This window comes from Hyunsoonleella jejuensis (assembly GCF_900111025.1).
GTDB classification, from domain to species: domain Bacteria; phylum Bacteroidota; class Bacteroidia; order Flavobacteriales; family Flavobacteriaceae; genus Jejuia; species Jejuia jejuensis.
On record NZ_FOFN01000001.1, the window covers coordinates 1,499,338 to 1,545,619 of the forward strand.

The 46,282-nt window shown below is 34.8% G+C and carries 38 protein-coding genes and 2 tRNA genes (1 of these 40 cut by a window edge); 21 read left to right on the forward strand and 19 right to left on the reverse strand.

All coding sequences use genetic code 11. From position 1 onward, the window contains the following. The 4 genes from BMY39_RS06450 to BMY39_RS06465 form a co-directional block, all read left to right on the forward strand. A protein-coding gene (locus tag BMY39_RS06450) for a hypothetical protein (RefSeq protein ID WP_092577341.1) crosses the window boundary here: on the forward strand, positions 1-1,069 show its 3' portion. 536 nt of this gene lie to the left of the window's left edge; 1,069 of the gene's 1,605 nt are visible here — the last part of the coding sequence; its start codon lies off the left edge, out of view; its stop codon occupies positions 1,067-1,069. A gap of 29 nt (positions 1,070-1,098) precedes the next feature. Further along, complete coding sequence (locus tag BMY39_RS06455; protein WP_092577350.1) at positions 1,099-1,785, forward strand: peptidoglycan DD-metalloendopeptidase family protein; 687 nt, start codon at positions 1,099-1,101, stop codon at positions 1,783-1,785. A 145-nt stretch (positions 1,786-1,930) separates the two neighbouring features. Beyond that, positions 1,931-2,707, forward strand: coding sequence for a nucleoside triphosphate pyrophosphohydrolase (gene mazG, locus BMY39_RS06460; RefSeq protein WP_092577353.1), 777 nt, complete (start codon positions 1,931-1,933; stop codon positions 2,705-2,707). Between the two features lie 60 nt (positions 2,708-2,767). Further along, positions 2,768-3,325, forward strand: a complete 558-nt coding sequence (locus BMY39_RS06465) for a TlpA family protein disulfide reductase (RefSeq protein ID WP_092577355.1) — start codon at positions 2,768-2,770, stop codon at positions 3,323-3,325. A gap of 12 nt (positions 3,326-3,337) precedes the next feature. Here BMY39_RS06465 and BMY39_RS06470 read toward each other — a convergent pair whose 3' ends face one another. From BMY39_RS06470 to BMY39_RS06490, 5 genes are read right to left on the reverse strand one after another with little or no spacing between them, the layout of a single operon-like run. Beyond that, positions 3,338-4,480, reverse strand: coding sequence for a lycopene cyclase family protein (locus BMY39_RS06470; protein ID WP_092577358.1), 1,143 nt, complete (start codon positions 4,478-4,480; stop codon positions 3,338-3,340). A 6-nt stretch (positions 4,481-4,486) separates the two neighbouring features. Beyond that, positions 4,487-4,939 carry a sterol desaturase family protein gene (locus BMY39_RS06475; protein ID WP_092577361.1) on the reverse strand — a complete coding sequence of 151 codons (453 nt, stop codon included), beginning with the start codon at positions 4,937-4,939 and terminating at the stop codon, positions 4,487-4,489. Positions 4,940-4,948: 9 nt separating this feature from the next. Continuing rightward, the gene (locus BMY39_RS06480; RefSeq protein ID WP_092577364.1) at positions 4,949-5,788 is read right to left on the reverse strand and encodes a phytoene/squalene synthase family protein; all 840 of its coding nucleotides are present in this window, start codon (positions 5,786-5,788) and stop codon (positions 4,949-4,951) included. Beyond that, positions 5,788-7,254 carry a phytoene desaturase family protein gene (locus BMY39_RS06485; protein ID WP_092577367.1) on the reverse strand — a complete coding sequence of 489 codons (1,467 nt, stop codon included), beginning with the start codon at positions 7,252-7,254 and terminating at the stop codon, positions 5,788-5,790. The genes BMY39_RS06480 and BMY39_RS06485 overlap by 1 nt, the downstream gene beginning before the upstream one ends. A gap of 43 nt (positions 7,255-7,297) precedes the next feature. Next, complete coding sequence (locus tag BMY39_RS06490; RefSeq protein ID WP_092577370.1) at positions 7,298-8,200, reverse strand: MerR family transcriptional regulator; 903 nt, start codon at positions 8,198-8,200, stop codon at positions 7,298-7,300. Positions 8,201-8,447: 247 nt separating this feature from the next. Here BMY39_RS06490 and BMY39_RS06495 point away from each other — a divergent pair, with 247 nt between their 5' ends. After that, positions 8,448-10,688: a tetratricopeptide repeat protein gene (locus tag BMY39_RS06495; protein ID WP_092577373.1), complete on the forward strand. Its 2,241-nt coding sequence runs from the start codon at positions 8,448-8,450 to the stop codon at positions 10,686-10,688. 39 nt (positions 10,689-10,727) lie between these two features. Here the strand turns inward: BMY39_RS06495 and BMY39_RS06500 are convergent. Then, positions 10,728-10,813, reverse strand: a tRNA-Leu gene (locus BMY39_RS06500). Between the two features lie 58 nt (positions 10,814-10,871). Beyond that, positions 10,872-10,944: transfer RNA gene (locus BMY39_RS06505), tRNA-Lys, on the reverse strand. A gap of 137 nt (positions 10,945-11,081) precedes the next feature. On the opposite strand from BMY39_RS06505, the gene BMY39_RS06510 reads away from it, so the two are divergent. Beyond that, on the forward strand, positions 11,082-11,603 hold the full coding sequence (locus BMY39_RS06510; protein ID WP_092577376.1) for a shikimate kinase: 522 nt from the start codon (positions 11,082-11,084) through the stop codon (positions 11,601-11,603). Here the strand turns inward: BMY39_RS06510 and BMY39_RS06515 are convergent. Together BMY39_RS06515 and BMY39_RS06520 are read right to left on the reverse strand one after the other, a co-directional pair. Then, a complete protein-coding gene (locus BMY39_RS06515; RefSeq protein WP_092577379.1) occupies positions 11,595-12,098 on the reverse strand; it encodes a phosphoribosyltransferase family protein in 504 nt (167 codons plus the stop codon). The genes BMY39_RS06510 and BMY39_RS06515 overlap by 9 nt on opposite strands. A gap of 29 nt (positions 12,099-12,127) precedes the next feature. Next, positions 12,128-12,499, reverse strand: a complete 372-nt coding sequence (locus BMY39_RS06520) for an RNA-binding S4 domain-containing protein (RefSeq protein ID WP_092577381.1) — start codon at positions 12,497-12,499, stop codon at positions 12,128-12,130. An 82-nt stretch (positions 12,500-12,581) separates the two neighbouring features. On the opposite strand from BMY39_RS06520, the gene BMY39_RS06525 reads away from it, so the two are divergent. Beyond that, positions 12,582-13,580: an FKBP-type peptidyl-prolyl cis-trans isomerase gene (locus BMY39_RS06525; protein WP_092577383.1), complete on the forward strand. Its 999-nt coding sequence runs from the start codon at positions 12,582-12,584 to the stop codon at positions 13,578-13,580. A 60-nt stretch (positions 13,581-13,640) separates the two neighbouring features. On the opposite strand, the gene BMY39_RS06530 is transcribed toward BMY39_RS06525, so the two are convergent. The 3 genes from BMY39_RS06530 to BMY39_RS06540 all read right to left on the reverse strand — a co-directional run bounded on the left by BMY39_RS06530 (position 13,641) and on the right by BMY39_RS06540 (position 16,238). Further along, the gene (locus BMY39_RS06530; RefSeq protein ID WP_092577385.1) at positions 13,641-14,276 is read right to left on the reverse strand and encodes an outer membrane beta-barrel protein; all 636 of its coding nucleotides are present in this window, start codon (positions 14,274-14,276) and stop codon (positions 13,641-13,643) included. A gap of 144 nt (positions 14,277-14,420) precedes the next feature. Continuing rightward, positions 14,421-15,374 (reverse strand): transketolase family protein, encoded by a 954-nt coding sequence (locus BMY39_RS06535; RefSeq protein ID WP_092577388.1) that lies wholly within the window; start codon positions 15,372-15,374, stop codon positions 14,421-14,423. A gap of 18 nt (positions 15,375-15,392) precedes the next feature. Then, positions 15,393-16,238: a transketolase gene (locus tag BMY39_RS06540; RefSeq protein ID WP_092577391.1), complete on the reverse strand. Its 846-nt coding sequence runs from the start codon at positions 16,236-16,238 to the stop codon at positions 15,393-15,395. 154 nt (positions 16,239-16,392) lie between these two features. On the opposite strand from BMY39_RS06540, the gene tgt reads away from it, so the two are divergent. The 6 genes from tgt to BMY39_RS06570 all read left to right on the forward strand — a co-directional run bounded on the left by tgt (position 16,393) and on the right by BMY39_RS06570 (position 23,542). Further along, on the forward strand, positions 16,393-17,523 hold the full coding sequence (gene tgt, locus BMY39_RS06545) for a tRNA guanosine(34) transglycosylase Tgt (RefSeq protein ID WP_092577394.1): 1,131 nt from the start codon (positions 16,393-16,395) through the stop codon (positions 17,521-17,523). A 69-nt stretch (positions 17,524-17,592) separates the two neighbouring features. After that, positions 17,593-18,615, forward strand: coding sequence for an LptF/LptG family permease (locus tag BMY39_RS06550; protein ID WP_245738194.1), 1,023 nt, complete (start codon positions 17,593-17,595; stop codon positions 18,613-18,615). Next, entirely contained in the window at positions 18,602-19,501 is a 900-nt protein-coding gene (locus BMY39_RS06555) for a DMT family transporter (protein WP_092577403.1), read from the forward strand. The genes BMY39_RS06550 and BMY39_RS06555 overlap by 14 nt, the downstream gene beginning before the upstream one ends. Before the next feature lie 67 nt (positions 19,502-19,568). Further along, positions 19,569-20,522, forward strand: a complete 954-nt coding sequence (locus BMY39_RS06560) for an acetyl-CoA carboxylase carboxyltransferase subunit alpha (protein WP_092577409.1) — start codon at positions 19,569-19,571, stop codon at positions 20,520-20,522. Positions 20,523-20,688: 166 nt separating this feature from the next. Continuing rightward, on the forward strand, positions 20,689-22,233 hold the full coding sequence (gene dnaB / locus BMY39_RS06565; protein WP_092577416.1) for a replicative DNA helicase: 1,545 nt from the start codon (positions 20,689-20,691) through the stop codon (positions 22,231-22,233). A gap of 124 nt (positions 22,234-22,357) precedes the next feature. Beyond that, positions 22,358-23,542: an asparagine synthetase B gene (locus BMY39_RS06570; protein WP_092577786.1), complete on the forward strand. Its 1,185-nt coding sequence runs from the start codon at positions 22,358-22,360 to the stop codon at positions 23,540-23,542. Here the strand turns inward: BMY39_RS06570 and BMY39_RS06575 are convergent. After that, positions 23,539-24,009, reverse strand: coding sequence for a hypothetical protein (locus BMY39_RS06575; RefSeq protein WP_092577419.1), 471 nt, complete (start codon positions 24,007-24,009; stop codon positions 23,539-23,541). The genes BMY39_RS06570 and BMY39_RS06575 overlap by 4 nt on opposite strands. A 71-nt stretch (positions 24,010-24,080) precedes the next feature. After that, positions 24,081-24,899, reverse strand: coding sequence for an HAD family hydrolase (locus BMY39_RS06580; protein ID WP_092577422.1), 819 nt, complete (start codon positions 24,897-24,899; stop codon positions 24,081-24,083). A 196-nt stretch (positions 24,900-25,095) separates the two neighbouring features. Here BMY39_RS06580 and BMY39_RS06585 point away from each other — a divergent pair, with 196 nt between their 5' ends. The 8 genes from BMY39_RS06585 to BMY39_RS06620 all read left to right on the forward strand — a co-directional run bounded on the left by BMY39_RS06585 (position 25,096) and on the right by BMY39_RS06620 (position 41,363). After that, complete coding sequence (locus tag BMY39_RS06585; RefSeq protein WP_092577425.1) at positions 25,096-25,542, forward strand: hypothetical protein; 447 nt, start codon at positions 25,096-25,098, stop codon at positions 25,540-25,542. A gap of 300 nt (positions 25,543-25,842) precedes the next feature. Continuing rightward, complete coding sequence (locus BMY39_RS06590) at positions 25,843-27,165, forward strand: hypothetical protein (RefSeq protein WP_092577428.1); 1,323 nt, start codon at positions 25,843-25,845, stop codon at positions 27,163-27,165. Between the two features lie 137 nt (positions 27,166-27,302). Then, on the forward strand, positions 27,303-28,745 hold the full coding sequence (locus BMY39_RS06595) for a T9SS type B sorting domain-containing protein (protein WP_092577431.1): 1,443 nt from the start codon (positions 27,303-27,305) through the stop codon (positions 28,743-28,745). Between the two features lies 1 nt (position 28,746). Beyond that, positions 28,747-31,350 (forward strand): PorP/SprF family type IX secretion system membrane protein, encoded by a 2,604-nt coding sequence (locus BMY39_RS06600; RefSeq protein ID WP_092577434.1) that lies wholly within the window; start codon positions 28,747-28,749, stop codon positions 31,348-31,350. Positions 31,351-31,416: 66 nt separating this feature from the next. Next, positions 31,417-39,555: a T9SS type B sorting domain-containing protein gene (locus BMY39_RS06605; RefSeq protein ID WP_092577437.1), complete on the forward strand. Its 8,139-nt coding sequence runs from the start codon at positions 31,417-31,419 to the stop codon at positions 39,553-39,555. 39 nt (positions 39,556-39,594) lie between these two features. Further along, on the forward strand, positions 39,595-40,572 hold the full coding sequence (locus BMY39_RS06610) for a PorP/SprF family type IX secretion system membrane protein (RefSeq protein WP_092577790.1): 978 nt from the start codon (positions 39,595-39,597) through the stop codon (positions 40,570-40,572). Positions 40,573-40,647: 75 nt separating this feature from the next. Further along, complete coding sequence (locus BMY39_RS06615; protein WP_092577444.1) at positions 40,648-40,926, forward strand: EF-hand domain-containing protein; 279 nt, start codon at positions 40,648-40,650, stop codon at positions 40,924-40,926. Between the two features lie 14 nt (positions 40,927-40,940). Further along, positions 40,941-41,363, forward strand: a complete 423-nt coding sequence (locus BMY39_RS06620; RefSeq protein ID WP_092577449.1) for a secondary thiamine-phosphate synthase enzyme YjbQ — start codon at positions 40,941-40,943, stop codon at positions 41,361-41,363. Positions 41,364-41,412: 49 nt separating this feature from the next. On the opposite strand, the gene BMY39_RS06625 is transcribed toward BMY39_RS06620, so the two are convergent. The 5 genes from BMY39_RS06625 to thrS all read right to left on the reverse strand — a co-directional run bounded on the left by BMY39_RS06625 (position 41,413) and on the right by thrS (position 46,064). Further along, entirely contained in the window at positions 41,413-42,537 is a 1,125-nt protein-coding gene (locus BMY39_RS06625; protein WP_092577454.1) for a hypothetical protein, read from the reverse strand. Positions 42,538-42,813: 276 nt separating this feature from the next. After that, positions 42,814-43,158, reverse strand: coding sequence for a 50S ribosomal protein L20 (rplT, locus tag BMY39_RS06630; RefSeq protein WP_042246846.1), 345 nt, complete (start codon positions 43,156-43,158; stop codon positions 42,814-42,816). 143 nt (positions 43,159-43,301) lie between these two features. Beyond that, positions 43,302-43,499 carry a 50S ribosomal protein L35 gene (gene rpmI / locus BMY39_RS06635; RefSeq protein ID WP_092577457.1) on the reverse strand — a complete coding sequence of 66 codons (198 nt, stop codon included), beginning with the start codon at positions 43,497-43,499 and terminating at the stop codon, positions 43,302-43,304. A 45-nt stretch (positions 43,500-43,544) separates the two neighbouring features. Beyond that, positions 43,545-44,033, reverse strand: a complete 489-nt coding sequence (gene infC / locus BMY39_RS06640; RefSeq protein WP_143064746.1) for a translation initiation factor IF-3 — start codon at positions 44,031-44,033, stop codon at positions 43,545-43,547. A gap of 96 nt (positions 44,034-44,129) precedes the next feature. Next, positions 44,130-46,064 carry a threonine--tRNA ligase gene (gene thrS, locus BMY39_RS06645; RefSeq protein WP_092577463.1) on the reverse strand — a complete coding sequence of 645 codons (1,935 nt, stop codon included), beginning with the start codon at positions 46,062-46,064 and terminating at the stop codon, positions 44,130-44,132. Positions 46,065-46,282 lie beyond the last annotated feature (218 nt).

Sequence of the window (46,282 nt, forward strand, 5' to 3'; positions counted from 1 at the left end):
TTTTGATTATGAAGCGTATAAAAAAGATGGGGATAAGTATTTAGAAGAATGGTCTAAAAAATTCGAGTCCACTTACGGAAAGGATTATGCCAAAAAAATGGAAGCTTGGGGTGAGAAGTTTGGCAAGGAATGGGGTGAGAAGTTTGGAAAAGACATGGAGAAGTGGGGCGAAAAATTTGGTGAAGAATGGGGTGAGAAATATGCAGAAAAAATGGAAGCTTGGGGAGAACGTTTTGCTGCACAGATGGAACGACAAGCAGAACAAGTAGAAAGACAAGTTGAACTTACTGCAGAACAACGGGAAAGACAAGCCGAGTTAGAGGCGAAAATGGTAGAGCAGCGTGCTAAGTTAGCCGAAAAACGTGCAGAAGCAAGAGAGAAAATAGCAGAACAACGAGCCGAATTAGCTGAGAAGCGTGCAGTGCAAGCTAAAGAAAGAGCGATAGTTGTAGAAAAATTAAGAAGCAAAAGTAGACACTCGCATGTGAAGAAAACCATTATAATTAAAATGCCTAAAAAGGCAAAAATTAAGGTAGATGTACGCCATGGAGAATTAGAATTCGCATCAGTTTTAGACGACGTGCAAGCAGATTTATCGCATACAATATTTAAAGCACAGGGCATTAATGGAAGCAATACTTCCATTAATGCTGCCTATGCGCCGGTTTATGTAAGTAATTGGAATCTAGGAGAATTAAACTTAAACCATGTGAAGCAAGCAGAGTTGAAAACCGTAAAGCATGTGGTGCTAAACTGCACATCATCAAACGTTAAGATAAATGATGTGGTTAGTAGTGCCATTATAGATAGTAATATTGGTGATGTAAAAATCTTAAATGTTTCTGATACTTTTACCAATCTCAACTTTATTTTACAAAACAATAAAGCCTATATTGTAATGCCAGAGGGTGAAAATTACAATATGAATTATAAAGGCACCCACTCTTATCTAGTGCATCCAAACAGTACTGCCGATAAAAAGGATATAAGCTCTTTTTCTATGAGTAATACCGAGAGTAACAAAACGGTTACTGTTAATGCAAAATACAGTAAAGTAATTATGGAGTAATTCCTTAGCTTTGAGGAAATTTATCGTGAATGACCTCAATTGAATTTTCTACTTTCCTTAAAAACATCAGTCCCAAACCGCTTCACGTTTTAGATGCTTCTATTCCAAAATCAAAATTCATTCCTTTAGACCTTTCAGAGGGCAATCCAAGTCTAAAAGCCATAGATCTTTCATCGTCTTTTGATTTTTCAAAATACATCAATTCATATTTAAAAACGCATAAAGCTCAAGTAGCATACGGCGGATACCAAGAAGTGCGTACTATATATAACAGAAGCGGACATTTTAATATAAGTGATGCGAAAAAACGTAATATCCATTTAGGTTTAGATTTATGGTGTGATGAAAAAACGCCAATTTATGCGCCACTAGACGGGAAAGTACATAGTTTTAAAAATAATGCTAACTATGGTGATTATGGGCCAACTATAATTCTAGAACATAATATTTCTGATGTTATTTTTTATACGCTTTACGGGCATTTGAGTTTGAAATCAATCGATAATTTAAAAATTGGAGGGTTTTTTAAACAAAGTGAACAGATAGCTACTCTTGGTGATGCTACTGTTAATGGTGATTATCCGCCACATTTGCATTTTCAAATCATAAGGGATTTGCAAGGAAATTTTGGCGATTATCCTGGAGTTTGTGCCAAAGAGGATTTGGGTTTTTATTCGGAAAACTGCTCAGACCCAAGTTTGTTGATACATTTATAAGTTAAATCTTATCTTGAGTTTTTAAATCAGCTATTGTGATTTAAGAAAATCAAAATCGTATTTTTGGGCACACCTAACTTGGAATCGTGATTTTATTTAAATTGAATTATCGATTTCCTTAAAATCATTCATCAAATTTATTATCATGAATTCTAGACAAGACCAACTTAAAGCGTTTGATAGGTTGTTAACTATAATGGATGAGTTACGTACGCAATGCCCGTGGGATAAAAAACAAACTATGGAAACTTTGCGTCACTTAACTATAGAAGAGACTTACGAACTCGGTGATGCTATTTTGGATAACGATTTACAGGAAATAAAAAAAGAGTTAGGTGATGTATTGCTACACATTGTATTTTATGCTAAAATAGGAAGCGAAACTGAAGATTTCGACATTGCCGATGTCTGTAATGGTATTTGTGAGAAACTCATTTCTAGGCATCCACATATTTATGGAGATGTAAAAGTTGAAGACGAAAATGATGTAAAGCGCAATTGGGAAAACCTAAAGTTGAAAGAAGGCAAAAAAAGTGTTTTAGAAGGTGTTCCTAGGAGTTTGCCGGCACTTGTAAAGGCTAATAGAATACAGGAAAAGGTTGCTGGTGTAGGTTTTGATTGGGAAGAACCAGAACAAGTTTGGGAGAAAGTTCAGGAAGAGCTAAATGAGCTCAATGATGAAATTAAAACAGGTAATCCAGAAAATATCGAAAGTGAGTTTGGAGACGTACTATTTTCGATGGTCAATTACGCACGTTTTTTAAATATTAATCCAGAAAATGCTCTGGAACGCACGAATAAGAAATTTTCAAGGCGATTTCAATATTTAGAAGCCAAAGCTAAAGCCTTGAATAAGCCCTTAAAAGATATGACACTCGCTGAAATGGACGTATTTTGGGAACAAGCGAAGCGATTGCCATAACAGAAGTTTTAAATCAATATTTTTAAGTGCTACGGACAAAAGAAGCAAAACGTACAAAAGGTGAAACTGACTAAAGCCCATAAAAAAAATCTTATTTATCTAGTAATAGCGGCTTTATTTATTATTCCGCAAACAAGAACACCAATACAAGTTTTTATAAATAAGGGGTTGGCGTTATTTGGACCCTCGGTTATAGAATCTTCTGAACGACAGCATATAGATTTTACGAAATGGATGCTTGTATCAAAAGATAATGAAGTTTTAAATTTTGAGGATTTAAAAGGAAAAGTGGTTTTTATCAATTTTTGGGCAACTTGGTGTCCGCCTTGTATTGCAGAATTGCCGAGTATGCAAAAACTTTATGATGATTATAAAGACAAGGTTGAATTTGTTTTTGTATCTGATGAAACTCAAATTGTCGTTCAAGAATTTTTATATAAAAAAGGTTACACATTAAAAGTATACAGGCCAAGAACCAATTACCCAGAGTTTTTTAACATTAATGGTATTCCAAGAACATTTTTAATAGATAGAAATGGAGAGATTATTATTGACAAAACAGGAGCTGCAAATTGGAATAGTAATACCGTAAGAGAAACAATAGACGGTTTGTTGTAATTTGGTTAGCATCTAGAACGTCTTAAAAAATGCTTTAATAAAACTCCAAGAAAATAGTGAAGTCATTATTTTTAGCTCCTCAAAAAAGGTAGATTCTTCATCTAAAAAACGAAACATTGTTTTAATATCATTTTTATCATAAAACTGTTGAAAAATCCATTCGCCTTTATGGTTTTCGTCATGAAGTACCTTTAAAAAAACCTTGTCATAAAATTTATATTTTTTTTTGAAAAGGTTAGCCGAAGGTATTTTTCCAGATTTTATGTTTTCAATAATTTTAGCTACCCGTTTTTCCGTATGTTTAAACGAATATCCCGATGAAGGTTTCACCCAACCACCGCCAGTTCCAATTTTGGTTACATTTTTTGTGTTAAAATCATCAAAGGGAAATGTCGTCATTGGTATATTTCCCTGCTCTGATTCAATGATTCTGTAACTATCAATTTTTAGATACTTATTTATATAGGCAGAAATAAATGTATCATAAATATCTTCGGTAACAACATTTTTAGTAAAGTAGGTAAACTCTATAAGTGCTTCATATTTTGAAAATGGTAATACATAGGTAAAAGTAGTTTGCGCGCCGTCTTTCAATCGGTAATCCATCATCGTTACTGCTTTATCGTTAAAAACAGCGTCTTGGGTTTTTATAACAACACCCTTAAAATGTTGATTAATATTGATGCTTTTATTAGCATTGTAAAATTCATCTGGAATTCTACTGTCAAAAATATGACCAGCCCTTAGCTTAGTGTTTTTTGTGATTACAACAGGTTGAAAATCAGTAGAAATACTTTCGACTTTATCGGCTATAAAATGAAAATTGTTGTAGTTTTTTAATTCAGATTTGGCATAATTATAAAAATCAATCGCTTTAATCGATTTATAGGTGTAAGGTGAAAGGTTGAGGCTGATAGTCTTTTTTGAAGTAGAAATTATTGCTTTATCCCAGGTTTTATAAGGTAAATTTTTCCATTTAGTGGGTTCAGTTTCCCAAAAACTCCAAGTTTTATCGTTGAGGTTTTTTTCAGAGGGATCTATAAGAGCAATTTGTTTTTCATTAAAGAACGCATCGGACGCCATTTCTAAAGCGAGTTGTAACCCAGCTAAACCATTACCAACAATAATGTAGTCGAAATGAGCCCTATGCGCCATTTCGAATTATTTCTTTTTGAAGTACTTAAAAGGCACAAACAACATTCCAAAACATTCCCCATCATCCTTTCCTAAATGCTTGTGATGGATTTTATGGGCTCTACGAACACCGCGCGCATACCAATTATTGGCATTTCTAAACATTTTGAAGCGTTGGTGTATAAAAATATCATGTACAATAAAATAAGACAAACCGTAAGCAAAAATACCTAAGCCTATGGGTAGCCCTGGCCAAAAACTAGTATATTTCCAAAGTAGAAAGAAGCCTATACTTACTACCGCATAGAATATAAAGAATGCGTCGTTACGCTCGAACCAACTGTCATGATCTTTATGGTGGTGGTCTTTATGTAAACTCCACAAAAACCCATGCATGATGTACTTGTGTGTAAACCACGCCATAAATTCCATAATGCAATAGGTGCCTAAAAATATGAGAATCCAATAAACTGTTTGCATACTATAAAATTACATTAAATTTAATTGATATTTTACATAACTACGTGCTAAAAGTTCTATTTTTTTTGGGTTTGAAACCCTAATGCGAGTGTCTTTTATTTGTAACGCAGGTGTTTTTTTAAGTTTCTTTAAAAGTTGACTGTAATAACGGTAAGCCATGAATACGCCGAACTTAGCCTCCATAGGTAATTTTTTAATCCCATTCAGTCCTTTTTCAAAGTCGCTTTCAATATCGTCTATAATTTGTTGCTTGGAGTTTTCGTCGAGGTTATCTAGGTCAACATTAGGAAAGTAGCTTCTGTTTAGCTCATTAAAATCCGCCTTTAAATCCCTTAAAAAATTTACTTTTTGAAATGCGGAACCTAAGGACATAGCTGTGTCTTTAAGCTCGTTAAACTTATCCTCATCACCATTAACAAAAACCTTTAAGCACATTAAACCAACAACATCGGCAGAGCCATAAATGTAGGCCTTGTATTCTTCATCAGATAAGTAATCTTTCTTATACAAATCTAAACGCATACTTTTCATAAAGGCATCTACCATACTTTTGTCGATATTGAACGTATGATAGGTGTGCTGAAAGGCATTTAAAATTGGATTTAAACTGATTTTCTCTTTTAAGGCATTTTCCAAATCTTCTGTAAAACGCTCAAAAAGTTCCTTTTTATCGTAATCATGAAAGGAATCTACAATTTCATCAGCAAATCTTACAAAACCATAAATATTGTAAATATGCATTCTTATGGAATTGGACAGCATTTTTGTGGCTAACGAAAACGAAGTACTGTAACTTTTAGTTACCACTTTGCTACAACTGTATGATACGGTATCGAATAATGCTTTCATTATGACTTGTTGTGATATTTGTTAATTAATTGTGCAACTAATTTTCCAGATATTAATGATGGCGGCACTCCTGGACCTGGAACTGTGAGTTGGCCGGTGAAGTAAAGATTATTTACTTTTTTACTTTTTAATTTTGGTCTTAAAAAGGCAGTTTGCGAAAGGGTGTTAGCCATTCCGTAGGCATTTCCTTTATAAGAATTATACTCTTTAATAAAGTCCTTAACGCAGAAGGATTCTTTAAAGATAATATTATTTGTGACATTTTGTTGGGTTAATTTCTTGAAGCGAGACATGATAATGTCAAAATACTGCTCTCTAATTTCTTCAGTATCTTCAATTCCTGGTGCTATGGGTATAAGAAAAAACCCAGTTTCACATTCCTCTGGAGCCATTGAGGCATCTGTTACCGAAGGAAAGTTTGCGTAAAACAATGGGTCTTTAGGCCATTGTGGATTATCGTATATTTCTTCAGCGTGCGTTTCAAAACTTGTATCAAAAAATAAATTATGATGCTCTACATTTTTTAATTTTTTATCAAAACCTACATAGAATAGAAGTGATGAAGGTGCAAATGTTTTTTTAGCCCAGTAATTTTCTGAATACTGTCTGTACGTTTCATCTAGCAAAGTTTCAGAGTGATGATAATCCGCACCGCTTAATATGATATCAAAAGATTTAGTTTCACCATTTACTTTTATGGATGTAGCATTTTTCCCTTCAACAACTATTTTCTCAACAGGGCTATCTGTGTAAATGTTTACACCTAAACTCTTTGACAAAGCAGTCATAGCCTTTATAATTTCATACATACCGCCTTTAGGATGCCAAGTACCTAGACCAAAATCGGCATAATTCATAAAACTGTAGAATGATGGTGTATTGCTTGGTTTCGCTCCGAGAAAAAGTACTGGAAATTCTAGTGTAGATATTAGCTTAGGATTTTTAAACTTTTTGCGAACGTCACCACTTATGGTTTTAAAAAACTGATCTACACGAGATGCGGTTTCTGGTGTAACCAGTTCAAAAGGGGAGATTCCGGGTTTTAAAACGACTTTATTTATGGCAATATCATAATTAGTAGCGGCTTTACCTATAAACTGACGTAACGGCTTGGAGCTTCCGGGTTCTATGCGCTCAAATTCTGCGCATATCTTGTCCATGGTATCACCAATCGTAATGACTTCATCTTTAAAAAATATCTTGTATGCCGGACTTAACTTATCCAGTTGGTAATAATCGGAAGTTGATTTACCGAAATCATTAAAGAATTTCTCAAAGATATCTGGCATCCAATACCAACTTGGACCAATATCGAATGTGAATCCTTCTTTTTTTAATTGTCTGGCACGTCCACCTACAGTGGCATTTTTCTCGAAGATGGTTACATCAAAACCATACTGTTTTAAGTAGCAACTGGCGGAGAGGCCGGCAAATCCTGAACCTATTATGGCGATTCTTTTTTTCATTGTTTAACAAATATATATAAAAGTTAAACAAAAATAAAACGAATTATAAATCTTTAACTAAATTTTCAATAGAGTCATACTTCTTGACGCGTTCTGGGAGTTGAACATTTTCGTCTAAGCCTATTAATTTGGGGCCTAAAAGCAGCAAATCAGTCTTCTCATTGTTTAGAAGCAATTCATCGAATTCTTCAATATATTTTGGAATTTCAATCAATTCAGGGTATACAGTAAAATATGAAATGAATGTTATTTCATCGAAAAATTCTAAAACACTTACCAAACTAGACATAGGTACACTTTCTCCTAAGAAAATAGTATGGTAACCTTTACTTCTCAATTGGTAATTTATAAATAATAAACCAATATCATGTACTTCATTGTCGGGTAAAAACAAAATAAAAGTTTTTGATACTGGTTTGGGTTCTAATATTTGTAAGCGTTCTATATTAAGTAATATTTTTTGCTTGATATGTGATGTTAAAAAGTGCTCGTGTGCAGGAGTAATAGTGTCCGTTTGCCATAACAAACCTATTTCGTTTAATAAAGGCAAAAATATATCATAAAAAATATCATTAAACGATTTGTTTTCTATGAGATTTTTGTATGTGTTGTAAAACAGCACTTGATCAAAATTAAGCATTGAGAGCTTAAAAGCATTAATAGCGTGATCCTCTACTTTTGCTCTAGATGCAATTTCTCTTACTTTTATAGGAATTTCATCTTCCGATAGATCGGCTATTTTAGATATTTTGTAGCCATTATTGTTTAAAAAAGAAATGTTTAATAACTTTTGGAGACTTGTTAAACTATAACTTCGAATGTTGGTGTCGCTCCTATTAGGACGAAGTAAATTATAGCGCTTCTCCCATATTCTGATAGTGTGAGCCTTAATTCCAGTAAGGTTCTCTAAATCCTTAATGCTAAAATTAACTTGTATATTGTTCATTAAAAACCAAATTTCGTTAAACAAAATTACGAATACCAACTGAAACTACCACAAAATAGTTGTAAAAGTTTTAAAAATTAACACTTTGTTATTTTTTTTCTTGTTAGGATCAATACAAAATTACAGGCATTTATTATTTATGTCAAAGGCTTTCTTTCCTTTAAAAAGCCTTTGAAGACCTAATATTATTAAGTATTTTTGATGTCTTGATATATTACAATTTCACAAATAGTGTCAGGAGAAATTTATGCGTTTAGTTTTTATTATTTTAACACTTTTAGTTTGTTTTTCCTGTAAAAATGATAAATCTGAGTATGTTGATATTCAAAATATTAAGGGAAACATATTTGCTTCTTCAACTAAAATTCCAGATAATCATTTTCTAGGAGATCAAGCTTGCAAATCATGTCATGGAGAGCAATTTAAAGAATGGAAAGGGTCGCACCATGATAAGGCAATGCAAATTGCAAACGATTCAACGGTCCTTGGGAATTTTAATAATACAATTTTTAAAAGCCAAGAAGTAACCTCCAAATTCTACAAAAAAGAAGGTGATTTTTACGTAAATACTGAAGGGCGGGATGGCGAGTATCATGATTATAAGATTGAATATACTTTTGGCGTTGAGCCATTACAGCAATATATAGTAAAATTTCCTGATGGGCACTACCAGTGTTTAAGGACCGCATGGGATACAGAAAAACAAAAATGGTTTGATTTGTATCCCGATTTTAAAGTGGTGCATTCAGAATGGTTGCATTGGTCTCGCGGAGGCCTAAATTGGAATAATATGTGTGCTGATTGCCATTCTACCAACGTGAGAAAAAATTACGATTTAGAAACCAACAGCTACGATACCAAATATGCCCTGATTAATGTAAACTGCGAAGCGTGTCATGGTCCAGGGAAAGATCATGTGGAGGCAGTAAACAGGCTAGGTGATAATTATACATTTGAAGGCGAGCTAAAGATGACATTTGCAACAGAGCCAAAAGCATTGGTGGATGAATGCGCAAGGTGCCATGTTCGTAGGGAGCAGTATTCAGAATATTATAATTTTGAAGGTACATTTTTAGACCATTATTTTCCTCAACTAATAGCAAATAACTTGTATTATCCTGACGGCCAAATTTTAGATGAGGTTTATGTATATGGGTCGTTTCTTCAAAGTAAAATGTATCAAAATAATGTTACCTGCACCAATTGCCACAATCCACATTCTCTGGAGTTAAGATTTAAAGGGAATATGCTTTGTGCACAATGCCACGATACTAAGGTTTATGATACAACAGAGCATCATTTTCATGATGTAGACTCTGAAGGTGCCGAATGTATAAATTGCCATATGACTGGTAAGATTTATATGGGGAATGATTACCGAAGAGACCATAGTTTTAGAATACCAAGGCCAGATTTAAGTTTAAAATATGGCACACCAAATGCCTGTACACAATGCCACACAGATAAAGATGACACATGGGCTTGGGATAATTATAAGAAAACACATGGTGAGCCAAAGTCTAAACATTTTTCAGATTTATTAGCACCAGGTTTAACAGGCGATCCACACGGATTTGAAAAACTTCTTGAACTATCAAAAGACACCATCTATCCTGAGATGGCAAGAGCTTCAGCTATAATGGCAATGGGAAATTATTTAGATGAGAATGCAATAAATAATATGCTCTCTTTTTTAAACGATGATTCTCCTCTAGTTCGTGGTGCCGTTATTGATGCGCTAAATGAAAGCAGCAGTAATGATTTGGCAGCTTTTTTCATACCGTTACTTAAGGATAAGAAGCGCACTGTAAGAGTAAAAGCTTTTTTAGCTGTGGCATCTGTAAATCAATTTCAAATACCAGAAGAATATAAAGAAGTATACAAAAAGGTTGAACAGGAATTTAATGACCACTTACAGGTAACTGCAGATTTCTCGGGAGGAAGAGCTAAAAAAGCTATGTACTACTTAAAAAAAGGAGATGTTTTGAATGCCATTGTTTGGTATGAAAAAGCTCTAGAAGTTGATGATTTGAATAATATGTTACGTATGAATTTGGCCAATTTATACTATAGAAACCAACAATTTGAAGAAGCGGAAGCAGCTTTTAAACTCATTATAAAACAAGAGCCTGACTATGCACAAACCTATTATTCTTATGCGTTGCTGCTAGCAGAATTGAATAGGACTGAAGAGGCTGTAAAACAAATGGAACTGGCCATTAAGCATATGCCCGAAAATGTAAGGTTCTATTATAATTTAAGCTTATTATATGATAAGATCAACAATTTAGAAAAGGCTGAACGGACAGCAGCTAAGGGCTTAAAATTAGCACCTAATAATGAAAGTTTACTTTATGTTTTGGCTTATATATACCAAAAACAAGGGAACATTAATAAGGCAGTGAATATAGCATCAAGATTAGTGCAATTGTACCCGAACAATCAACAGTACAGAGTGTTTTTAAATCAAATAAGTACGCCTAAATAGAGATGCTGTTTTAGGGAAAGTACTTGCTTGTTTAATTTGTGCGCACGAGAAGATTCGAACTTCCACATCCTAAAACGGATACTGGCCCCTCAAGCCAGCGCGTCTACCAATTCCGCCACGTGCGCATTAAAAGAAGTGTGTAAAAATAGAAAAAGTTAAGCAATAAAGCTTAACTTCTTCTTGTGACCGGGCTGGGGCTCGAACCCAGGACCCTCTCCTTAAAAGGGAGATGCTCTACCAACTGAGCTACCCGGTCTAAAATAAAGGCTAACTTCCCGTTAGCGGGTGCAAATATATAATGTTTAATTAATAAAACAATACTTTTTTTATATAATTTTCGTTTTTTTGTGCCTTAGTTATCTATGTTTTTAATAATCAATAACAAGCAATAAAATGATCATAGTTTTACTCGGATATATGGGTTCTGGAAAGTCTTCTATAGGACGAATTTTGGCAAAAAAGTTAAACTATAAATTAATCGATTTAGACGACTATATTGAAGAAAAAGAAAATGCAACCGTAAAAGATATATTTAGAACCAAAGGAGAGATTTACTTTAGGAAAAAGGAAACAGAATATCTTAAAGCGCTGCTAAAACTTAAAGAAAACACGATTTTAGCTCTTGGCGGCGGTACACCTTGTTTTGCTGGTAATATGGAGGCAATTTTAGAGGAAGATAATGCTGTGTCAATTTATTTGAAGGGCTCATTGCCGTTTCTATCTGAGAAATTGTTTCAAAAGAAAGCAAAAAGGCCATTAATTGCGCATATAGAAACCGAGGAGTTAATGACAGAGTTTATTGGAAAACACCTATTCGAGCGTTCTCAATTTTATAACAAAGCTGAAATAACAGTTTTAACTGATAACAAAGAAAAAGCAGAAGTTGTAGAAGATATAATTCTGCAACTATTCTAAAATAATTTGTTGTCTTTTTCCTTTTAAATCTACCTGAACATGCTCATGTAACGATGTGGATAGGGAAATACCTTTAAAATCTGCTTTTACAGGGTATTTTTTGTGATTTCTATTTACTAATACCGCTGTTTTAAACTGTTTCAGAGGAACATTTAAAAAATGTTTAACACCATAAATTAAAGTAGTGCCAGAATTTAAAACATCATCTACTAAAACAATCGATTTATTGGTGTACTCTTCAGGTTTAAGTGAAGTGGAAATTTCAGAAAGCGGATTCTCTTTATCTATCGTAACCTTACACAAAATGGGCTGTATCTCAGATATGTCTTCTAGAATCGTTTTTAATTGTTTTGCCAGTAAATAGCCATTGGTACCAATACCGGCTACTACCACCTCATTTTCATTTACATTAGCTTCATAAATCTGAAAAGCAATGCGCTTTATTTTATGCTCAATTTCTGTATGATTTAAAATAACATTATCCTTTAAGTTCATGACCTTGACATTAAAATAAAAACTTAAAATTAATCATTTTCGCTGTTATAATCATCAATATCGCGTCTATCTTTTTTAGTAGGCCTTCCTGTACCTTTTTTTCTGTAATAATCCTTAGAATATTTAAGTAGCTCTTGCGCTTCAAACTCTGTTTTAGGAGTTGTATCGGTTCTATAAATATCAACAATTTTAGCTGAAACTCTATTTGGAGGAATATCGTTTACAGTTAATTGATAATTAATTTGGTTTATGCGCAATTCAATTCTGTCTGTAGCATAAACTTCTCGACTTGGTTTCACCACATCACCATTCACTTTTATGTGCCCTTTTTTACATGCAGTTGTTGCTAAAGTTCTTGTTTTATAGTACCTCACGCACCATAAATATTTGTCTACACGCATACAATTATTTATAAAACTAACGTTAATGTTCTTGCACAAGATTACATTAAAATTGTATCTTGCGCCTCAAAAATAAGCAATAATGAGTTTAAGAAAAATCGCTTTTTTAATAATCTGCCTGACTTTAGTTTTTTCAGCTTGTAATAATGATGATGACAGTATTAATATACCTGAAGTGGTTATTAGGGATAGAGCCGAACAACAAATAGCTGATAACGACTCAATAGTGAAGTATTTAACAACACACTATTATAATGCAGGAGATTTTATCGGTAATACAAATCCTAAGATTGCTGATTTAATTATAAGTGAAATTCCAGAAAATGGTATTTTGCCAAATGATACAGATAGAGTTTTATACTCAAACGATGGGAATGATACCAATGATGCTGTGCAAACCAAAACAATAAACTTCGCCGATACAGAGTATAAATTTTATATATTAGAATTGAATAAAGGAGGAGGCACGACTTCACCAAAATTTTCTGATAAAGTAAGGGTTATATATGAAGGTATGTTACTTAATAATTCTGTTTTTGACAGTGCCGTTACACCCGTTGATTTGAATTTGATAGGTGACCGAATTACAACTTTTGGAACTATTCCAGGTTGGAGAAAAGTATTTCCTTTGTTCAACGTCGCTGAAACTTTTGTCGATAACGGAGATGGTACGATTTCCTACAGCAACCACGGAACGGGCGTAATGTTTTTGCCATCAGGATTATCCTATTTTGCAAATTCTCCATCATCTGACATTCCTGCATATGCACCGTTGATTTTTAAGTTCGAACTGCTTCAAAGTTTTGAAAACGATCATGACAACGATGGGGTGCCATCTTGGAAAGAGGATATAGATCAAGATGGTGAGTTTACAATCGATCCAGATGATCCTGAAAAGGATGGCGATGATGACACTGATAATGATGGTACGCCTGATTACGTTGATGCAGATGACGATGGTGACGGCGTATTTACTATAAATGAGGATTTAGATGGCGATGGCGATCCAACCAACGATATTGGGCCAAATGGAATACCTAGATATTTAGATCCCGAAGCAACTGAATCAAAAAATACATAAATAAAAAAACTCACCATCAAGGTGAGTTTTTTTATTTAGGCAAGTATCTCTACCTTAGGGTTAAAGGAGTAATGATAAGCTAAGTATCAGTTGGTCTGATCTTGTATCTAATCGGCTTTCTACGCCACCTATATTGTTGTTAATAAATGTTGCCTCGTTGTCACTAAATCCGCGTTCGTATCTTAAATCTATCCCTAATTTTTTCAAGTTTAACCCTATTCCAAAGTTTAAGCCTACTGAAAAATCGTTTTCTATATTATTTATAGATATATTATCAAATTCAGAATCTAGTATATATTGAAATGAAGGGCCAGCAAAAACACTAATAGGGCCCAATACCTTAAGACCAACGAGTATAGGTGCGTCTAATTTACTCATTTCAAAACTATCGTTTCTGTAATCACTTTTGGTCTTGGTATATACTAATTCTGGTCTTAAATATACTTTTTGTCCAATTTTTCCAAAGACACCAATGTGATAGCCTATGTTTCTATCGGGGTTTTCAGCATTGGAACCTATAGATTCGAAGTAATCTCCATTCCCTGTGTAATTTAATCCTCCTTTCAAGCCAAAACCAGTTTGAGTTTGCGCAAAAGACGATAATGACAGTAGAACTAAGGCTGCTAGCAGTAAAACAAGTTTTACTTTAGAAAATTGACCTTTCAGTTCTTTTTGCAATTCATTTGTACTTTTCATAATTATTCATTTTAAGATTTGATGTCAAGTCTACAATCAAAAACGTTGCCAAACGTTAAATATTTTAACAAACATCAAAATAAAAAAAGTGGTTTCTCAAAACTAATTTGAAAAACCACTTTAATTTAGCTTATACGATATAAGTTACTTTCTAGCTATTACGTTTTTAGCTTTTTCAACGATTGAAGCACTATTTAATCCATATTTTTCCATCAATTGCGCTGGTGTTCCAGATTCTCCGAAAGTATCGTTTGTTCCAACAAATTCTTGAGGTGCTGGATTATTTGTTGCCAATACGCGTGCAACGCTTTCACCTAAACCACCTAGAATATTATGCTCTTCTGCAGTAACTACACAACCTGTTTTTGCAACAGACTCTAAAATAGCCGTTTCATCAAGAGGTTTAATTGTATGAATGTTGATGACTTCTGCCGAAATACCTTGCTCATGTAAAGTTTTAGAAGCTTCAAGAGCTTCCCAAACTAAATGACCAGTAGCAACTATAGTAACATCTGTACCTTCAGTAAATTTAATGGCTTTACCAATTTCAAATTTTTGATTAGCAGGTGTAAAAATAGGAACCGATGGTCTGCCAAAACGCAAATAAACAGGGCCTTCATATTCTGCAATAGCAATTGTGGCTGCCTTAGTTTGGTTGTAATCACATGGATTAATAACGGTCATTCCTGGTAGCATTTTCATCATACCGATATCCTCGAGTATTTGGTGTGTTGCACCATCTTCTCCTAAGGTTAAACCAGCATGCGATGCACATATTTTTACATTCTTGTTAGAATATGCAATAGATTGACGAATTTGATCGTAAACCCTTCCTGTAGAAAAGTTAGCAAAAGTTCCTGTAAAGGGTATTTTACCGCCAATAGTTAAACCGGCAGCAATACCCATCATATTGGCTTCGGCAATACCTATTTGGAAAAAACGCTCTGGATTTTCCTTAATAAAATCGTTCATTTTTAAAGACCCAATTAAGTCCGCACAAAGTGCGACTACATTTGGGTTGGTTCTACCAAGCTCTGTTAGACCAGCTCCAAAACCACTTCTTGTATCTTTTTTTTCGGTGTATGTATATGTTTTCATTGTTTTAAAGTAAAGTGGTTAATAATCACCTAAGGTTTCAGGATTTTGTTCTAAGCCTATGGCAAGCTGTTCGTCGTTTGGCGCTTTACCATGCCATGCATGCGTGTACATCATAAAATCAACACCATGGCCCATAACCGTTTTTAGTAAAACACAAACAGGTTTTCCTTTTCCAGTTTCGGCTTTGGCTTTTGCCATTCCAGATAAAACAGCTTCTAAATTGTTTCCGTCTTCAATTTCTAAAACGATCCATCCAAAGGCTTCAAATTTCGCTTTAATGTCTCCCATAGGTAAAACATCATTAGTAGAGCCATCTATTTGCTGGCCGTTTAAATCTATAGTCGAAATTAGATTATCTACATTTTTTCCAGCAGCATACATAATTGCTTCCCAATTTTGACCTTCTTGCAGTTCGCCGTCTCCATGTAGCGAGTAGACGAGTTTATTATCGTTGTTTAGTTTTTTAGCTTGTGCTGCCCCAATAGCTACAGACATTCCTTGACCCAGAGAACCTGAAGCAATACGTACTCCAGGAAGCCCTTCATGGGTTGTTGGGTGTCCTTGAAGACGCGAGTCTATCAACCTAAATGTATTTAATTCTTCAACAGGAAAATAACCAGCCCTCGCCATCACACTATAGTATACGGGAGATATATGGCCGTTTGATAGGAAGAACAGATCTTCACCTATTCCGTTCATATCAAAAGTGTCTTTTCTATCCATTATTTCGTTGTAAAGTGCAACGAAAAATTCGGTACAGCCTAAAGAGCCTCCTGGGTGACCAGAATTCACCTTATGTACCTGTCTTAAGATATCTCTTCGTACTTGTGTACAGATATCTTCTAAGTGTTTAATGTTTGGCATGTTGAATTGATTATTTTTTGCGCCACAAAAATAGGTGATTAAGACAGTTTTACAAACTTAAAACACCCTATTTTGTATAAACTACTAACTACTGTTAATAAGTTTACTTTTTTTGATATAAAATATGTAGGTTTGCTCACTTGTTTTTAGGTTTATGAAATTTGATTTAAAGAAAAAAGATGTCCAAACTAAGGCGCGTGCAGGACAGATAACTACAGATCATGGGGTGATAGAAACCCCAATATTCATGCCGGTTGGAACCGTTGGCTCAGTTAAAGGTGTGCATCAACGTGAATTAAAAAACGATATTAATCCTGATATAATTTTAGGAAATACCTATCATTTGTATTTACGTCCACAAACCTATATTTTAGAAAAAGCAGGGGGGCTTCATAAATTTATGAACTGGGATAGGAATATCTTGACAGATTCTGGTGGTTATCAAGTCTATTCACTTTCAGCCAATAGAAAAATTAAAGAAGAAGGTGTAAAATTTAAATCGCATATAGACGGAAGTTACCACACGTTTACGCCTGAAAACGTTATGGAAATTCAACGAACCATAGGTGCTGATATCATTATGGCTTTTGATGAATGTACACCCTACCCATGCGATTATAACTATGCCAAACGGTCCATGCACATGACGCACCGTTGGCTAGATAGGTGTATTACTCATTTAGAAAAAACACCTTTGAAGTACGATTATAACCAAGCATTTTTTCCTATAGTTCAAGGAAGTACCTATAAAGATTTAAGAGTACAATCCGCTGAATATATTGCAAATGCAGGAGCTGTTGGAAATGCTATTGGCGGCCTTTCAGTAGGCGAGCCTGCAGAAGAAATGTATGCTATGACTGAAGTGGTTTGTAACGTGTTGCCAGAAGATAAACCAAGATATTTAATGGGAGTTGGTACACCAATCAATATTTTAGAAAATATTGCGTTAGGTATTGATATGTTTGATTGTGTAATGCCAACGCGAAATGCTAGAAATGGTATGTTGTTTACCGCTCATGGCACCATCAACATTAAAAACAAAAAGTGGGAGGATGATTTTTCACCAATTGACGAAATGGCTATTACCTTTGTAGATACTGAATATAGCAAAGCTTACCTAAAACATTTATTTTCAGTTAATGAATTGTTGGGTAAACAAATTGCTACAATTCATAACCTAGGTTTTTATTTGTGGTTGGTTCGTGAAGCAAGAAAACATATTTTAGCAGGAGATTTTTCTGAATGGAAGAATATAATGGTAAAGCAAATGGATAAAAGGTTATAACGATAATAATAAGTAGTGAAGATATTAGATTGGTACATATTAAAACGCTATTTGTTCACATTTTTGATGATGCTTTTACTGTTTATTCCTATAGGAATTACAGTTAATTTAGCTGAAAAAATAGGTAAGATTTTAGATAACGATGTGCCTTTTAATGAAGTAGCACTATTTTATTTAGATTTTACAATTTACTTTGCAAACCTGCTTTTTCCCTTATTTCTATTTCTATCAGTTATTTGGTTTACTTCCAAATTAGCTAATAATACAGAGATCATTGCTTTTTTAAGTTCAGGAGTATCTTTTTCAAGATTTTTAAAGCCTTATATATATGGTGCCACTATAACGGCACTTTTTGCACTTGTGTTAGGTATGTTTTTAGCGCCCGAAGCCAGTAAGGGGTTTAATGAATTCGATTATAAATATTTTAAAAGAGGTAAAAAGGCTGTAGATGATAAAAATGTTTACCGTCAAATAAACGACAACGATTTTATTTACGTAAGTAGCTACGACTCTAAGAATAAACTTGGACAGAATTTTACACTAGAACATTTAGACAACAACGAATTAAAATATAAAATTAGTGCAAGAAGTATAAGGTACATCGATAAAGACACGACTTATCGTTTAATAGATTATGTAAAACGAAAGGTTGGTACCTTGGGAGACACTTTGGAAATAGAACGACGCAAGGATACTTTGTTTTCTTTTGAAGCAGAAGACTTAACACCGGTAATTTATATTGCTGAAACCTTATCATATCCAGAATTGATAAATTTTATTAAAAAGGAAGAAGCCAGAGGTTCTTCAAACATAGGTCGCTATAAATTGGTGCTTTACAGAAAATGGAGCTTACCCGTTTCCATTTTTATATTAACCATTATTGCAGTAGCTGTATCTTCTATAAAAAGAAGAGGCGGTATGGGCGTTAATTTGGCACTAGGAATTTGTATTGCAATGATTTTTGTGTTTTTCGATAAAATCTTCGGAGTTATGGCGCAACAATCAAACTTTCCTCCCGTAATAGCAGTGTGGTTTCCTAACTTCATTTTTGGTATTTTAGCAATATATCTATTATATAATGCCAAACGCTAGGGTTAAAAATTATCTTCATTTACATCTTTTAGTGTTTATTGCTGGTTTTACGGCCATTCTCGGTAAAGAGATTTCTATTACGGCAATTCCTTTAGTGTGGTATCGCATGTCCATGGCTGCAATTTTAATGTTTCTCTTTATAAAGTTTAGAAATGTTAAATTGAAAATTAATGGTAAATCTATTGTAAGGCTATCAGTTGCAGGTATTATTATAGCATTACATTGGATAACCTTTTTTGCAGCAATCGATGCAGCAAATGTATCCATAGCATTAGCTATGTTTTCTACTGGTGCCTTTTTTGCTTCAATAATTGAACCTATTTTTTACAAACGAAAAGTTATAGCCTACGAAATACTCTTTGGAATCTTGGTAATAATCGGGGTTTTTATAATAACTCAAGGGGAGCTAAGGTATTTAACTGGAATAATACTAGGTGTTTCTTCAGCTTTTTTTTCATCATTATTTGCAGTATTAAATGGTGTGTTTTTAAAACAACACTCTGCCACGGTGATTTCTTTTTACGAATTTATTAGTGGTGTACTATTCATTTCATTATTTATACTAATTTTTAAGGGTGGTTTCTCCTCGGATTTTTTTAATCTAAGCACTAGGGATTTTTGGTTTTTGTTCATTTTGGCTTCTGTTTGTACCGCCTATGCCTTTATCGCATCTGTTTATGTTATGAAACTTATTAGCCCCTATACAGTAGTTTTAACTTATAATTTAGAACCCATTTATGGTATTATAATCGCATTACTACTTTACCCTGAGAGTGAAAAAATGAGTACTGATTTTTATTACGGAGCTTTTTTAATTATAGGTACCGTGTTGTTAAACGGGGTTTTAAAAAACAGGCATGCGTTTAAAAGGAAACAAATACCTTGATTTCTAAAATTCAAACAAAATAAATTCATTAGTTTTGTATGCTAACTAAAAACTGAATTAAATTCTTATGGAATATTTAGAATTTGAATTACCTATTAAAGAGCTTGAAGATCAACTTCAAAAATGTAAGGTTATAGGGGAAGAGAGCGATGTTGATGTTACTGAAACTTGCGAACAGATAGAAACAAAGTTAAAAAAGACGATGACTGATATCTACAAAAACCTTACGCCTTGGCAAAGGGTGCAGTTATCTAGACATCCTGATAGACCTTATACCTTAGATTATATAAAGGCCATTTGTGGCGATACTTTTTTAGAGTTACACGGTGACAGAAACTTTAAAGATGATAAGGCAATGATTGGCGGGCTGGGTAAAATTGGTGACCAAAGTTATATGTTTATCGGTCAACAGAAAGGCTACAATACTAAAACGCGACAATACAGAAATTTTGGGATGGCCAATCCTGAGGGGTATAGAAAGGCATTGCGATTAATGAAGTCTGCAGAAAAATTTGGTATTCCAGTAGTAACATTGCTGGATACTCCAGGAGCCTACCCCGGCTTAGAAGCCGAAGAGCGAGGACAAGGGGAGGCCATTGCAAGAAATATTTTAGAGATGACGCGCTTAAAAGTACCCGTGATTACTGTGATTATTGGTGAAGGTGCTTCAGGAGGAGCATTAGGTATTGGTGTGGGAGACAAAGTTTTGATGTTAGAAAATACTTGGTACTCAGTAATTTCGCCAGAATCCTGTTCGTCTATCTTGTGGCGTAGCTGGGAATATAAAGAAACTGCGGCCGAAGCACTCAAATTAACGGCAACAGACATGAAAAAATTAAAACTGATAGATGCGATCGTAAAAGAACCTCTTGGTGGTGCACATAGGGATAGAGAAAAAACTTTTAAAACTGTTGCTACAGCAATTCAGAAAAATTATAGTGAATTAAAAAACTTATCACCAGAAGATTTGGTAAGTCAACGCATGGATAAATATGCAAATATGGGAGTTTTTAAAGGGTAACTTCTTTAAAACCAAAACATAAAAAATCTGAAGTTTGTTCTTCAGATTTTTTTTATGGTTATCCACAACAAAATTGAGTTATTAACAGTTAGTTTGTTAAATAAACGTGTACAACCAAATCTGTATTTTTTAAAATTAGAGCCATTATTTGTATATTTTCGTAACCATGAAACAACCAAACCAATTAACGGGATATAAAGTAGATAAAAGCACAATTATCAGTCTTGAGAAGGGAAAAATACCTCCTCAAGCACTTGATTTAGAAGAGGTTGTGCTTGGTGCGATGATGATTGACAAGAAAGGTGTTGATGAGGTAATTGATATTTTGAGCCCTGATGCATTTTACAAAGAAGCGCATCAACTCATTTTTGAGGCTATTTTTCAATTATTTGAAGGCAGCGAACCCGTGGACTTATTAACCGTTTCTACGCAATTAAAGAAAAACGGAAAACTAGAAATGATTGGGGGTGATTTTTATCTTATTTCGCTTACACAAAAAGTGTCTTCTTCTGCACATATTGAGTTTCATGCACGTATTATTCTACAAAAGTTTATTCAACGAAGTTTAATTAAAATTTCAAACGAAATTATTGAGGATTCCTACGACGAATCTAAAGACGTTTTCGATTTATTGGATAAAGCAGAATCCAAGCTTTATGAAGTTACACAAGGCAACATAAAAAAATCTAGCGAAACTGCTCAAGAGTTGGTGATTCAAGCCAAGAAAAAAATTGAGGAAATTTCAAACAAGGAAGGACTAAGTGGTATTCCTACAGGATTTCACAAGTTGGATAAATTGACCTCAGGTTGGCAGCCATCAGATTTAATTATTGTAGCAGCAAGACCTGGTATGGGTAAAACGGCTTTAACACTTTCTATGGCAAGGAATATAGCCGTTGATCAAAATATTCCAGTGGCTTTTTTCTCCTTAGAGATGGCGTCTGTTCAGTTAATCACGCGTTTAATTTCTAGTGAAACCGGTTTGTCTTCCGAAAAACTAAGAACCGGAAAACTGGAAAAACATGAATGGGAACAACTAAACGTAAAGGTTAAGGATTTAGAAAAAGCACCGTTATTTATTGATGATACACCGTCTCTTTCTATTTTTGATTTGCGAGCGAAAGCACGCCGATTGTCATCTCAACACGATATTAAATTAATAATGATTGATTACTTGCAGTTAATGACAGGTGGAAGTAGTCACGCCGGAAACCGTGAGCAGGAAATCTCAATGATTTCTAGAAATCTTAAAGCTTTGGCCAAAGAATTGAATGTTCCGGTTATCGCATTATCTCAGTTATCACGTGCCGTTGAAACTAGAGGAGGAAGTAAACGCCCGTTGTTATCTGATTTACGTGAATCTGGAGCAATAGAGCAAGATGCTGATATTGTGAGCTTTATATACAGACCAGAATATTATAAAATTGATGAATGGGACGATGAAGAACGAACACCAACAGAAGGACAAGCAGAGTTTATTATTGCAAAACATAGAAATGGTGGTTTAGACAATATACGTTTGAAGTTTATCGGGCATTTAGGTAAGTTTGATAACTTGGATGACTTTGACTCTCCATTTGAATTTCATAGTAAGATGAATGCAGCAGCTAATGATGATACCTTTAAAACTGATGGTTTTACGGCGAGTCCAGATCAAGCTTTCGGAAGTTCATTTAATGAAGAAGATGAGGATAATGATGTCCCCTTTTAACATTTGATTAATTTTTCGGGTTTATTTTTTCGTTATCTTTCGACTTATGGAAAAAAAAGCCCTAATACTCTTAATTTTACTACTTCTAAGTATAAATTCTTATGCATCCTATATTCTTGTTCCCATGGATGCAGAAGGCCAGAAGAATCATTTAAAAGCTTATGGTATAACGTTCTGGACTTTAGAAAAACAGCTAAAAGTAAAATGGTTGTTAAATTATAGAGGAGGCTCATTTTTATTACCAGATACGGAAACCATTCAGCAAGAATGCCAAATAAGAGGTGTGTCGTTTGAAGTTATTTCTAATTCCAAAGCAGAGAATATCCTTGAAGAAATAGCTAGTCCTAGTAAAAATATGGAAGCTGTAGTATTAGAAAAAGCACCTAAAATTGCAGTGTATACTCCAAAAGGTAAGTTACCATGGGACGATGCCGTAACTATGGTCTTGAAGTACGCTGAAATTCCGTATGAAACAGTTTATGATGAAGAAGTTCTAAATGATGGCTTATTATTATTCGATTGGTTACATCTGCACCATGAAGACTTTACAGGGCAATATGGTAAATTTTATGGCATGTACCGCTCCTCGTCCTGGTATATTCAAGAAAAGAAGGAAGCAGAAGCTTTAGCAGCGAAACTAGGGTACGATAAAGTCTCGCAATCCAAATTAGATGTGGCATTAAAAATACGAAACTATGTTTTAGGTGGTGGTTTTATGTTTGCCATGTGTAGCGCAACCGATAGTTTTGATATTGCGCTAGCAGCCCAGGGTGTTGATATTTGTGAACCAATGTTTGATGGAGATGCCAGCGATCCCGGATATCAAAGCAAAATTGATTATGCTAAAACTTTTGCTTTTACTAATTTTTTACTGGAAAGAAGTCCAAAGGAATATGAGTTTTCATCAATAGATACCACACGAAAACGAAACATTTCAAAAACTACAGATTATTTTTCTCTCATGGAGTTTTCTGCTAAATGGGATCCAATTCCTACTATGTTATGTCAGAACCATACAGCTTTGGTAAAAGGATTTATGGGGCAAACTACGGCGTTTACTCGAGATGAAATAAAATCTAATGTTTTGGTTTTAGGAGAAAACAAAACTAACGGAGAAGCAAAGTATATTCATGGCATAAAGGGTAAAGGGTTCTTTACGTTTTATGGAGGTCATGATCCAGAAGATTATCAGCATAGAGTAGGAGATGCAAAAACGGAATTAGATTTGCATCCTACTTCACCGGGATATAGACTTATTTTAAACAATGTATTATTTCCCGCGGCCAAAAAGAAGAAACAAAAAACTTAATTTGTAGTTTCTATAATAACCTTACGTGCAAATTTGTAAATAAAACCATCAGAAACAACAGCACCGCTGGATGTTATGTTTTGATTTAATGTTAAGTCTTCTTCAGTAGGCGTAATTAGGCCTGCAAATTCATCACCGTTTATAAAAAGTATAGATTGAGAATCATAAACCGGAATAGAAACCGAATAAACGCCTGTTTCTAAACCGTCCTCTAAGGAATTATCAATATTGTTATTTTGTACTTGAAGCGAACCACTACCAACAGCATCTAAACTAAATACCCATATCACCGTATCTGTTTCAAAATCAATGTCAATACCTGCTACACCACCAGAAACATTGGTTAAATGCCATTGATAAATTTGTATTTCGGTTGGTTCTTGATTGTCTGAGCTATTATTATCATTAATGCTACAACTATAGCCCAAAAATAATACTACTAAAGGCATCAGAAACTTAATTTTCATGATATTATATATTTATTCCTTTATAAGATGTTAAAAATAAATAAAGGTTGCGTTGTAAAGTTGAAAACTTATTAATTGGTAATTTGCCTCATTTTATCTCTCAGCACTTGTTCTAAAATTGCCTCCACACCAAAGTTATTGTTGTTGGTAGTTTCAAATCTAGCTATATCTTTTACTACCGGGTGTGCGTTTTCCATGGCAAAACTATAATAAGCATTATCAAGCATTTCTACATCATTATTGTAATCACCAAAAGCCAAAGTCTCTTTGGTAGTTATTTTGTATTTTTTTTGAATATTTTTAATGGCGGTACCCTTATTCGCTTCTATTTCAGAAATATCAACCCAATGCGTAGCAGAAAGCTTTACTTTAAAATCACTTTCCAATACTTTTACGCTAGGATAAATAAATTTTTCGGAACTTTCTTCATGAAATAATGCAACTTTATATACATCTTCTTCAATACTACTGGTGGAATTAATTACTTGGTAATTGTGATAGTATTCTGATAATAGTTCCAACAAACGTTCAGATTTGCTCATTACGTAAGCTTTATGGCGAGTACAGAACACAGGATGAGCATCGTCTATACTATTTACAACAGCAATTATTTTTCTTAGGTTATCTGTTTTTATTGGATTAGAAAGCAGTACATTATCATTTTGTATTGCCAAACCGCCATTTTCTGCAACAATAATAATATCGTTTTTAATAGTCTCCAATTTACTTGTCATACCATAATAAGGTCTTCCACTTGCGGCAACAAAAATAATGTTATGCTCTTTTAAACGTTCAAAGAGCTCAAAGAATAATGAACTTACCTCATGTTTTGAATTAAGCAAAGTGCCATCCATATCTGTAACGATAAGTTTTATTTTAGATAAATCCATACAACTAAATAAAGTTGCAAAAATAACAGGTATTTAATCATTAAGAGAAAATATCATTAATTAAATATCTGTACAATTGTATTTTGGAGTGGATCATTTTGTAAAATATCAGATAAATAATTAAAAAAATCGATAAAACGATTGTTTTTTACGATAAATTACATAAATTAGCAGCCTAAACCCTAAAATCTAATCCATGAAAACGAAATTAATCTTTCTTAGTTTTTGCTTTATATTAATTTCTGGTGCGGGCTTTGCGCAAAAAAAGAAGGAGCCCAAAAGTATAATAAGCGAAGGTGTAGCCATAAAAAAATATCACAGTAAAGCAGAGCTTGATAGAATGGCCAAAGGTGAATTGCTAGTACTTTATGTAGAAAGAATAGAAAGTCTAGTTAAGTTAATGCCTTATATCGCTTTTGCAACGAAACCAGGTGTAACTATGTCAACATTAGGTATCCCAAATGATAGTGATAATAGAAAGGCATTGGATGATCAATTTGAAGCTACAGATGACTTCTTAGAGAGCACGTCCGAATTTCAAAAGCGAATATTACCGTATTCAGATACCGATGATTTAGTTTCTGCAATCATATTTTATGAAGAAACTTTAAAGTCGCTTCACGAGTATAGTGAATATCATTAATTTTTTTGCTTAAAAAACATGAAATAAACCCAGATTTTTGGGTTTTTTTTATGCGTTAATTTTCGGTAAATCCTTTTTAAAGCTGTAAATCCTCTTATTGAGTACAACATTTTTTAAAGAAAGAAAAAACCGTCTTTTTTAATTTACAACATTATAAAAGTGTATTTCATCGATTTTTTTGATTTTATTTCAATATAATTTATGCATTTCAGCGAAATAATTGGTATTTCATAGATTATTCTATTAGTTTTGATTGTATTATAATTACGCGTTTTCCTTTAATTGAAAATAATAAGTGACATGAAAAAAATTACTCAAATTGTCTTAATATCTCTGATAAGTTTTTCTTGCGGTTTCGCACAACAGGAAAAAGGAATTGTAGGAGAAATGAACTGGTTGAATAATTGGACAGATTTTAAACCAAATCAAAAGGATTATGGTGAGCCGACCCAAATCTTAACAGGTAGTATTACTGAAGATACAACGCTTAGAAAAGGTGAAGTATATTTATTGCTTGGTAATGTTTTTGTTACGCCAGGAGTAACGTTAACCATAGAGCCGGGTACCGTTATTTTTGGTGATTATAAGACCGATGCATCATTAACTGTAGCACGTGGCGCCAGTATTTTAGCGAAAGGCAACCCAACAGACCCTATCGTTTTTACATCAAACAGAAGTATTGGAAAGCCAGGTGATTGGGGTGGTATTATTATTTTAGGTGAAGCACCTATAAACAAATATGGTTCGGGATCAGTTGCAGCATATCTACCCGACCTTAAACCTGCAAATTATGCTAATACAAATTATGGAGGCGATAAAATATCTAGCTTCTCTGGAGAACTCAAATATGTTAGGATTGAGTATGCCGGTAAACGCGTTGCGCAAGATACATATTTTAACGGGTTGTTGTTGGCAAGTGTTGGATCAAGTACAGTGTTAGAACATATTATGGTATCCCATTGTGGTGAGGATAGTTTTGAAGTTTGGGGAGGTAATGTTTCTTTAAATAATTTGGTGTCTTACCGCTCTAAAGGAACAGATTTTAAATTTAACTACGGTACAGCATCTCTTATATTTAATTCATTAGCCGTTAGGTCACCATATGCTTCTAATGGTAGTGGAGATAAATGTTTAGAAGTGTTGTCATACAATAGTTTAGATGAAATAGATTTTGCTAAAAGTAAAACAGCGGTAGATGCCAGCAATCTTACATTTTTAAATTCAAGCGATGATTTAGAATCGGCTATTGCTATGAATTTGGTACACGAGGCTATTTTTGTGGGTCCAAATACCGAGTTCAATATATCCAAAAGTGTAATATCTGGTTTTAATCCTGCTGTAATTCTTGATGAAAGTATTAAGGTAAACCAAGAGAACCTAGATAAGATTAGTTTTAAAGAGATGTACTTCAACAATTGTAACGGAAACATTTTTGTAGAGAATAATTCTAATAACGATGATTTAGAAAACTACTATGGTAATCGTACGTTTTTTAATGTGTATTCTAAAAGTAACAATACTGAAACCTTTATAGCATCTGAAAACTATAAAAGACCAGATTTCAGACTAAGAATAAACAAAATTATTGCATCAAATATTGACAGAGATGCTTTAGATGATTAAGACTTAAAACGAACAATTAATAAATGATAGAACTCTAGGCGTACTTTTTGAAATGATTTCCTAAGCAATCGGGAAGATTTATTCAAATTAAATATTAGAAAACGAATTCCTAGAGGTTTTATAAATAATGGAACTGCATGAGGAATTTTACAATTCTTGACATTCTTTTTATTATACTAGCGTTGATACCCTCAACGCTTTTGGCACAGGTAGTTATTAGTAAACCTAGCTTAGGGTTTACCCAAGCTTGTGCGAGTTCTAGTTTTAACTCATACGATATAACCTTTTCATTTTCTCCAGATGGTAGTTTAGAAGCATCTAATCAGTTTATAATAGAATTATCTGACGGTAACGGAAGTTTTGCAAATGCAACAACAGTTTATTCCTCAAACGTAGGAGCTATTACAACCTCGCCAGTAACGCTAAATTTTGCAATTCCAGAAGAAACTGCTGGTGAAGGATATAAAGTAAGAGTAAAAAGCACCGCACCAGCTGCTACAAGTAGTGCATCTAATGCATTTGCAGCATATTACAAAATTCAAGATAGTCCTTTTTCAATAAACAACTTAATAGAAACAGGTGTGTATTGCCAAGGTGGAAGTTATTTGCTTACAATTGACAATCCTGGTGGAGCCATGAACGATTCTCCGCTGCAATATCCAAACCTAACATTCAATTGGTACAGAGAAACAAGCCCAACAACATCAGTTTTTGTTGCGTCAGGAGAAAGTTTAGAAGTTAGTAACCCTGGTACTTATTTCGTAGAAACTAATTATGGCACATGTACATCAAATTCATTTTCCAATAGAGTTACAGTGAGCGAAGCGTCTTCGGATACATCGTCTTCATCAATCAGCTCTAGTTTAGGCAATCCATATTGTTCAACAAACGGACCAACTACTTTAAGTGCGATTAATGGAAAGGCTTACCAATGGTTTAAAGATGGCGTGGAGATTGAGGGCGCCACTGAGCAAATGTACGAAACTAATGAAGCGGGAACATATTCAGTTAGAATAGATTTAGACAATTGCTCTGCCTCAGCATCTATAGATTTGGTAAATACAGACTTTACCAGTGAAATTAATGTTGATGAAAGAAATTTATTGCCATCAAATGAAACCTTAATGGTTGAGGTGACTACAACTGCAGTTAATCCAATATTTGAGTGGTATTTGAATGATACTCTAATTTCAGGAGCTATCGAAAACAGTTATGAAGTTTCCCAAGAAGGTAATTACAAAGTTGTCGTACAACAAACGCAAGGTTGTACGGCGGCGCAAGAATTAAGCTTTACAGTTACCGAACCATTTCCTAACGTTGCAAATATTCCAAATGTAATCACGCCAAATGGAGATGGTGTTAACGATACTTGGGTAATTCCACAAGAGTATGTTAGCGGCACAAATACCCAAGTTATGGTATTGAGTTCGCAAGGAAAAGTGGTTTTAGATACTACAGATTACCAAAATAATTGGCCAGAAAACGAATTGAGTTTTAAAGATGTAAACCCAGTTTACTATTATATAATTAAAACACCAAACCAAAAGATAAAAAAAGGATCTATTACAGTTCTAAGATAAAATGAACAAATATCTATTATATATGTTTCTAATGTTATGTACCATTCAGCAATTCCATTCTCAAGAGAGCAATGGCATTGTTGCTTTGGATTTACCTGTTAGAAATTCTTTAAAGTTTAATAGGTATGCTATTAATCCAACATTCAGTTTTGTTAGAGAACAGAACAAGTATATCAGCTTTACCAATAAAAAGCAATGGGCTCAATTTAATAATGCGCCAAATTCATATGTATTTAGTTATGCAGGTCGTTTTTCTGAAAATATTGGAGCTGGAGTAGGTTTATTTCAGCAAGATTTTGGAGTGCTAACTACTTTTGGAGGCTTACTTAATTTTGCATATAACGCAAGTTTAAGTAGAGAAAGCAATCTTACATTTGGATTAAATATTGGTGCTTATCAGAGTAGTTTAAATCAGGGCAGTGTGATTGTTAATACTCCAGATCCCTCTTTACAAAATGTGCCTTCAAACTTTTTGTTTACAATAAATCCAGGTATAAACTACGGTACTGATTTTTTCGACTTTGGAGTGGCCATAAATAATTTGGTGTCTTATAATTTAAATGATTCAAAACTAATTGAAGACAATCCAGAAATGGGTCTACAAGCGCATGTAATGTACACGGGATATATGAATACACGTGGCTTTTTTGATGAAACTCGATTTTCTACGCTCATAAGGAGTGAATTTAAAAAAGACAAAACTATTATTTCAGGACTTGCTATGTTGAATGTTCCTAAAGGAATTTGGGCTCAAGCAGGTTATAATACACTTTATGGAGCTTCTGCAGGTATTGGTATTAATGTTACAAACAACATTGCGGTAGAATATAACTACGAGCAATCTATGGGTAATTTTTCAGAATTTGGAAGCTCTCATGAGATTACCTTAGCGTACCGTTTCAATAATAAATACAGGTATACTTATGGAGACGAGGAAGAACAGAAATCTGTATTTAATATCAAAAAAAGACGATTTAAGTCAAATAATTTAACCGATGAAGATAGAGCTAGAATTGCGGAAAGAAGAGCAGAGTTAGCAGCTAAACGAAAAGCTGAAGCAGAGGCACAAAGGGCAAAAGTTGAAATAGCAGCTTCGGCCAATCAAAATGATATTTCTCAAAATGGAAATCAGAAAATAGAAGCTAAAGAAAATAGTGACGATGAAGTACAAAACGTTGAAGAGGCTACGTTAGCATTAGAAGCTGAAGCAAGGTCTAATGTTGAACAAGAGGAAAAAGCAAAAGCAGAAGCAGAGAGAAAAAGGGCTGAAGAACAAGCTAAACAAAAATTACAGGAAGAAGTATTTAAGAAGGAAGAAGCTGAAAAATTAAGATTGGAGAACGAGGCAAAAGCTAAAGCTGCAGAAGAAAAACGATTACAGTTAGAAGCCGAAAGAAGAGCCAAGGAAGCTCAAGAAACTGCCGCGGCAGAAGCCGAAAAACTTAGATTGGAAGAGACAGAGCGCTTAAAGCTAGAACAGGAGCAAAAAAGAATAGAGGAGCAAGCAAGAATAAAAGCACAAGAGGAAGCACTGAACCTGCATGAAGAAGAAAAATTAAGATTAGAGGCAGAAGCTAAGCTGAAGGCTGAAGAAGAAAAGCAAAATCTAGAGGAGAAGGAAAAAGCAGAGCAAGAAGCACAATTACAGCGTGATGCTATAGGAGAAAAAGAAAGATTAACGGCTGAAAATACTGAATTGGCTAATAATAATCAAGAGCTAAATACTGAGGCAGATGATGAAGCGGCTAAAGCTATGAATGTATTGTTAAGTGAAACTAATAGTGCAAAAGTAAATCAGGATCAACTTATGCAAAAGTTATCTGAAAAGATTGATGTGAAACAGAAAGATTTAAATGATTTAAAAGAGGAAAATGATTTAAGTGAGCAGGGTGTTTACCTAGCTCCGAAACCATTTAAAAGCTTATCGGCAGAAAATGCTGCAATACAAACATTGAAAGATGAACTTGAAAAAGTAGAGAAAGATCAAGAGATGAAAATTGTTGAGCTCGAAGCTATTTTGGTCAAACGTAAGAGAAAGTTCAAAAAAGATGAAGAAGGTATTAACGAGTTTTACTTTAACGCACTAGAGCAATTAAGAGCAGACCAACTTAGAATCAAAAGAACTAAAGAACGTTTGGTTTACAACTTAGAGCAAATAAATGAAGATACTGATTTTGAAAGAAAACGAAGAATTCGTCGTGCAGCATACGATAATCAGCAAGATAGATATAATAAAGACAAGGCAGCACTAGAAAGAATTAAGAAGTTTACTGATGAAAGCACAGTAGAATTACAAGAGGAAGATTTTGATTTTGGGGAAGAACAAACCAAAAACATTCAAATTATTAAAAATGTTATGAATGAGGATCCGGGATATTATATGGTTATTGCTGTTCATAATAATGTTGAAAAAAGAGATGAGTTTCTAACTAAAGTAGTAGCATCTGGTGAGAAGGATGTGAACTTTTTCTTTGATGTGAACACTAACAAATATTTCATTTACTATGAAAAATTTGACTCTATAGATCAAGCGAAAAACGCATTGGAAACTAAAGGAAGTAAACCCTATAACGGAAAAATGTCATTAGTAAAAATAGATAACTAGAAGAATTAAATAAACAGATTGCTATTTCTCTAGCCCCAATAAATTGAAATAGAAAAACTAACAACTATGAAAACGCCTACTTATGTAAATAACTGTATTATTGCATTAATGCTCTTAATGGGCATGCAGTTATTCGCGCAAAACTTAGTACCTTTTGTACCAAGGTACGACGAAGCGATTAAAGGAGATATGCTTTTGATTGGAAACAGTAATGTTGGGTTACATGTTACCAATCCTTACAATGGGAATGATACTAATGATAGGGTGGATGCCGCCGTTTATGTAGATATAGATGGTGATCCAACGACATTTAACTCCAGTACCGCTGATTTAGATGTACCAAGCGATACAAACTGTTATCAAATTGTTTACGCTGGTTTATATTGGAGTGCTGTTGTAAATGGTAACGATCCTATATCAGATATAAAATTTAGAACACCAGGTAACCCTTATCAGGATATAACGGGTACGCAGATATATTTTCAAAATGCAGCCAATAATAACAATTCAAACACCTATGTATATTATCATGATGTAACTGATATACTTACTGCTTTACCAAATCCGGAAGGAACATATGGTGTGGCCAATATATCTTCACTGGTAGGGCCAAAACCAAATTCGGAAGGATTGTCAGCAGGTTGGTCACTTTTCGTAATCTATGAAGATCCGTTATTGCCAAGTAAATACATCACTTCGTTTGATGGTTTTACAAAAATTACCAGTACTATAAACGAGACATTCCCAATCTCTGGATTCCAAACCATTCCGGTAGGACCTGTTCGTGCAAAATTTGCATTTAGTACTATCGAGGGTGATAGACGTTACACTGGAGATTACTTAGAACTCAATGGAAGTGTTATTAATGCAACGGATAACTCAGGAACGGTAATTCGTCCCGGAAATAACTTTTTTAATAGTACAGTTTCTATAATAGATCCTCTTACCAATACTCCAGAATTATTTTTTGACAGAAATCCTGCAGGCACAAATACTTTAGGTTTTGATGCAGGTATTATAAATATTCCAAATGCCGGTAATAGTCTTATTGGAAATGGTGATACAACTGCCACTATAAGTTTAGGAAGTAATCTGGATATTTATTACTACTATTTTAGTGCTTTTGCCATTGAAATTATTGCACCAAATATCGTATTAACCAAAATTGTTGAGGATGAATTTGGTACAAATATAGAAGGACAAGAAGTAGATTTAGGCGATGAGCTAAATTATGTTATTGGTTTTGAAAATACAGGTAATGACGATGCCACAAATCTCACCATTCGTGATATTTTGCCAACAAATATCGTATTTAATTATCCGGCGGATATAGTCTCTTTGCCTACTGGAGTTACTGTTCAAAGTTACAACGCTACAACTAGAGAAATTGTATTTAGTGTAGATCGCTCCATCGTAGAGCAAAACGATCCAGTACAATCTATTCGCTTTAGAGTAACCGTAGTTTCTGATTGTAGTTTGCTTACTGATGCATGTTCAAATATTATTGATAATCAGGCCTATTCAACCTATCAAGGTACTATAAATCCAGATTTTACAATTTCTGACGATCCAAGTTACAATAGTAACACAGGATGTTTAATAACGCCAAGAGCTACAAACTTTTTAGCAGACTTAAACTGTACGTTTGATGAGAATGTCGTGCTTTGTGGGGATTCCACAACCTTAACAGCAGGAAATGGATATGATGCATATACATGGTCTACCACTCCAGGTGGGCCAGCTATAAGCACCGGACAATCGTTTACCGCAACCTCTACGGGAACATATTATGTATTTAATCAAGCAACAGCACCCTGCCAATCTATAACGCAACAATTTGATGTGGTTCTATATGGTGCTGATGTTACTAATCCAGTAATTCCTTTTGCTGACGAAATTGTGATTTGCCCTAACGACGGTAAAGAGTTACCAAACATATTTTTATGTGGCGCCAATGATTCTAGGTTTATTCAAACGAATATTACCGATACATCTTCTATGATTTGGGAAGTGTTAGATGAATCTAGTTGTGACGCAGTTTTAAATGAGGATTGTGCAAACGAAAGTGATACCTGTACTTGGAATCAAGTAGGTACAGGACCAAACTTTACAGCAGATACAGCAGGACAATATAGATTAACATTAAACTATGATGGTGGTTGTTTCAACCAGTTTTATTTTAATGTATACGAAAACTTATTGGTGCCTACGGTAACGTCAAGAGATATTATTTGTACCACACCGGGTGAAATTGTGGTAGGAAGTGTTCCTAGTGGATATGAGTATAGTATCGATGGTACAAACTATCAAGTGAGTAACACATTTTCGGTAAATACTCCAGGAATTTATTCTGTTTATATTAGGCAAATTGGAGTTACTCCAAATCCATGTATATTCACTGTACCTGACGTTCAAATTAGAGAAAGAGACTTTACAGTACAAACCACCGTGACTCAGCCATTGTGTTATGGAGAATTGGGTAATGTGATTTTAGCAGCAAATGATGCACGACCACAATATTTCTTTTCTATTTATGATGGAGCAACATTAGTTAATAGTGTTGGGCCAATTGTTGATGATAATTATACGTTTGAAAACTTAAACCCAGGAACTTACACCATAAATGTTTCTACTGAAGATGGCTGTACGTTTACTGGCGATATTGAAATTATTCAACCTCCGTTATTAGAGGCAACTTCGGCTTTAACCAAACCATTAAACTGTACCAATGGAGAAATTACGGTTTATCCAGTAGGAGGAACGGCACCATATTATTATTTTGTTAATGGGGCAACAACGTTTCAAAGCACGCCAATTATAGATGTTCCAACAGCAGGAACATATACTATAAGAGTTGTAGACTTTAATAATTGTGAAGCCGAAACTATTATCGATGTTGATGCAATACTAGCCCCAGATTTCACAGTAGTACAAACCAATATTTTATGTGCTGATGCACCTGATAGCGGTTCTATAACCATTAACGTGGCAAACCCAAACGGAAATACATTGCGTTATAGTATTGATAATGGTATAACGTATCAAAATTCACCAAATTTCACAAATGTAGTTGCTGGCGATTACAATATAGTTGTAGAATATACTTCTGGTGCAGATGTTTGTACCACGTCATCGCAAACCATAACAATAACCGCAGTTACTGAAATAAGTGGTACGGTGGCACTCACTACGCCATTTACTTGTACAACGGATGGTATTATTACGGTGTCAGGAGTAACAGGAGGAACATCTCCTTATCAATACAGTATTGATGGTGTAAATTTTCAACCAGGAACCACTTTTACTGGATTAACGGCTGGTACGTATACTGTTACAGTAAGGGATGCCAATGTATGTACATTTGTTGCTGCACCTATAACTGTTGCAACCTTAAATCCTCCAACGGATTTAGATTTCAGTGGAACACCAATAACATGTCCTAGTAACACTTCAGATATTACTTTATCGGCTACTGGAGGATTAAGTCCTTTAGAATATCAAATTATCGCCCCTTCTGGTTCAGCAACAGCGTATCAATCATCAAACATATTTACAGGATTAACTCCTGGAACATACACGTTCCAAGTTCGTGATGCTAACGAGTGTACTTATGCTGAAACCCATACTATTGAACCATTGCCACCTTTAACGGCAAGAGCTATTGTTACTAAGGATTTAGATTGTACAGTGTTACCAAATGGAACTATTGAAGGCACAATATTAGGAGGCACAGCACCATTTACCTATGCAGTTTCTATCAATGGAGGTAGTTATACAAGTCTTGGTGCTACTGGAACAACATTTACATATGCAGTTGCTGCAGATGGTACATATCAGTTTCAAATTACTGATGCCAATAATTGTACCGCAGAAACTTCCGTACAAACAATTAACCCTATAACGCCTGTAACAGCATCTGCTTTAAAAGTAGATCCAAATTGTAATGGAGATGCTAATGGCTCCATAACTCTTTCGGCCTTAACTGGAGCCGCTCCATTTACGTATAGTATCGATGGAGGTGTAACCTTTGTGTCCACAAATGTTTTTGGAGGATTAACAGCAGGAAGCTATAGTTATACAGTAATGGATGGCAAGGGGTGTGATGTTTCTGGAACAATAGTTTTGGATGAGCCAGCACCTATTACTCCAAGTTTTAACCTAAACCCTATACAATGTAATTCTAACATTCCAGGAAGTATTGATGTTACTATGACTTCAGGTGGGGTAGCGCCATTTACATATGCTATTTTCGATAATACTTTTACCCAAATAGGTACAAATATAACTACGGCATCAACAACACATACATTTAATGGTTTAGCATTTGGTGATTATGTTATAACTATAGTTGATAGTAATGGATGTGAATATATTAGTAACGAATTACGAATTCTAACGCCGCCAAACGTAAATGTTACAGGTAATGCTACTACTGGTACATGTGCTACTGGAGCCACAGTAGATTTAGAGGTTATTACAGGGGTAGCGCCTTTTACATATGCAATATTTGGGCAACCGGCATCTGCTTTTGGGCCTACTGCTCTAACCACACATACATTTTCAGGTTTAGACCATGGCACCACTTACTTCTTTGAAGTTATTGATGCTGGAGGTTGTACTTCAATTGTAGAAGTAACAACACCCGTATTATCATCTATAAATATCAATAGTATAACTGAAAATGATGTGAGTTGTTATGGAGACTCAAGTGGCTCTGTAGATTTTACGGTTTCCGATTATGATGCCTCGGTAACCTCAATCTATTATGAAATAAGAGATGAGTTAACAAATAATCCTATTGTTCCAGCTCAAAATGGAACGTTTACAGGTTTAACTGGAGCGCCGGCCAATGGAAGTATTTCGGGTTTACCGGCAGGCAACTATACGCTTTTTGTGAGAGAAGCAAATGGCACTTTATGTACCGCGAGTAGCACATTTAGAATTATGCAGCCAGTTCAGCCCTTAATTGCTGCCGTATCAGATAATATTAATGCGCATTGTAACGCTAATGCACAAGTTATAGTAACAGCTTCAGGCGGTACCGCTCCATACGAATATGCTGCTGGGGCAGTTGGTTTTGTGCCAACTCCTTCAGATTTTGGAGTTAGCAATGTCCTTTATTTGGATTTTGCAACAAGATCAAATTGGGATATTTTTGTAAGAGATGCCAATGGATGTGAATTTAGACTCAATGAAACAATAGTATCAGATCCTGAACCAGTAATAGCAGCAACCATAAACAATCAATGTACGGTTACGGAAGGAAATTTTGAAATTGATGTATTATTAACTTCCGCTGGAATTCCACCATATAGTTATAGTATTGATGGAGGGGCTTTTCAAACTAGAACAGCACCATTTAGTATTTCAAATTTAACATCTGGAAGTCACACTGTAGAGATTCAAGATGCTAATGGTTGTGGCAACATAGTAAATGTAGATATTGCACCACCTGTTGATATAACGCCTAGTATCACCGCATTACCAACTTGTAATAATGATGATGGAGAAATCACCATTATTGGTATTGGTGGAACAGGAGTGTACACTTATACTATTAGTCCGAATCCAGCAAGCATTAGTTTAAGTGGAAATGTATTTTCAGGAGTACCTTCTGGAACATATACTATTACAATTACCGATGCTAATACCTGTTCTGCCAATGTTGAGGTTGTATTACCTGAAGCCGTTCCGCCTATGGTAACTACAACATCATCGCCAGTAACTTGTTTTGGTGATAATACGGGTAGTTTTGAAATTAGCGTAAGCGGTTATTCAGGACCGTATACCTATGAGATTTTTGATAGTGCCTCAACATCGGTTACGGGTATTGTAAATGCAAATACATCAACTAACCCACAGTTTGTTTCGGGAATAGCAGCCGGAAACTATAGCGTAGTAGTTACTCAAACAGCAAGTCCATTTTGTGCAGCAACATCAGATGTAATTATTCAATCACCACCAAGTGCATTATCGGTTATTGCAACGGAAACATCAAATGTTACCTGTGACAATGATAAAGGTACAATAACGGCAGTAGCAAGTGGCGGTTATGGTACTTACGAATATGAATTAACGGGAGCTACAACAGTAGCATTCTCTCCAAATGGTACATTTACAAATTTAGAAGCAGGAGTTTATACAGTTAATGTTCGTGATGCGGGAGGGTGTATCGCTTCCGATGATGTTACGCTAATCATTCCAAATCCAATAGATGCTACCATTTCAGCAAGTACAACAGTATTGTCTTGTTTTGGAGATACTAATGCTACAATTACAGTTATAAACACAACAGGCGGGCAAGGTTCAAATTACACCTACACTTTAAATCAAATTTTGCCGACACCTTCAACTTCAGGGCCTCAAACATCTACCGTTTTTGATAATTTGGGTGCTGGAACTTACAGTGTAAGAGTCACTGATGGTTATAACTGTGAGTTTAATACACCAAATATTGTAATTGACGAACCTACAGAATTACAGGCAACTTTAGTTAAGGAAACATCTCAAACCTGTTTAACTGAAGCTACGTTAACATTAAGTGTTTTAGGAGGAAGCGGTTCATACAGCTACAGTACTGATAATAATTTTACTTCTGTTATTGGCACTTTCGCTACTTCGGTAACCTTTTCTGTGCCAGCTGGAGATTATCAATATTATGTTAGAGACGCAAATGGTTGTATTGCTGATGTGTCCAATCAAATAACCATCGATCCACTTCCAGATTTAACCGTTAATATAGACGCGATGAATGCTACAATTAATTGTACTGGAGATGTAACGGGAGTAATTATTGCCGAAGCACAAGGTGGATTGGGTAGCTATGTATATACGCTTCAAGACACTGCAGGAAATGCAATTCCAGCGACACAAAATAGCCCTGGTGTATTTACGGAGCTTCCCGCCGGCAACTACCAAGTAAGGGTAGATAGTGGAGATTGTTTAACCACATCTGCCGCCATACCAATTACTGAACCGTCATTACCATTAGAAGTTACATTTAACACAACTGATGTGTCCTGTACAGCGGAAAATAATGGTTCTATTGAAATTCTTGCAACAGGAGGTACAGGTACAATCAAATATGCGATATCGCCTCAGTTGAATCAGTTTTTTGATGAACCTATTTTCGAAAATTTAGCTCCTGGAACCTATCAGGCAGTAGTACAGGACGAATTAGGATGTTTTGTGATTATTGATTTTAGCATAAACGAACCCGCTCCTGTGTTCTTAACTGTGGTTCCTAATTCAACTATTCCAGAATTGTGTTCAGGGGAATTAAATGGTGCCTTTAGTGTTGATATTTCAGGAGGCAGTTTACCATATAGCGTAAGTTTAGATGATTATAATGGAACATATACTACAGGAACAAATACACAAACAGTTTTCAATTTTACCGCTTTAGCAGGAGGAAATCATGTGGTTTATATTCGGGACGCTGAAGGCTGTGAAGCAGAATTTGAAATTGATTTCCCAGAATCTATTCTAATCAATCCTCAATTGGCTATAGATTATGGTTGTGTAAATAATACATCAACGAATAGAGTTACAGTAACTCTAGATCCAGATAATATTGATCCTGCCGATTTAGAATATGCATTGGATGGTGGCCCATACCAATCAGAAAATGTATTTACAAATGTATATGCAGGCTTAGACCATTACATAGATGTGAGACACACCAATGGATGTGTACAACGAAGTGACTATTTTGATATTGATGATTATGAACCAATAGCTATAGTGCTAACAGAAAGTGGCTTGAATGAAATAGAAGCGACTACAACTGGCGGCACAGGCAATTATGAATATTTCCTTAATGGAGAATCTTACGGTAGCGAAAATACCTTCAACATTTATGCATCTGGAACCTACACGGTAACAGTTGTAGACAATAACGGATGTCAGGTTGAAGCATCGATTCCTATGGAATTTATTGATATATGTATTCCAAATTATTTTACACCAAATGATGATGGCACATTAGACGGATGGGGCATTGGTTGTGCAACACAATACGACGATTTAACCTTTGATATTTTTGATAGGTACGGGCGTAAAATAGCAACACTCAACGTAAGTGAAAAATGGGATGGCACGTATAAAGGAAAGGAGCTACCAACGGGAGATTATTGGTATGTGGTGAAGCTAAACGACAGTAGAAACGATAAAGAATTCGTAGGGCATTTTACCCTCTATAGATAAATGTAGAAGAAGATGAAGAAGGATTTAAAAAATAATAAGATGCGAAAGATAGTAATAGCTTTTTTACTATTAGTTATAGTTAAAAGCTACGGACAAGAGCTAAACTTACCGGTATTTACACAGTATTTGGCGGATAACAATTTTGTAGTATCACCAACGTATGCGGGTATTGGCGATAATCTAAAAATTAGAGCAAATGGATTGACCCAATGGGTTGGTATTAAAGGTGCTCCAGATAATCAATCTATTTACGGGGATGTTCGTATTGCAGACCGAACAGGTGTTGGTCTATCATTATATAATGATAGAAATGGTAATACCATTCAAACAGGTGCAAAGTTTTCCTTTGCACACCATTTAATTATCGATTACTATTCTAAACAATATTTGTCTTTCGGAATTTCATACAACATTAATAATTTCAGAATCGATATCAATAACTTTAATACGACGTATGAGAACCCAACCATAGATCCATTTGTAACCGATGATAGAAGAACCTCAAACAATAACTTCGATATCGGTGCTTTATATCGCTTTGGTGGTTTTTGGTTGAGCTTTAATGCGAATAATATTTTACCTAAAAATTTCGATGAGTTTATAAGAAAAAAGGAGCCTAATTTATTACTTAACTATCAATTGTATTCTGGATATACAATTAGGGGACCTAAAAAAAGTGGTTTAGAATATGAGCCTTCAGTATTCTTTCAATGGTTCGGAAGCGACAACAGATCAGCTACCGATTTAAATTTTAAATTCAGAAAATATAATCGATACGGAGATTATTATTGGGGTGGAATTTCATACCGTTTCTTAAATGATCAAGCTTTAAAACCTTTGAATATAGGTCCTATGATTGGTTTTCAAAAAAATATTTTTTATTTCGGATACGCGTATCAAATCACCACAAACGAACTAGCAGCTTACAATTCTGGAACTCATGTGGTAACTATAGGGCTTAACTTTTTACAAGGTATTAGTAACTGCCCTTGCACGCAAGATCCCGTGCATGATTAGTTAATTTTAAAGGTTGTCAAAAATTAGATTCATTTCTTTTTCTTAAATTGAAACGGACAATTTAAATCTATAAAAATGGCATCCAAGAAAACGATTATTAAGAAAATACAAATTGTTTTAACCAAACATTTTGAATCTCCACAAGACGCATTTAATTTCTTCGACAAAAATGGAGATGGTAAACTTTCTAAAAGCGAAGTTGTAAAACTTTTAAAAGAAGCTGAAATTAACGGATTTATCCGCGGTTTGGTAGGTTCTAAATTAATTGAAGGCTATGATAAAGATGGCGATGGTAAAATAGATTGGAAAGAATTTAAAACTGCGGTTGCCGAAATGGCAAAAGATATTGATTAATTTTTGTTTCAAATATGAAATGTTTTCAAAAGGAAATACAATTAAAACCCTATTCTCGAGGATTCCATTTAATTACTGATGAGGTTGTATATGTGATGCCTGAAATAAAGGAAATTAATACAGGTCAATTGCAAATATTCATAAAGCATACCTCTGCAAGTTTAACAATTAACGAAAATGCAGATTATACCGTAAGAACAGACTTTGAAAGTCACTTCAATAAGATGATTCCAGAAAATGCTTCCTATTATCAACATACTTATGAAGGTGCTGATGATATGCCAGCACACATCAAGGCATCGCTTTTAGGAGCTTCTGTACAAATTCCAATTACCAACGGGAGATTAAATTTAGGAACCTGGCAAGGGGTGTATCTATGTGAACACAGAAACCATGGAGGTAGTAGAAAATTGGTAATTACAGCTTTTGGTATATAAAAAAATCCGACTCTTTCGAATCGGATTTTTAAACTATCATTAAAGTCTATTATTCTGTTTCGTAATGAAAATAAGTAGCCCAATTATTTGCTGGGAACCCGCAACCATCTCCCCAAGCTGTTTCTTCGCAATCTCCAATTTCATTGCAAACAACCGGAATGCTAATGGCTATACTTTGTTTACCATCCGTAGGGACAATTAGTATTAAGATGTTTTCGTCACATCCAGGAATAAAACTATTGTTTTCTAAAGACATCGCAACTAACATTTCAATTCTAGCAGGGTCGTATGGTCCGGTATGCAAACATTCACTACAAATGCTATCGTCAACTAATGTCCATGTTGCTATTTGAATATCCCCAAAAGTATAATTACCTAATTCAGGTGAAGCTTGAGTTCCGATAAAACCTTGATTTAGAAGCCAGTTAACAGCTCCAAAATTTTGAGGTTTTTCGAATTTTCCTGCAGGAAGATCGCCATAAGAAGAATAAACATCTCCCGTAAAGCATTCTCCTTTTTTAAGAGATGCATCTTGATCAACACACCAAGCATCCATAGATCCAGATAATGAGTTGCCAGCAGCAATTTCTATTTCAAAATAACTATCAGAAACGCCTTTAGAAGTAACACATACATCAACTTGATCGGGTAATGCTAAAGCAGTAGTTACATCACCAGTATCCTCTACGCAATTAACCACTGCATGAGCAGCAATATAACTACCTCTGGAAGTAGGAACCTCATATGAATAAGAACTCACACAATCATGAGATTTACTGTATTCAAAATGGCCATTCTTTGGGTTGCCTCCGCCTCCCATTGGAAAATCCTCAGGATTTTCAACCACAGAGAGATGCGTAGAAGTTAAGCAATAACCACTATTGGTGATGTTATAGGTAATTGTATATAGGCCTCCAGATTCTGAGACCGTAACGTCTCCAACTAATATATTTTGTCCAGCGTATAAATCTGTTTTGGATGTTACATTGCAGTTTTCAGAAAGATCAAAAGCAGCGGTATTCGCTTTTTTATTCTTCTTTTTCTTACTTGTGAGTGCGTCAGACTCCATTGCTTCGTTTGCTTCATCAATAGATTCATTTTGGCAACTTACTATGCCAAAGAGAGCAACAATAAAGCATAATTTAAATAAATAGTAAAAAGGTTTGTTTTTCATAATAGCTTGTTTTAATAGGTTGGTAAATTATTTGAGAGAACTCTGCTATTAACTACTAACTTACGCTATTAGATTCAAATCGCAATAAAAAAAAGCCAATGAACTTAAATAATCGTTTAAGCTATTCTTATAAAGAAAAGAACCTTTAATTTTTACTTTTTATCTATGATATGGTTATTTGCCATACCATAAAGGGTATTAAACAAAAAAATCCGATTCAAACGAATCGGATTTTTAAATTAAGCGAACAATATGTTTTACAATAGGCTAAGCGCCTTATTTTACTTTGTCTATAACTGCTTTAAAAGCTTCTGGGTTATTCATCGCTAAATCTGCAAGAACTTTACGGTTCAATTCGATATTATTAGCTTTAAGTTTCCCCATAAACTGAGAATAAGATAATCCGTGTTCTCTGGCTCCAGCATTAATACGCGTAATCCAAAGAGCGCGGAATGTTCTTTTTTTGTTTCTACGGTCTCTGTACGAATATTGCATCGCTTTATCAACCGCGTTTTTAGCTACTGTCCAAACGTTTTTACGACGTCCAAAGTAACCTTTTGCTTGTTTTAGAACCTTTTTTCTTCTGGCTCTTTTTGCTACAGAATTTACTGATCTTGGCATAATTTTAATTGTTTTTGTAGTAGGCGGTCGATAATCGACACTTTAGTATTTTCTCTAAAATCGTAAATCTAAAATCTACAATCGTTAATCAAATGAGCCTAACTCCAGGGTTTATAAATTGTTTTAACCAATTAAAACTGGTGTTACTTTAAACGTAACATGGTTTTAATATTATTTTCGTCAGCCTTATCCACTAATGTGTCATGGGTTAACGCTAGCTTACGCTTTTTCGATTTCTTTGTTAAGATGTGACTCTTAAAAGCGTGCTTTCTTTTAATCTTACCAGTACCCGTCAACTTAAAACGTTTTTTGGCACTAGATTTTGTTTTCATTTTAGGCATTTCTTTTCCTAGTTTTTAATTATTGCGCTTAATTATCTTCAGTTATTACTTCTTTGGAGCAATAAACATGGTCATTCTTTTTCCTTCCAACCTTGGCATTTGTTCTACTTTACCAAACTCTTCAAGGTCTTGAGCCAGACGTAACAATAAAATTTGTCCTTGCTCTTTAAATACTATCGATCGTCCTTTGAAAAATACAAAAGCTTTAAGCTTTGCACCATCTTTTAAGAACTTTTCAGCATGTTTCTTTTTAAATTCGTAATCATGGTCATCAGTTTGCGGTCCAAATCTAATTTCCTTAACCACTACTTTACTAGCTTTAGCTTTTAAAGCTTTTTCACGTTTCTTTTGTTCGTAAAGAAACTTTTTATAATCCATAACTTTACAAACAGGAGGGTCTGCTTTTGGAGAAATTTCAACTAGGTCTAACCCTAATTCATCGGCAAGCCTAAGGGCATCTCCCTTAGTATAAATACCCACTTCTACATTATCTCCAACAAGTCTCAGCTTTTGCGCTGTAATTTTAGAGTTAATTTTGTGTTTATCCTCTTGTATTACCCTTCTATTGGGCTGTCTTCTTCTTCTAATTGCTATGGCTAAATCTTTTTTTAATTAAACTTTTATTTATTTTTAGAACGATTTTAACGTTTTACTAATGTCCTGTTTTATTATTTCGGCGAAATCGTCAATGCTAATCATTCCTAAATCTTCGCCACCATGTTTACGCACGGTTATTTTGTTTTCTTTTTCTTCTTGTTCGCCAATTATAAGCATATATGGGTGTTTTTGCATTTCTGCTTCCCTAATTTTCTTGCCTATAGTCTCATTTCTATGGTCTACAAGGGCGCGAATTTCGTGATTTTCTAGCAAATTTAAAACTTTTTCAGAGTATTTTTCATATTTCTCACTAAGAGACAATATTTTAGCTTGAACTGGCATCAACCAAATCGGGAAATTCCCACCTGTATGTTCCAATAATAATGCCACAAAACGCTCCATGCTTCCAAAAGGTGCTCGGTGTATCATTACAGGGCGATGTAGCTCGTTGTCACTACCTTTATAAGTCAATTCAAAACGCTCGGGTAAATTGTAATCTACTTGAATGGTTCCAAGCTGCCAACGTCTACCCAAAGCATCCTTTACCATAAAGTCTAACTTTGGTCCGTAAAATGCGGCTTCCCCAGTTTCAATTACATAATCTAAACCTTTATCTTCAGCAGCATTAATTATAGCTTGTTCGGCCTTTTCCCAGTTATCTACATCACCAATATATTTGTCTGGATTTTCAGGATCCCTTACAGAAACTTGAGCCGTAAAGTTTTCAAAACCTAAAGAACCAAATACATAAAGAACCAAATCAATAACATTCTTAAATTCTTCGTCCAATTGGTCAGGCATGCAAAATAAATGCGCATCATCCTGTGTAAATCCTCTAACACGTGTTAAACCGTGCAATTCACCACTCTGCTCGTATCTATATACCGTACCAAATTCAGCATAACGTTTTGGCAAATCTTTATAACTCCATTGTGCGCTTTTGTATATTTCACAGTGGTGCGGACAATTCATCGGTTTTAATAAAAACTCCTCATCGTCTTTTGGTGTGGTAATCGGCTGAAAACTATCCTCGCCATACTTGGCATAATGTCCAGAAGTTACATACAATTCTTTCTGACCGATATGCGGAGACACCACCATTTCATAACCCGCTTTTTTCTGGGCTGCTTTCAAGAAATTTTCCAAGCGCTCGCGTAAAGCTGCACCCTTAGGTAACCATAACGGTAAGCCTTGTCCCACCTTTTGCGAAAACGTAAAAAGCTCAAGTTCCTTTCCAAGCTTTCTATGGTCACGCTTTTTGGCCTCTTCCAATAAATGTAAATATTCGGTAAGTTCCTTTTGTTTAGGGAACGAAACGCCATAAATACGAGTCAATTGCGGTTTGTTCTCATCACCACGCCAATACGCCCCCGCGGCACTCATTACTTTTACGGCTTTTATAATACCAGTATTTGGGATGTGCCCACCGCGACATAAATCAGTAAACGTGCTATGATCGCAAAATGTAATCGTGCCATCCTCAAGATTCTCAATCAGTTCTGTTTTAAATTCGTTATCCTTATATAAGTCTAAAGCCTCAGCCTTAGAAACAGATCGCATTTTAAAATCATGCTTGCCACGAGCAATCTCCAACATTTTGTCCTCAATATCCTTGAAGTCCTTTTCAGAAACCGTATGCTCGCCAAAATCAACATCATAATAAAATCCATTTTCAATCGCAGGACCAATAGTCAATTTAGCCCCTGGATACAATTCCTCAATTGCTTGTGCCAATACGTGTGCAGAAGAATGCCAAAATGCCTGCTTCCCCTCATCATCTCTCCAAGTGTACAAAACCAACGAACCATCAGTGGTCAAAGGTGTCGCCGTTTCAACAGTTGTACCATTAAAACTGGCCGAAATCACGTTTCTAGCCAAACCTTCACTAATGCTTTTCGCAACATCCATTGGTGTAGCGCCCTCTTCAAACGCTTTCACACTGCCATCGGGCAAAGTAATCTGTATCATCAAATCAAATTAAAAATAGGCTGCAAAGATAATAGTATAAACAAATCCACACAATATAATAGGTAATATATAATGTCAATCTAATTCTTTCTAAAATTATATTTAGAAAAGTATCGATAATAAGGGCGTTCCCCCTCCTTGGTTTCGGGGTCGGGCTCTCCGCTATATCTTTCTGCGCAGCGTTCCAGTTTTTTTTTGTGGTCCCCGCCGTTCGGGAG

What these genes read in the sequence shown, in the direction of transcription:
- BMY39_RS06455 (WP_092577350.1), top strand. Translation starts at nt 1,099, where the DNA reads ATGACCTCAATTGAATTTTCTACTTTCCTTAAAAACATCAGTCCCAAA.
- mazG (WP_092577353.1), top strand. Translation starts at nt 1,931, where the DNA reads ATGAATTCTAGACAAGACCAACTTAAAGCGTTTGATAGGTTGTTAACT.
- BMY39_RS06470 (WP_092577358.1), bottom strand. Translation starts at nt 4,480, where the DNA reads ATGGCGCATAGGGCTCATTTCGACTACATTATTGTTGGTAATGGTTTA.
- BMY39_RS06475 (WP_092577361.1), bottom strand. Translation starts at nt 4,939, where the DNA reads ATGCAAACAGTTTATTGGATTCTCATATTTTTAGGCACCTATTGCATT.
- BMY39_RS06480 (WP_092577364.1), bottom strand. Translation starts at nt 5,788, where the DNA reads ATGAAAGCATTATTCGATACCGTATCATACAGTTGTAGCAAAGTGGTA.
- BMY39_RS06485 (WP_092577367.1), bottom strand. Translation starts at nt 7,254, where the DNA reads ATGAAAAAAAGAATCGCCATAATAGGTTCAGGATTTGCCGGCCTCTCC.
- BMY39_RS06490 (WP_092577370.1), bottom strand. Translation starts at nt 8,200, where the DNA reads ATGAACAATATACAAGTTAATTTTAGCATTAAGGATTTAGAGAACCTT.
- BMY39_RS06495 (WP_092577373.1), top strand. Translation starts at nt 8,448, where the DNA reads ATGCGTTTAGTTTTTATTATTTTAACACTTTTAGTTTGTTTTTCCTGT.
- BMY39_RS06510 (WP_092577376.1), top strand. Translation starts at nt 11,082, where the DNA reads ATGATCATAGTTTTACTCGGATATATGGGTTCTGGAAAGTCTTCTATA.
- BMY39_RS06515 (WP_092577379.1), bottom strand. Translation starts at nt 12,098, where the DNA reads ATGAACTTAAAGGATAATGTTATTTTAAATCATACAGAAATTGAGCAT.
- BMY39_RS06520 (WP_092577381.1), bottom strand. Translation starts at nt 12,499, where the DNA reads ATGCGTGTAGACAAATATTTATGGTGCGTGAGGTACTATAAAACAAGA.
- BMY39_RS06525 (WP_092577383.1), top strand. Translation starts at nt 12,582, where the DNA reads ATGAGTTTAAGAAAAATCGCTTTTTTAATAATCTGCCTGACTTTAGTT.
- BMY39_RS06530 (WP_092577385.1), bottom strand. Translation starts at nt 14,276, where the DNA reads ATGAAAAGTACAAATGAATTGCAAAAAGAACTGAAAGGTCAATTTTCT.
- BMY39_RS06535 (WP_092577388.1), bottom strand. Translation starts at nt 15,374, where the DNA reads ATGAAAACATATACATACACCGAAAAAAAAGATACAAGAAGTGGTTTT.
- BMY39_RS06540 (WP_092577391.1), bottom strand. Translation starts at nt 16,238, where the DNA reads ATGCCAAACATTAAACACTTAGAAGATATCTGTACACAAGTACGAAGA.
- tgt (WP_092577394.1), top strand. Translation starts at nt 16,393, where the DNA reads ATGAAATTTGATTTAAAGAAAAAAGATGTCCAAACTAAGGCGCGTGCA.
- BMY39_RS06550 (WP_245738194.1), top strand. Translation starts at nt 17,593, where the DNA reads ATGCTTTTACTGTTTATTCCTATAGGAATTACAGTTAATTTAGCTGAA.
- BMY39_RS06555 (WP_092577403.1), top strand. Translation starts at nt 18,602, where the DNA reads ATGCCAAACGCTAGGGTTAAAAATTATCTTCATTTACATCTTTTAGTG.
- BMY39_RS06560 (WP_092577409.1), top strand. Translation starts at nt 19,569, where the DNA reads ATGGAATATTTAGAATTTGAATTACCTATTAAAGAGCTTGAAGATCAA.
- dnaB (WP_092577416.1), top strand. Translation starts at nt 20,689, where the DNA reads ATGAAACAACCAAACCAATTAACGGGATATAAAGTAGATAAAAGCACA.
- BMY39_RS06570 (WP_092577786.1), top strand. Translation starts at nt 22,358, where the DNA reads ATGGATGCAGAAGGCCAGAAGAATCATTTAAAAGCTTATGGTATAACG.
- BMY39_RS06575 (WP_092577419.1), bottom strand. Translation starts at nt 24,009, where the DNA reads ATGAAAATTAAGTTTCTGATGCCTTTAGTAGTATTATTTTTGGGCTAT.
- BMY39_RS06580 (WP_092577422.1), bottom strand. Translation starts at nt 24,899, where the DNA reads ATGGATTTATCTAAAATAAAACTTATCGTTACAGATATGGATGGCACT.
- BMY39_RS06585 (WP_092577425.1), top strand. Translation starts at nt 25,096, where the DNA reads ATGAAAACGAAATTAATCTTTCTTAGTTTTTGCTTTATATTAATTTCT.
- BMY39_RS06590 (WP_092577428.1), top strand. Translation starts at nt 25,843, where the DNA reads ATGAAAAAAATTACTCAAATTGTCTTAATATCTCTGATAAGTTTTTCT.
- BMY39_RS06595 (WP_092577431.1), top strand. Translation starts at nt 27,303, where the DNA reads ATGAGGAATTTTACAATTCTTGACATTCTTTTTATTATACTAGCGTTG.
- BMY39_RS06600 (WP_092577434.1), top strand. Translation starts at nt 28,747, where the DNA reads ATGAACAAATATCTATTATATATGTTTCTAATGTTATGTACCATTCAG.
- BMY39_RS06605 (WP_092577437.1), top strand. Translation starts at nt 31,417, where the DNA reads ATGAAAACGCCTACTTATGTAAATAACTGTATTATTGCATTAATGCTC.
- BMY39_RS06610 (WP_092577790.1), top strand. Translation starts at nt 39,595, where the DNA reads ATGCGAAAGATAGTAATAGCTTTTTTACTATTAGTTATAGTTAAAAGC.
- BMY39_RS06615 (WP_092577444.1), top strand. Translation starts at nt 40,648, where the DNA reads ATGGCATCCAAGAAAACGATTATTAAGAAAATACAAATTGTTTTAACC.
- BMY39_RS06620 (WP_092577449.1), top strand. Translation starts at nt 40,941, where the DNA reads ATGAAATGTTTTCAAAAGGAAATACAATTAAAACCCTATTCTCGAGGA.
- BMY39_RS06625 (WP_092577454.1), bottom strand. Translation starts at nt 42,537, where the DNA reads ATGAAAAACAAACCTTTTTACTATTTATTTAAATTATGCTTTATTGTT.
- rplT (WP_042246846.1), bottom strand. Translation starts at nt 43,158, where the DNA reads ATGCCAAGATCAGTAAATTCTGTAGCAAAAAGAGCCAGAAGAAAAAAG.
- rpmI (WP_092577457.1), bottom strand. Translation starts at nt 43,499, where the DNA reads ATGCCTAAAATGAAAACAAAATCTAGTGCCAAAAAACGTTTTAAGTTG.
- thrS (WP_092577463.1), bottom strand. Translation starts at nt 46,064, where the DNA reads ATGATACAGATTACTTTGCCCGATGGCAGTGTGAAAGCGTTTGAAGAG.